Source organism: Nocardiopsis codii, from assembly GCF_036327455.1.
Lineage (GTDB): Bacteria > Actinomycetota > Actinomycetes > Streptosporangiales > Streptosporangiaceae > Nocardiopsis > Nocardiopsis codii.
On sequence record NZ_JAUZMY010000043.1, the window covers coordinates 1 to 45,602 of the forward strand.

At 73.1% G+C, this 45,602-nt stretch carries 38 protein-coding genes; 19 read left to right on the forward strand and 19 right to left on the reverse strand.

Going from position 1 to position 45,602, the window contains the following annotated elements; genetic code table 11:
• Positions 1–1,229 precede the first annotated feature (1,229 nt).
• Positions 1,230–1,652 (reverse strand): hypothetical protein, encoded by a 423-nt coding sequence (locus Q8791_RS28500; protein WP_330094929.1) that lies wholly within the window; start codon positions 1,650–1,652, stop codon positions 1,230–1,232.
• A 97-nt stretch (positions 1,653–1,749) separates the two neighbouring features.
• Here Q8791_RS28500 and Q8791_RS28505 point away from each other — a divergent pair, with 97 nt between their 5' ends.
• Both Q8791_RS28505 and Q8791_RS28510 read left to right on the forward strand, forming a co-directional pair.
• Positions 1,750–1,974, forward strand: coding sequence for a DUF397 domain-containing protein (locus tag Q8791_RS28505; protein ID WP_330094930.1), 225 nt, complete (start codon positions 1,750–1,752; stop codon positions 1,972–1,974).
• A gap of 166 nt (positions 1,975–2,140) precedes the next feature.
• On the forward strand, positions 2,141–2,353 hold the full coding sequence (locus Q8791_RS28510) for a hypothetical protein (RefSeq protein WP_330094931.1): 213 nt from the start codon (positions 2,141–2,143) through the stop codon (positions 2,351–2,353).
• 317 nt (positions 2,354–2,670) lie between these two features.
• Here Q8791_RS28510 and Q8791_RS28515 read toward each other — a convergent pair whose 3' ends face one another.
• Entirely contained in the window at positions 2,671–3,120 is a 450-nt protein-coding gene (locus Q8791_RS28515) for a GNAT family N-acetyltransferase (protein ID WP_330094932.1), read from the reverse strand.
• Between the two features lie 427 nt (positions 3,121–3,547).
• Here Q8791_RS28515 and Q8791_RS28520 point away from each other — a divergent pair, with 427 nt between their 5' ends.
• Positions 3,548–4,264: a FadR/GntR family transcriptional regulator gene (locus Q8791_RS28520; RefSeq protein ID WP_407942069.1), complete on the forward strand. Its 717-nt coding sequence runs from the start codon at positions 3,548–3,550 to the stop codon at positions 4,262–4,264.
• Positions 4,265–4,330: 66 nt separating this feature from the next.
• Here the strand turns inward: Q8791_RS28520 and Q8791_RS28525 are convergent, their stop codons facing one another.
• Positions 4,331–4,666: a hypothetical protein gene (locus tag Q8791_RS28525; protein WP_407942067.1), complete on the reverse strand. Its 336-nt coding sequence runs from the start codon at positions 4,664–4,666 to the stop codon at positions 4,331–4,333.
• A gap of 186 nt (positions 4,667–4,852) precedes the next feature.
• On the opposite strand from Q8791_RS28525, the gene Q8791_RS28530 reads away from it, so the two are divergent.
• The 4 genes from Q8791_RS28530 to Q8791_RS28545 all read left to right on the forward strand — a co-directional run bounded on the left by Q8791_RS28530 (position 4,853) and on the right by Q8791_RS28545 (position 10,046).
• Complete coding sequence (locus tag Q8791_RS28530) at positions 4,853–5,692, forward strand: ion transporter (protein ID WP_330094934.1); 840 nt, start codon at positions 4,853–4,855, stop codon at positions 5,690–5,692.
• A gap of 225 nt (positions 5,693–5,917) precedes the next feature.
• The gene (gene pgi, locus Q8791_RS28535; protein ID WP_330094935.1) at positions 5,918–7,618 is read left to right on the forward strand and encodes a glucose-6-phosphate isomerase; all 1,701 of its coding nucleotides are present in this window, start codon (positions 5,918–5,920) and stop codon (positions 7,616–7,618) included.
• 472 nt (positions 7,619–8,090) lie between these two features.
• Entirely contained in the window at positions 8,091–9,716 is a 1,626-nt protein-coding gene (locus Q8791_RS28540) for an ABC-F family ATP-binding cassette domain-containing protein (protein ID WP_330094965.1), read from the forward strand.
• Positions 9,717–9,908: 192 nt separating this feature from the next.
• Positions 9,909–10,046 (forward strand): CorA family divalent cation transporter, encoded by a 138-nt coding sequence (locus tag Q8791_RS28545; RefSeq protein WP_330094936.1) that lies wholly within the window; start codon positions 9,909–9,911, stop codon positions 10,044–10,046.
• Positions 10,047–10,278: 232 nt separating this feature from the next.
• On the opposite strand, the gene Q8791_RS28550 is transcribed toward Q8791_RS28545, so the two are convergent.
• A complete protein-coding gene (locus Q8791_RS28550; RefSeq protein ID WP_330094937.1) occupies positions 10,279–10,995 on the reverse strand; it encodes a nucleotidyltransferase domain-containing protein in 717 nt (238 codons plus the stop codon).
• 263 nt (positions 10,996–11,258) lie between these two features.
• Between Q8791_RS28550 and Q8791_RS28555 the strand changes: the two genes are divergently transcribed.
• Positions 11,259–12,284, forward strand: a complete 1,026-nt coding sequence (locus Q8791_RS28555) for an ABC transporter permease (protein ID WP_330094938.1) — start codon at positions 11,259–11,261, stop codon at positions 12,282–12,284.
• A gap of 79 nt (positions 12,285–12,363) precedes the next feature.
• Entirely contained in the window at positions 12,364–14,175 is a 1,812-nt protein-coding gene (locus Q8791_RS28560; RefSeq protein ID WP_330094939.1) for an ABC transporter substrate-binding protein, read from the forward strand.
• A gap of 153 nt (positions 14,176–14,328) precedes the next feature.
• On the opposite strand, the gene Q8791_RS28565 is transcribed toward Q8791_RS28560, so the two are convergent.
• The 3 genes from Q8791_RS28565 to Q8791_RS28575 form a co-directional block, all read right to left on the reverse strand.
• Positions 14,329–14,679: a hypothetical protein gene (locus tag Q8791_RS28565; RefSeq protein ID WP_330094940.1), complete on the reverse strand. Its 351-nt coding sequence runs from the start codon at positions 14,677–14,679 to the stop codon at positions 14,329–14,331.
• A gap of 310 nt (positions 14,680–14,989) precedes the next feature.
• On the reverse strand, positions 14,990–15,772 hold the full coding sequence (locus Q8791_RS28570) for a DUF899 family protein (protein WP_330094941.1): 783 nt from the start codon (positions 15,770–15,772) through the stop codon (positions 14,990–14,992).
• 151 nt (positions 15,773–15,923) lie between these two features.
• A complete protein-coding gene (locus tag Q8791_RS28575; protein ID WP_330094942.1) occupies positions 15,924–16,268 on the reverse strand; it encodes a hypothetical protein in 345 nt (114 codons plus the stop codon).
• Between the two features lie 404 nt (positions 16,269–16,672).
• On the opposite strand from Q8791_RS28575, the gene Q8791_RS28580 reads away from it, so the two are divergent.
• Together Q8791_RS28580 and Q8791_RS28585 are read left to right on the forward strand one after the other, a co-directional pair.
• Complete coding sequence (locus tag Q8791_RS28580) at positions 16,673–17,686, forward strand: ABC transporter permease (protein ID WP_330094943.1); 1,014 nt, start codon at positions 16,673–16,675, stop codon at positions 17,684–17,686.
• A gap of 280 nt (positions 17,687–17,966) precedes the next feature.
• The gene (locus Q8791_RS28585) at positions 17,967–19,778 is read left to right on the forward strand and encodes an ABC transporter ATP-binding protein (protein ID WP_330094944.1); all 1,812 of its coding nucleotides are present in this window, start codon (positions 17,967–17,969) and stop codon (positions 19,776–19,778) included.
• A 72-nt stretch (positions 19,779–19,850) separates the two neighbouring features.
• On the opposite strand, the gene Q8791_RS28590 is transcribed toward Q8791_RS28585, so the two are convergent.
• On the reverse strand, positions 19,851–20,636 hold the full coding sequence (locus tag Q8791_RS28590) for a sporulation protein (protein WP_330094945.1): 786 nt from the start codon (positions 20,634–20,636) through the stop codon (positions 19,851–19,853).
• A 136-nt stretch (positions 20,637–20,772) separates the two neighbouring features.
• The gene (locus tag Q8791_RS28595) at positions 20,773–21,396 is read right to left on the reverse strand and encodes a TetR/AcrR family transcriptional regulator (RefSeq protein WP_330094946.1); all 624 of its coding nucleotides are present in this window, start codon (positions 21,394–21,396) and stop codon (positions 20,773–20,775) included.
• A gap of 144 nt (positions 21,397–21,540) precedes the next feature.
• On the opposite strand from Q8791_RS28595, the gene Q8791_RS28600 reads away from it, so the two are divergent.
• Positions 21,541–21,927 (forward strand): hypothetical protein, encoded by a 387-nt coding sequence (locus tag Q8791_RS28600; RefSeq protein ID WP_330094947.1) that lies wholly within the window; start codon positions 21,541–21,543, stop codon positions 21,925–21,927.
• A 111-nt stretch (positions 21,928–22,038) separates the two neighbouring features.
• Positions 22,039–22,401 carry a GntR family transcriptional regulator gene (locus Q8791_RS28605; RefSeq protein WP_330094948.1) on the forward strand — a complete coding sequence of 121 codons (363 nt, stop codon included), beginning with the start codon at positions 22,039–22,041 and terminating at the stop codon, positions 22,399–22,401.
• Positions 22,402–22,480: 79 nt separating this feature from the next.
• Here the strand turns inward: Q8791_RS28605 and Q8791_RS28610 are convergent, their stop codons facing one another.
• From Q8791_RS28610 to Q8791_RS28620, 3 genes are all read right to left on the reverse strand, one after another.
• Complete coding sequence (locus Q8791_RS28610; protein WP_330094949.1) at positions 22,481–22,840, reverse strand: hypothetical protein; 360 nt, start codon at positions 22,838–22,840, stop codon at positions 22,481–22,483.
• 137 nt (positions 22,841–22,977) lie between these two features.
• Positions 22,978–24,387 (reverse strand): sigma-70 family RNA polymerase sigma factor, encoded by a 1,410-nt coding sequence (locus Q8791_RS28615; protein ID WP_330094950.1) that lies wholly within the window; start codon positions 24,385–24,387, stop codon positions 22,978–22,980.
• A gap of 640 nt (positions 24,388–25,027) precedes the next feature.
• Positions 25,028–26,284, reverse strand: a complete 1,257-nt coding sequence (locus Q8791_RS28620) for an AMP-binding protein (protein ID WP_407942068.1) — start codon at positions 26,282–26,284, stop codon at positions 25,028–25,030.
• Between the two features lie 239 nt (positions 26,285–26,523).
• Here Q8791_RS28620 and menB point away from each other — a divergent pair, with 239 nt between their 5' ends.
• The 6 genes from menB (at position 26,524) to Q8791_RS28650 (ending at position 34,163) form a co-directional block, all read left to right on the forward strand.
• Entirely contained in the window at positions 26,524–27,363 is an 840-nt protein-coding gene (menB, locus tag Q8791_RS28625) for a 1,4-dihydroxy-2-naphthoyl-CoA synthase (protein ID WP_330094951.1), read from the forward strand.
• On the forward strand, positions 27,360–28,346 hold the full coding sequence (locus Q8791_RS28630) for an o-succinylbenzoate synthase (RefSeq protein WP_330094952.1): 987 nt from the start codon (positions 27,360–27,362) through the stop codon (positions 28,344–28,346). Before menB ends, Q8791_RS28630 begins: the two co-directional genes overlap by 4 nt.
• Before the next feature lie 182 nt (positions 28,347–28,528).
• On the forward strand, positions 28,529–30,229 hold the full coding sequence (gene menD, locus Q8791_RS28635; protein ID WP_330094953.1) for a 2-succinyl-5-enolpyruvyl-6-hydroxy-3-cyclohexene-1-carboxylic-acid synthase: 1,701 nt from the start codon (positions 28,529–28,531) through the stop codon (positions 30,227–30,229).
• Positions 30,230–30,423: 194 nt separating this feature from the next.
• Complete coding sequence (locus Q8791_RS28640; RefSeq protein WP_330094954.1) at positions 30,424–31,527, forward strand: CdaR family transcriptional regulator; 1,104 nt, start codon at positions 30,424–30,426, stop codon at positions 31,525–31,527.
• A gap of 64 nt (positions 31,528–31,591) precedes the next feature.
• Positions 31,592–32,776, forward strand: coding sequence for a glycerate kinase (locus Q8791_RS28645; protein ID WP_330094955.1), 1,185 nt, complete (start codon positions 31,592–31,594; stop codon positions 32,774–32,776).
• A 25-nt stretch (positions 32,777–32,801) separates the two neighbouring features.
• On the forward strand, positions 32,802–34,163 hold the full coding sequence (locus tag Q8791_RS28650) for a GntP family permease (RefSeq protein ID WP_330094956.1): 1,362 nt from the start codon (positions 32,802–32,804) through the stop codon (positions 34,161–34,163).
• A 94-nt stretch (positions 34,164–34,257) separates the two neighbouring features.
• On the opposite strand, the gene Q8791_RS28655 is transcribed toward Q8791_RS28650, so the two are convergent.
• The 7 genes from Q8791_RS28655 to Q8791_RS28685 all read right to left on the reverse strand — a co-directional run bounded on the left by Q8791_RS28655 (position 34,258) and on the right by Q8791_RS28685 (position 45,405).
• Positions 34,258–35,685: a glutamine synthetase family protein gene (locus Q8791_RS28655; protein WP_330094957.1), complete on the reverse strand. Its 1,428-nt coding sequence runs from the start codon at positions 35,683–35,685 to the stop codon at positions 34,258–34,260.
• Positions 35,682–37,682, reverse strand: coding sequence for an IucA/IucC family protein (locus Q8791_RS28660; protein WP_330094958.1), 2,001 nt, complete (start codon positions 37,680–37,682; stop codon positions 35,682–35,684). Before Q8791_RS28660 ends, Q8791_RS28655 begins: the two co-directional genes overlap by 4 nt.
• A complete protein-coding gene (locus tag Q8791_RS28665; RefSeq protein WP_330094959.1) occupies positions 37,679–39,496 on the reverse strand; it encodes an IucA/IucC family protein in 1,818 nt (605 codons plus the stop codon). Before Q8791_RS28665 ends, Q8791_RS28660 begins: the two co-directional genes overlap by 4 nt.
• A 315-nt stretch (positions 39,497–39,811) precedes the next feature.
• A complete protein-coding gene (locus Q8791_RS28670) occupies positions 39,812–41,146 on the reverse strand; it encodes a lysine N(6)-hydroxylase/L-ornithine N(5)-oxygenase family protein (RefSeq protein ID WP_330094960.1) in 1,335 nt (444 codons plus the stop codon).
• Positions 41,143–42,732 (reverse strand): pyridoxal phosphate-dependent decarboxylase family protein, encoded by a 1,590-nt coding sequence (locus Q8791_RS28675; protein ID WP_330094961.1) that lies wholly within the window; start codon positions 42,730–42,732, stop codon positions 41,143–41,145. The genes Q8791_RS28670 and Q8791_RS28675 overlap by 4 nt, the downstream gene beginning before the upstream one ends.
• A gap of 241 nt (positions 42,733–42,973) precedes the next feature.
• The gene (locus Q8791_RS28680; RefSeq protein WP_330094962.1) at positions 42,974–43,606 is read right to left on the reverse strand and encodes a GNAT family N-acetyltransferase; all 633 of its coding nucleotides are present in this window, start codon (positions 43,604–43,606) and stop codon (positions 42,974–42,976) included.
• 512 nt (positions 43,607–44,118) lie between these two features.
• Positions 44,119–45,405 carry a type III PLP-dependent enzyme domain-containing protein gene (locus Q8791_RS28685; protein WP_330094963.1) on the reverse strand — a complete coding sequence of 429 codons (1,287 nt, stop codon included), beginning with the start codon at positions 45,403–45,405 and terminating at the stop codon, positions 44,119–44,121.
• Positions 45,406–45,602 lie beyond the last annotated feature (197 nt).

Sequence of the window (45,602 nt, forward strand, 5' to 3'; positions counted from 1 at the left end):
CGTTGGTTCAGGGTGGCGTAGACCTCGGAGGCGCGGCCGAGGTTGGCGAGGCTGACATTGGGGACCTCGATGCCGGTGAGGACCTTGATCGCGTTGCGTGAGGAGTCGGACATGTTCGGGTCCAACGGCATACGCGACCCCTCCTTCCTCTGCCCCTGGCGCCGCCACGCGGCCATGGAATCAGTGGAACGAGACGTTAACGGCGGTAGAAGACGGACCTGTTAACAGATGAATGCACTGATGTGAGGTCTCGTTCGCTTTTGCCTCGTTTCAGTCCCTCGGTGTGAACACGCCGTGGCGCGCGGGGCGCGGGCGCGTCCCGCGCCCTCACCCCGCGGGGGACGGCTGTGGGTGGCGTCAGGTGAGCACAGCTTCGACGACGCTCATCCCGCTGCCGGGCACAACACGGTTCAACCGGAGCCAGAGACCTCGAACAGTTCGGCCGACCGGGTCGGGGTCCGCCGGGACGAACTGCTTTCCAACGCCCATGACCTGGCCTTCGTCGACATCCAGGGGGAGACGATCCGGACGTGCGAGAGGAGACGCCACCCCCGCCTGGTCGACCCACCGCTTCGACCCGCGAGGTGACCCGGGTCGTGTGAGGTGTCCCGGGTGGCCTCGGCCGGGCGTGAGGCGCAGCGCCTGGACTTCATCGACTGCGGGTCGGGCTCATACGGAACAGGCTTCCCTGGCGGAGGGCACCGTCCGTGCCGATCCCGAAGGATGGCGGGCTTTCCGCTGTTCGGCTGGTCATGCGGGTGAGGGCAGGGAGGCGTGGAGCCGGAACCGGTGCCCGGTCAGGCCCCTCGCGGTCCTCGGGAAGGCAGTCGGCGGGGACGGCGCGTTCCGTGGCGTGCCGGTCGATCTCGCGGAGAACGACGATCGGCCTCGTCCCCGGTCAATGAGTGGTGAGCCCCCCACACGCGGGGGCGGAAGGGCAAGTCCTCACGGGTCGTGCGCGCTGTCGCCGTCCCGCGGTTCCTGACCGGGTTCGGCAGGACTAGGCCGCGTTCGGCGGATCATTCCGGGCTCGCGTCCCCCAGGCTGCCTCTCGCCGCGCCGATTGCGCTTGGACAGCCAAACCCGGGCTGACCTGCGCTACCCGTCTTGTGAGAGATGGCCTGGAAGCCGCTCGCGTCGATCGGCGCAAGCGCCGAGTCAACCGAAAGCATCCACGGAACACGCCCTAGCCGGCGCCCTGAACCCGCTTCCCCCGTCGCGGGTCCCCGTCAGTCCCCTCCGCCGTCCCCACCGTCTCCGTCGCCGTCCCCCCAGCCGCTGCCGGAGGACCGGCCGTCGTACCCGGCACCTCCCCCGCCGCCCCCGCGCGGGGGCGAGTGGTCGTCCAACTCGATGAGGTGGTTGAGGCCGAAGCAGGCGAAGTAGGCGACACCGCAGAGGAGCAGGAGTCCCCCCAGGTCACCCCTCTCGTCGTCGTCGAGCTCGCCGATGACGGAGCCGAGAACAAGGAGGGCCATCAGCGCCAGGCAGACGAGGGCCAGGAGTCCCGCCAGGTTGATCAGCCACCTGGGATCCTCCAGCATCTCGAGGATGCCATCGAAGTTGTAAACCAGGTAGCCGCCGCCGATGATCACCAGAAGTACTGCCAGGCCGTCCACGAGACCACCTTCCAGGGTGCGTGGTGCGCTCATCCTTACACGCCGGCGGTGGGTTCTCGGGGTCGACGGGTGGCTGAATCAGGCCGCTTCCGGACAGCCGTCCCACCCCCACAGCGGGTACACCACAGGAATGAGCGAGCTCGTGTTCTCCAGGTCCGGTCACAGCGGCGTCCGAGGCAACCGTGTGGAGGTGGCGTTCCGCAAGAGCAGCTACAGCGCCGCCTCCCACGACTGCGTCGAGGTCGCCGACCTCCCCACAGGAACCGCCATCCGCGATTCCCGGAACCCGCACGCCGGTCACATCGACATCCCGCGGCGGGAGTGGGCAGTGTTCCTCGACGTGGCGCGGGGGTAGCAGGAAGGCCCCTCCGAAGAGGGGCCTCCACCGCTTGTCGTTGCAAGTCGGCACCCTCGATCGCGCGGGTGCTCACAGAGTTGCCCTGCGGGAGCGGTTCGCCGGTGAAAGCGTGATCCCCACGCGTGTGGGACGGACCCGGGCCACCCCGGCCCTGAGGAGCGACGTGGACGACGAGCAGACCGCGAGGACCCGCGCCGGCGCCATCTCCGGATGGGCGATCGTCACCTCTCTGATGACCGCCGTCGCCCTGATCGTGTACACCCTGACCGCCGAGGGTTCCTGGATCACGTGGACCCTGTGGGTGACGTGGGCGATCCTCGCCGCAGGCACGGTGTGGGCGGCGTCGGTCGTCCGACGTGCCGACCGCGCGGAGTGACGCTGACGCGAACATACCCAGGGGCATCCGACCCCACGGTGGTGCGGATGACGGACGGTGCGCGGAGTGCGGGGATCAGTGTCCCTGTCTGTACGTGCTGTCCTGATCGGCCTCGCACAGTCGCCTCAGCATCATCACGACCACGGCGCGCCACTCGGGCGCCAGGCTTGCGAGCCAGGCCTCGTCATCGGTCGGGGAGTCAGAGATTTCATCGTCCACGCAGGTCATGTACCCGCCCGGTCGGCTTCGTCCACCTCGTCCACACCCCCGGGACACTCGCTGCGAGCCCCACGCGCGTGGGAGTGGGACCGGGCCCGTCAGGTCCACCGGCCCATGGCGGGCCACGTCTTGCCGGGGTGGTCCACGGGGGTGAACCCGGCCGCGTCGAAGAACGCCACGCGTCCCTCCACGTACTCGCCCTCCTCCGGCAGCAGGAAGACCCACCGCGAACCCGCGTCGCGCGCCATGGCCACGAACTCCTCGAGCAGCGCCGTGCCGATCCCCCGCCGCCGCCACGCCGCATCCACGATCAGCGCCAGAACATACCCGTGCGGGGGAGGCGTGGGCGTTCCGGGACCCATGTAGGCGCCGTCCATGACCCCCTCGATCCAGCCCACCACGACATCCTCGTCGACGGCGACCAGGACCACGATGCCGTCGGGCCAGTAGCCGTCCGGGTAGCCCTTCACCTCGAAGTGCGGGGCCGCGGCCACGATCAGGGAAGCGATCGCCGGGCCGTCACCCGGCAGAGCAGGACGGATCAGCATTCCAGCACGGTAGTCCTCCGGTCGATCCGGTCACCGCCACCACGCCGCCGACGGGCACACCGCGAGCACGGGCGAACCCGAGTACCGCCCTCCTGGGGAACAGCACGGAACGGCTGCGTCGAGGTCCCTCCCCTCGGAACCGCTCTCCGCAGTCCCGGAATCCCCGGTGCGGCTGGTTGCCCTCTGCGCCTAATGGTCGGACCAGTTTGGTCGGAAGGGAAAGGCCGGCGTGAGGATAATCCGAAGGTAGGGAGATTTTCGGGCGAAGGAAGCCTGAATTGGTATGATGACACCTCTGTGCGACGTGCATGGCGCTGCGGCTTCCCGCTGCACCGCCGGCCCCGATGACTTGGAGAGATCCGTGCCCAGCGATTCCGGCGGCGAGCGCACGCCCGTCACCCAGAGGGCCGTCGAGCGGATCAAGGCGATGATCTCGGGGGGCGAGGTCGGACCCGGCGAGCGCCTGCCCACCGAACGCGACCTGTCCGCCCAGCTCGGGGTGTCCCGCAGCTCCATGCGCGAGGCCATCCGCGCGCTCACCACGCTCGGTGTCCTGGAGTCCCGCCACGGAGCGGGCGTCTACGTCACCGCGTTGCGTCCCGCGGACCTGCTGGAGACCTTCTCCGTCCTCGCCGAGGTGTCCCAGGGCCACACCCTCCTGGAGGTCCTCCAGGTGCGCCGGATGCTCGAGCCCGCCGCGACGGCCCTGGCCGCGGCGCGGGCCGACGCACGGGACCTGGAGCGCATCGGTGCGCTCCTGGAGCACATGGACGGCACCGCTGCGATGGACTGCGGCGGACTCCGCGCCGGCGCGCGCCTGGTAGGGGAGGGCAGTGACGGGGGAGTGCTCGACACCGCCGGTGCGGACCTCGGCTTCCACCAGGCCATCGTGGCCAGCACGGGCAACGCCACCCTCGCGGCGATCAACGACGGGCTGTCCTCGCGCACCTTCAACGCGCGCGTGTGGGCCGGTCACCGGGAGGCCGGTCTGACCGCGGAACTCCACGAGGACCATGAGCGCATCCACGAGGCCCTCGTGGCGCGCGACCCCGACGCGGCCAGGGCCGCCGCGACCGTGCACGTCCTGCGGGTGGAACGCTGGCTCCGAACCGATCTGGCGCGGAGCGGCGGGTCCGGGGACTGATCCCGGGCACGGAGCGGACGCACCGGGCCGGGACCGGTCTGCGGCTGCCACGCGGCGCCGACGGCCTCAGCCGTCACCGTCGCGGATGCCGTCCGCGACCTCCTCCGCGCCGAGCATCCGCGTCATGTCCTCGCGGTCCGGCGCCGGGGAGTGCTCCTCCTCGGACTCCGGTGCCCGCTCGGGAACCTCCCGGTCCAGCTCCGCACCGATGCCGAGGGCGTCGTGGTCCTCGATCTCCTCGATCCGGTGGCCGTACGGGTAGTCCTCCAGGAACTCGGCCACGGCGGTGTCCTGGTCCGCGGCACCCGCGTCCATGACCGCGTCCACGTCGTCGATGTCGCCCTCGTGCCCGAGTGCGGGCTCGGAGGGTCCCGCGTCGAATTCGTCGGGTCGTCCTGTCACCGGCCTCCCCCTCCCTCTCGGGTCCCTACTCCTGATCATGCCTGGTCGGGGCAGGGGATGCCAGTGGGGCGGGTGAGGACAGTCCGCGAAGCAGACGTAGTGGGCGAAAAGTGCGAAACGTCGCGTGGTCACGGACGGTAGGCTTTGGCGCTGTTGTCCGAGATTACGAACGGAGTCCCCTCTCCCGTGACCGTGCGCGACCGGGTCCGAACGATCGTCGAGGCCCCCTGGTTCCAGGCCGCCGTCGTCGCCCTCATCCTGATCAACGCCCTCATCCTCGGCATCGAGACCTCTCCCCGGGTGATGGCGGTCCACGGCGACCTCCTCCACGGCATCGACATGGTGATCCTCGCCCTGTTCGTCCTCGAACTGGGGTTGAGGGTGTTCGCCCACCGTGCGGACTTCTTCCGCGACCCCTGGAGCTGGTTCGACATGGTGATCATCGGGATCGCCCTGCTGCCGACCTCCGGGCCGTTCTCCGTGCTGCGCGTGCTGCGCGTCCTCAGGGTGCTGCGGCTGCTGTCGGTGATACCGACCCTGCGGCACGTCGTGTCCGGACTGTTTCGGGCGCTGCCCGGCATGATGTCCATCCTGTTCCTGGTGATGCTGCTCCTCTACGTGTCCGCGGTCATGGCCACCCGGCTCTTCGCGGAGGTGTCCCCGGAGTACTTCAACGACCTCCCCACCTCGCTCTTCACCCTCTTCCAGATCGCCACCGCCGACGGTTGGGGCACCATCGCCAAGGACGTGATGGAGCACAAGCCCATGGCCTGGGTGTTCTTCGTCGTCTTCGTGCTCGTGTCCACGCTCGTGGCGCTCAACCTGTTCATCGCCGTCGCGGTGGAGGCCCTGGAGAAGGACGACAGCGAGCAGAGCGACGGCGGTCCGGGCGACGGGCCGGGCGGCCGGGTCGGTTCGGACCCGGACGACGGCGGTCCCGACCCGGGGCACGCGCTGATCCTGGCCGAACTCAGGTCGCTGCGCGCCGAGGTGTCCGAACTGCGACGCGAGCGCCAGGAGGCGTGAACGCCGGAGCGCACCCGCCCCCGGTGAGGGGAATCCCCCGGCCGTGGCTGTGGAAAGCCCCTGAAGCGGGGGTGTTCGTGGCAGGCTAGGGCTGTGCGCCGGACGTCCCCGGACGGCGCGGCGCACACGCCTTCGGGCACAGCCGCACGGTGGGAGCGTCCCGAGGACCGAGCACCCGTGCGCCACCGCCCGCACCAGACCCCACGGACGACGAGGAGCGACCGGATGTCTGCCAGTACACCCCTCCCTCGCACTGAGGACACCGGAGAAGGGGCCCCCGCGGCCCTTCCCCTGGACCACAGAGAGGAGTGGACCGCGCTGGGAGCACACCGTGCGCGCCTCGGCCCCGCCCACCTGCGCGAGCTGTTCGCCGACGACCCGTCCCGGGCGGCGAGGTACACGCTCGACGTCGGCGACCTGCACGTCGACTACTCCAAGAACCTCGTCACCGACGAGACCCTCGGCCTGCTCCGCGAGCTGGCCGCCGCCACCCGCGTCGCGGACCTGCGCGACGCCATGCTGCGCGGCGACCACATCAACGTCACCGAGGACCGAGCCGTCCTGCACACCGCCCTGCGCGCCCCCCGTGGTGCGGTCATCGAGAACGACGGCCGCGACGTGGTGCCGGACGTGCACCGGGTCCTGGAACGCATGGGCGACTTCGCCGACCGGGTCCGCTCGCGCGAGTGGCGAGGTCACACCGGCCTGCCGGTGCGCAGGATCGTCAACATCGGCATCGGCGGCTCCGACCTCGGTCCCGCCATGGCCTACGAGGCGCTGCGCCCCTACACCGACCGGGGCCTGGAGTTCCGGTTCGTGTCCAACGTGGACGGCACCGACCTCCACGAGGCGCTCATCGACGCGGACCCGGCCACCACGCTGTTCGTGGTCGCGTCCAAGACCTTCACCACCGTCGAGACCATCACCAACGCCACCGCCGCGCGCGGCTGGCTGCTGGACGGGCTGGGCGAGAAGCCCGGCGGCGACGCCATCGCCAAGCACTTCGTCGCGGTGTCCACCAACACCCCCGAGGTCGAGGCCTTCGGTATCGACACCCGCAACATGTTCGAGTTCTGGGACTGGGTGGGAGGCCGCTACTCCTACGACTCGGCCATCGGCCTGTCCCTGATGGTGGCGCTGGGCCGCGAGCAGTTCCTGGAGATGCTCGCCGGGTTCCACCTGATGGACACCCACTTCGCGACCGCCCCGGCCGAGCGCAACCTGCCGTTCCTGCTCGGCCTCCTGGGCGTCTGGTACGGCGGCTTCCTCGACGCCCACAGCCACGCGGTGCTGCCCTACAGCCACTACATGTCCAAGTTCACCGCCTATCTCCAACAGCTCGACATGGAGTCCAACGGCAAGTCCGTGCAGCGGGACGGGCGGCCCGTCGGCTGGCAGACCGGCCCGGTGGTGTGGGGCACCCCCGGCACCAACGGCCAGCACGCCTACTTCCAGCTCCTGCACCAGGGCACCCGGTTCGTTCCCGCGGACCTCCTCGGGTTCGCCAACCCCGCCCCCGACCTGCCCGTGTCCCTGGAGTCCCAGCACGACCTGCTCATGGCCAACCTGTTCGCGCAGGGGCAGGCGCTGGCCTTCGGCAAGACCGCCGAGGAGGTCGCCGACGAGGGTGTGCCCGCGGAACTGGTCCCGCACCGCACCTTCGCGGGCAACCACCCCACCACGACGATCCTGGCCGACCGGCTCAGCCCGTCCGTCCTGGGGCAGCTCGTCGCCCTCTACGAGCACAAGGTGTTCGTGCAGGGAGCGGTGTGGAACATCAACTCCTTCGACCAGTGGGGCGTCCAGCTCGGAAAGGTCCTGGCCAAACGAGTCGAACCCGCCCTCAGCGAGGGCGCCGACGTGCCCGGCCTCGACGCCTCCACCGCCTCCCTGGTGGAGCGCTACCGCTCCCTCCGCGGCCGGTAGGGGAAGGGAGTGCGGACCGGGGGCGGTCGCGAGCCGCTGCGCCCCTGGTCCCGCCGGTCGGAGGTCGCGCCGCGCCGCGAAAATCCTTTGCCCGCCCGGGGACCGTCCGGTTAGCCTGGGGCCGACATGCTGAACTGACATCGAGACCGATCCGCCGAGCGTGCGGGGCTCGCCCGTCCGGGGCTTGAGCCGGTACCCCGCTCCGCGTACCCGCGAACCCGCGGTGCGGTCTCGATGTCGGCGGCGGACCCTGCGTCCGCTGCCCTCCGGCAGGCCGCTTCGCGCTCCACGGATCCGCGCTCCACGCGCCCGGGAGGCGACGGGACCGGCCGGGCATCGGGACCCACCCCCAGACGAAGGGTGGTCCCACTCCGTGACCCACGAATCCACACCCGCACAGGGCGGCGCGCCCGCCACATCCGCGAAGTCGACGCGCCCTCCCACGGCGGCGCCCGGCGCGAGCGGTCCGCCGCTGCTGCGCGCCCGCGACCTGGCCCGCGTCTACGGCGACCACGTGGTGTTCGACGGGGTCGGCCTCGACGTGGCCCCGGGCCAACGCTTGGGGTTGGTCGGAGAGAACGGCGCGGGGAAGTCCACCCTGCTGCGCCTGCTGTCGGGGGAGGAGGAACCCGACGCGGGCCGGGTGGAACGGCCCGACGACACCGGCTTCCTCTGCCAGGAGCTGCCGCACCACCCGGAGACGACGCTGGCCCAGGTCATGGAGGAGGCGCTCGCGCCCGCCAGGGAGGTGGAGCGGAGGCTGACGCGGAGCGCGGCGGCGCTCGACGCCGCTCCCGGGGACGCCGGGGTACTGGCGGCGTACGCGCAGGCCCTGGCCGACGCCGAGCGGGGGGAGGTGTGGGACGCCGAGCGGCGCGCCGAGCTGGTGGTGGCGGGACTCGGGCTGGGCGGGGTCGAACCCCGACGGCGGGTGGGCCGGATGTCGGGCGGGCAGCGCGGCCGTCTCGGGCTGGCCGCGCTGCTGGTCCGCCGCCCGCGGGCCCTGCTGCTGGACGAGCCCACCAACCACCTGGACGACCAGGCGCTCGAGTTCCTGGAGGGGTTCCTGCGGGGCCTGCCGGGAGTGGTGGTGCTCGCCAGTCACGACCGGGTCTTCCTGGACGCGGTGTGCACCGGCCTGCTGGACCTGGACCCCGCGATCGAGGGCCCCACGTACTACGGAGGCGCGTACTCGTTCTACCTGGAGGAGAAGCGGTTGGAGCGGGAGCGCTGGGAGCAGCGCTACCAGAGGGAACAGAGCGACCTGAAGGGGTTGCGTGAGGCGGTGCGGACCACCTCGCGCCAGGTCTCCCACCACCGCGCACCGCGGGACAACGCCAAGATGGCGTACGACTTCTCGGGCGGGCGCGTGGAGAAGCAGGTGTCGCGCCGGGTCCGCAACGCACGGGCCCGGCTGGACGAGCTGGAACGCGACCAGGTGCGCAGGCCGCCGAGGCCCCTGGCGTTCAGCGCGCCGTTGACCCGCGCCCCGGGGGAGGCCGACGGCAACGCGATCACCCTGCGGGACGTGGTGGTGCCGGGCCGCCTGCGGCTGGAGCACCTGGACCTCCCACCGGACGGCCGCCTGCTGGTGACCGGCCCCAACGGGGCGGGCAAGTCCACCCTGCTCTACGCCCTGGGGCGCCGGCTGCGGCCGGAGACGGGGCAGGTGCTGTGGCGGAGGGGGGTGACGGTGGCGCTGCTGGAGCAGGACGCTGTGTTCTCCGCCCCGGAGAGGACCCCGCGCGGGCTCTACGACGGGTTGAACGCGTCGCTGCCGGACGCCCCGCGCCTGACCGACCTGGGCCTGGTGGCGCCGCGTGACCTGGACCGGCCGGTGGGGCTGCTGAGCGTGGGGCAGCGGCGCCGCCTGGCGCTCGCCATGCTGATCGGGCACTCCCCGGACGTGCTGCTGCTGGACGAACCGACCAACCACCTCTCCCTGGCACTGGCGGAGGAGCTGGAGGAGGCCCTGGGTACGGCGCCGGGAGCTGTCGTGGTGGCGTCGCACGACCGGTGGCTGCGCCGCAACTGGTCCTGGTCCGAGTTGCGGCTGGTCGACGGCGGTGCCGCGGGGGAGGCGGAGTCCGCTTCCTAGGGACCGGCCGTGCTCCTCGCGGGCTGCCTGGGCGGGTACCCACCGCACGCCTCGGCGGCCCCGGCCCCGATCTAGAAATCCACAACATAAAGGTGGAGTGTTCGGGAGTTCGTTCGAGGTCCTTCGGGGTGGGAGGCGCCAGATTCCGTGGCCATCCTCCTCGCCCCTGGCCCTCGCCGTGTTTTGACGCTCGTGGCCGGCGTGTACGGGATGAACTTCGACCAGATGCCGGAACTGCACTGGGCATGGGGGTATCCGTTCGCCGTGGCGCTCATGCTGGGCCTGGGCGTCGGGCTCTGGGGCGTGTTCAAGTGGCGCCACTGGCTCTGAGCCGCTCGCCGGTGCGGCGGCCGAGCCCGCCCCGGGCGTGCGCCCGACTCCGTGCAGAGCGCCGCGCCGGGGCCGGTCGAACAGCACGAGCCCGGCGGTGCCGACCAGGTGGTCGGCCCACCGGGACGGGCCGATTTCCCGGAGTGCGCCGGGCACGCCGAAGCCCGTGTCCCTGGGAGACGACCGGGGCGTGGACGGCGTCGACTCCTGTGGTCGTCCCGCGCACCCCGACTCACCGGCCCGGGTGCCGGGGTTCGATCACCGTGTGGCCCTCCCACAGCGGGCCGCCGACGCGGTCGAGCACCTCGCGCCCGACCGCGTACGCCCGCGCCGGATCGTCCAGGGCCGCCACGACCCGGTCGGCCAACCCGGCGTCCAGGTAACGGAGTTCGCGCAGCAGCCACTTGCCCGATCCCTGCCAGTGCCGCCCGGCGGCCAGCGCCAGCCGGGCGGCCTCGGTCAGTGCACGCCAGGCGACGAAGGCCCTCTCCCCGGGGTCGGCCGCCCCGGCGAGGTCGTCGAGCAGGTCGGTGAGGACGAACCGGCGCTCGTCGAGCTCCGCGCGGGTCAGGGGTGCGGGACCGGCCGCCAGCCGGTCCCGCATCTGCGCCTGGAACGCGGCGCCGAGACCGCCCGTGTCGGTCACCACCACCCCTTCCGCCAGGAGGCGGGGGATGCCCGGCCAGCGGTGTGCCAGGTTGTCCTCGCAGTAGGCGGCCAGGGTCTGCGGGTCGTGGACGAGGACTTCCACCGGCCAGCCCGCCCAGCGCAGGCAGTGCCGGTACGGGGCGGCCCGGGGCGGGGTCACCACGACCACGTCCAGGTCGGAGGTCGGGGTGAGGCGGCCCGCGGCGGAGCTGCCGCCGAGGACCACCGCCAGGGCCTCGGGGAACAGGCGGCGGGACAGGTCCAGGACCGTGGGGACGGGGGCTTCCCGCTCTCTCTTCATCTCGTGGTCCTACCGCCGCCGGGCCCGGTCCACGCGCGGGTTCCGTCGGAGGGAGGCGTGCGCCGCCCTCCACGGGCCGGGGGGAGGGCGGGGCCGCCGGCACACGTCGGACCCGTCTCCCGTATAGCCCCAGGTTGTCGCGGTTTGTCCCGCGTGGGACAGGGCGGTCGCAGCCCGGCGCGGACGCTGGAAACGCCCATGTCACTCGTGCAATCTTTGCGTAGTCGATCTACTACGTAAAGCGATAACGGGGGCAGTGCCACATGACCGCGCCGATGGACGCGCCCGAGTCGTCCCAGCACGCCGACCCCGAGGCGGTGGTCGCCGGAGCGGCGAACGCGGCGAACCGGTCCCTGCGCCAGATCGCCTGGCAGCGGTTCCGCCGGGACAAGGTCGGGATGGCGGGCGGGATCGTCGTCATCCTCCTCATCCTCGTGGCCCTGTGCGCGCCCCTGCTGACCGCCTGGTTCGGCCACCCTCCCAACCAGTTCAACCAGGACCTGGTCGACCCGCTCACCGGCGGTGTCCTGCGCGACCCCGACGACCCCGCCCAGGGGCTCGACCCGTGGGGCGGCGTCAGCACACAGCACCTGCTCGGCGTCGAACCCGTCAACGGCCGCGACCTGTTCAGCCGCATCGTCTACGGCGCCCGCACCTCGTTGCTGGTCGCCACCGTCGCCACCGTGGTGTGCGTCGTCATCGGCACCGTGCTCGGTATCGTCGCCGGGTACTTCGGCGGCTGGGTCGACACCGTCATCAGCCGGGCCATGGACATCTTCCTGGCCTTCCCGCTGCTGCTGTTCGCGATCGCCCTCGTCGGCGTCATCCCGGACGGCGCCTTCGGCCTCTCCGGCAACAACCTGCGCATCGGCGTGCTGGTGTTCATCATCGGGTTCTTCAACTGGCCGTACATCGGCCGCATCGTGCGCGGCCAGACCCTCACCCTCAAGGAACGCGAGTTCGTCGAGGCCTCGCGCAGCCTCGGCGCGGGCAGCGCGCACATCGTCTTCCGCGAGATCCTGCCCAACCTCGTCACGCCGATCCTCGTCTACTCCACCCTGCTCATCCCCACGAACATCCTCTTCGAGGCGGCCCTGAGCTTCCTCGGTGTCGGCATCAACCCGCCCACCGCCACCTGGGGCGGCATGCTGGAGGGCGCCCTGCGCTTCTACACGACCTCGCCGCACTTCGTGATCATCCCGGGTCTGGCCATCTTCATCACCGTCCTGGCGTTCAACCTCTTCGGCGACGGGCTGCGCGACGCGTTCGACCCCCGCTCCTCCGACTGATGCGCCCCGCCCGTCCCGGGCCCGTCCCGTTCTCCGGACCGTGCGCCGCACGGTCCCAGCAGCGAATTCAGGAGGCAAGGTGAGTACCCATCACTTCACACACGCGGGGCCGCCCGGGCGGCAGCGCGGACGCGGCCGGGCGGCCGTGCCCGCGGCCGCGGCGGCGGTGCTGGTACTGCTGCTGAGCGCCTGCGGCGATGGCGGTGGCGGACGCGGGGGAGAGGCGGTCGACGCGGAGTTCAACGAGGGCGAGACGCAGATCGTCAACCCCTCCGACCAGACCGGCGGCACCCTGCGGTACGCCATCTCCTCGGACTTCGACTCACCCGACCCCGGCAACACCTACTACGCGTTCAGCTGGAACTTCACCCGCTACTACGCGCGCACGCTGCTCACCTACACCCCGGAGCCGGGGGAGGCCGGTACCCAGCTCCAGCCCGACCTGGCGGAGGCGATGCCGGAGGCCAACGACGACTCCACCGAGTGGACCGTCAAGCTCAAACCCGGCCTCAAGTTCGAGGACGGGTCCGAGATCACCGCCCAGGACATCAAGTACGCCATCGCGCGCAGCAACTTCGGCGACCAGGCGCTGCCCAACGGGCCCAAGTACTTCCAGGAGCTGCTGGCCGACAGCGAGGACTACGAGGGGCCCTACGCCGACGAGGCCGATCCGCTGGCCGGGTTCGACGGCATCGAGACCCCGGACGACCACACCCTGGTCTTCCACCTCAACACGAGCTTCTCCGAGTTCCCCTACGTGCTGGTCCAGCCCCAGACCGCCCCGGTCCCGGCCGACGCCGACAGGGGCGAGCAGTACCAGGGCCACGTCATCTCGTCCGGTCCCTACAAGTTCGACGGCGACTACCGTCCCGGGGTGTCGCTCAACCTGGTGCGCAACGACCAGTGGGACCCCGCCACCGACCCGACCCGCAAGGCGCTGCCCGACCGGATCGAGGTGCAGCTGGGGGTCGACCAGAACGAGATCGACCAGCGCCTGGTCAACGGCGAGCTCGACGTCGACCTCGGCGGCACCGGAGTGGGTCCGGCGATGAAGGGCACGCTGATCACCAACGAGGACGAGAGGCACAGCGTCGACAACCCGCAGACCAACACGCTGCGCTACGTCAACGTCAACACCGTCATCGAGCCCCTGGACGACCCGGCCTGCCGCGAGGCGGTCATGTTCGCGGCCGACCACGACGCCCTCCAGCGGGCATGGGGCGGCGACACCGGCGGTGACATCGCGACGCAGATCATGCCGGCCGCGCTGCCGGGCTCCGATCCCGGCATGAACCTGTACCCCTCCGAGGAGAACAAGGGGGACCTGGACAAGGCGCGCGAGAAGCTGGAGGAGTGCGGTGAGCCCGACGGCTTCTCCACCGCGATCGGCGCCCGAGCGGACCGCCCCGCCGACGTGAGCACCGCCGAAGCCCTCCAGCAGGCCCTGGCCCGGGTGGGCATCGAGGTGGAGATCAAGCAGTACCCGTCGGACAGCTACACCAACACCCAGGCCGGGTCCCCGGACTTCGTGCACGAGAACGACCTCGGCCTGACCGTGTACGGCTGGGCGCCGGACTGGCCCAGCGGCTACGGGTTCATGAGCAAGATCCTGGACGGCAACGCCATCCAGCAGGCGGGCAACAGCAACATCTCCGAGCTGGACGACGAACAGATCAACGACTGGTTCGACGAGGTCGTCACCATCGACGACGAGGAGGAGCGCGCGTCGATCTACACGCAGATCGACGAGCGGGCCATGCAGCAGGCCGTGATCGTCCCGGCTGTGTTCGAGCGGACCGTCCTGTACCGGCCGCCGAACCTGACCAACGTCTACTACCACGTGGGCTACTCGATGTACGACTACATGACCCTGGGCACCACCAGGGAGTAGTCGGCAGCGGGCCGGGCCCGTGATGGCGCGGGCCGGTGGGTGCGTTCCGACCCCGGAAGGGGAAACGCACCCACCGGTCCGGTGGTTGGTAGCGGGAGGCCGACTCAGGATCTCGGGGCTGTCGGTCGGTGCGACGCGGTGGCCCTCACAGGATCAACAGCCTGGAAGAGAGCTGCCGTTGTGCCAGACGTAGTCGGCGAGTACGTAGCCGGTGACCCCGGTCGCGTTGTTCGTCAGGTAGATCATCGAGCTGAAGTGCGGTCGCGGCACGATGCAGCGCACGTTCGCCGATTGCGACGTGTAACCGAGCCCGAGGATGCTGCTGGTGGTGTCGGGGCTCTGGCGGATGCGTGCTCCATCGACTCGGAACCCTCCCGCGACGGCGGTGGTCACCTCTTGGCTCACCGCGGCTGATGCCGGCGGTGCGACGACCAGGGTCGAGAGTGCGACGGCGAGGGCGGCCACCAGCGCGGCAGTCTTGTTGCGGGCACGGTTCACGATCACGGTTGCTCCCATCACTGTGTGTTGACCGCACCGATTCTCGCTACTCCGGGTAGCCGCCCGCTACCGGCCTCCAGGGGGCAGGGCGGTGCCCCCCGGGATACACCCCCCTCACCAGGCCAACCCACCTCGAACCCACCGATCCCGGGCTCTCCACCCGCACCGGCCGTACCTGAGGGATTGTCCACTGACGGAAGAACCCACCGGCGACACCCGGGGGCGCGGAGGACCCGGGTGGGAGCATCGCGACCGCGCGCCAGTGGGGGCGCGGTCGCTGGGCGGCGACGGATGGAACGGTGTTGGCGAGAGACCGTCAGTGGTGGTGGCCGTGCCGGCCGAGGGTCTCCACGGGCGTCGCGCCGGGGCGGGTCCACTGCGGAACGGGGCGGCTGGTCGGGCCCCAGGTGGCGTTGCCGTCCGCGTCCGTGCGCCAGGACCAGCACGGATCACGCCCCTCGGGCCAGCCCTCGGGGTCGTCCTCCCACGCCTCGCCGCGGCCGTAGGGGGTCAGGTCGAGCAGGCCCAGCGAACCGTTGACCCGCTCGTTGCCGCGCCCCGTCGTGGAGTAGGTGAGGAACGCGCGGTCGCCGTCGCGCAGGAAGCAGGTCAGGAAGCCCATGCTGCCGCCGACCGGCTCGTCCACGCCGCGCACCGAGTACCAGGGCTGGGTGTATCCCATGAACTCGACGTAGGAGGCCACCTCGTCCCAGCGGCCCGTGGTCAGGACGGCGAACGAGACCCCGCGGGCGTTGAGGTAGACCGCGTCCTTCAGGTGCCAGGCCGTGGTGGTGCAGCCCTCGCACTGCCCCTGGTGCGGCGCGCCGTCGTACCACATGTGCTTGTAGACCACGAGCTCGTCGCTGCCCTGGAACAGGTCCAGGAACGGGACCGTGCCTTCGGTTCCGACGACCTCGACCGTCCCGTCGAACTCCACCATCGGCAGTCGGCGGCGGGCCGCGGCGAGGGCGTCGCCCTCGTGGGTGTAGGCCTTCTCGCGGACCAGGAGTTCGTCACGGGCGGCCTGCCAGGTGGCCTGGTCGACGACGGGCGGGCGGCCGGGCGGCGCGGCGGCCGGGTCGTCCGGTGTGTTCGTCATGGTCGTCCTCCACGGTGTCTCGTGCCGGGCGGCGCCGTACGGCGTCCGACGGCGTTCACCGGTCCGGACCCGCGACCCGGCCGGAACCCCTGGCGGCAGGAGGACCGGCCCGCGCGGCCCGAGGCGGCCCGGCACGTTCACCGGCGTGCGCTCAGGCCTCGCCGTAGAACTCCTCCAGTTCCCGGTCCAGTCGCGCCAGGTCAGGGTGCTCGCAGAACACCGCCCCGGCCCACCGCGACCGGGCGACGTCCAGGGGCACGACCACCGCGGCCGTCACACGCTCGTCCACGCGGTTCTGCGCCTGGCGGATCCGCTCCATCGCGGGCCCCAGCTGGGCCCACAGGAACGGCGCCACGCGCTGGTCCTGCTCGGAATCGCCCTGCCCGGACAGTGCTTCCCGCACCATGCGTGCCGCCTCCGGCTCGTCCACGCCGTAGGCGTCCGCCACACTGCGGGCCACTCTGGCCCGGTCCGACGAGCTGAACAGGTCCGGCATGATCGTCCTCCTCGAAACGCTTCTGCCGCGCGAACCGCGGTCCCGGGTCGTGCACACCACACTCCCCGGGCGCGACGACGGCGGGCCCGCGAGCCAGGCCGCGGCACACCCTCATCACAGAATTAGCACGCCACCGGGCTGTCAGTGGTCAAGTCCGGGTGATTGCCGTTCCTGTTCCTGCTCCCGGTCGCCGGTCGCCGGAGGGGCCGGGGAGATCCCGTCAGGGGTGCGGAGCGGGAGGTGCGCCCCGATGTCGGATACACACCGACATGAATGCGTGGTCGTGTGAACACGCTCAGCTATCGTGGCTGGTGTGGGCGTGTCCTGGTGTGGGCGGTCACCGTGACCCCGGCGGCCCCGCCGCGACCGGCCCCGTCCGATCCCCTGAACGGAGAGCGCGCGCGTTGCTGACCTATATCCTGCGTCGCCTGGGCGCCGGCCTCCTGCTGCTGGCCGTGGTCACCCTGGTCACCTTCGTCATCTTCTACGTGGTGCCGCGGTGGGCGGGGCGGACCATCGAGCAGCTGGCGACCATGTACGTGGGCCGCGCACCGACGCCCGAGGCGATCCAGGGCACCATCGAACGGCTGGGCCTGGACAAGCCCGTCATCGTGCAGTTCGGGGAGTTCGTCCGGGGCATCTTCTTCGGAGCCCAGTACCAGTTCGGCCGGGACACCGTCGAGTGCTCCGCGCCGTGCTTCGGCTACTCCTTCCAGAGCTACCAGGAGGTGTTCCCCGAGATCCTGGCCCGGCTGCCGGTGACGGCCTCCCTGGCGCTGGGCGCGGGCGTCATCTGGCTGGTCGGCGGCATCCTGGTCGGGGTGGTGTCGGCGGTGTGGAAGGGCAGCCTGTTCGACCGCCTGGCGATGGCCGTCGCCCTGGCGGGCGTGTCGCTGCCCATCTTCTTCACCGGCCTGCTGGCCCTGGCGTTCCTGGTGCACGCCTGGGGCCTGTTCGCGACGCCCGCTTACGTCCCCTTCACCGAGGACCCGCTGGGATGGGCGGAGGGGCTGTTCCTGCCGTGGCTGACACTGGCGTTCCTGCACGCCGCCATGTACGCGCGGCAGACCCGCGCGGGCATGCTGGAGACCCTCGAGGAGGACTACATCCGCACCGCCCGCGCCAAGGGGTTGAGTGAGAGGAGGGTGGTGCTCAAGCACGCGCTGCGCCCCACGCTCACCCCCATCGTGACGATCTTCGGACTGGACCTGGGCCTGGTGCTGGGCGGTGCGGTCCTGACCGAGCAGGTGTTCTCGCTGAACGGGATCGGCCGGTACGCGGTGAACGCGATCACCCAGAGCGACCTCCCGGTGATCCTCGGGGTGACCCTGTTCGGGGCGTTCTTCATCGTCGTCTGCAACCTGATCGTCGACCTGGTCTACCCGCTGATCGACCCGCGCGTGCGCATCCGCGGTTAGGGGGTGTTCTTTGAACTTTCGGGTCGGCGGGCGGCCGTCCGGGCGGTCTCTGGCAGGACGAGGTGCGGGGTCCGGCCCGGTCGTGCTTCACGGGCGCGGCGGGAGCGAGCCCGGTGGACGCGAGCCCGCGAGGATGCGGAGAACACGGCCCGGGGCCGGTCGTGGCCGTGCCGGCCGCCGCCTCCGCCGGAGGCCCCCCGGCCGGGGGCGTCCCCCTGCACCGCCCCAGTGACGAAGCAGTTCCCAGACCCGTCGGACCGAGAGAGCAGAGGCGTCCCCTATGAGTGAGTCCGCACCGTCCTCCGCGGAGGCCGTCGTCCGGGTGGACGACCTGAGGGTGGTGTTCCCGACCATGGACGGCGAGGTCCGGGCGGTGGACGGGTTGTCGTTCGAGGTGCCCGCGGGCGGCGCCCTCGGCATCGTGGGCGAGTCCGGCTCGGGCAAGAGCGTGACCTCGCTGGCGCTGATGGGCCTGCACCGGGGCAGCCGGGCGCGCATCAGCGGTGCGATCGAGGTCGTGGGCCAGGACGTGGTGTCGGCGTCGGACAAGCAGCTGCGGCGGATGCGCGGCAACGACATCGCCATGGTGTTCCAGGACCCGATGCAGTCGCTGCACCCGCAGTTCACGATCGGCAACCAGCTGGTGGAGGCGCTGCGTGTGCACCGCCCGCAGGTGTCGCGTGCGGCGGCGCGCGAGCGCGCGGTGGAGTCGCTGGAGCGGGTCGGTATTCCGCAGGCGCGGAAGCGGATCAACTCCTACCCGCACGAGTTCTCCGGCGGCATGCGCCAGCGCGTGCTGATCGCGATGGGGCTCATGTGCGACCCCAAGGTGCTGCTCGCGGACGAGCCGACCACGGCGCTGGACGTGACGGTGCAGGCGCAGATCCTCGACCTGCTGGACGAGCTGCGCCGCGACCTGGACATGGGCCTGATACTGGTCTCCCACGACCTGGCCGTGGTCGCGGGCTCGGTGGACGAGGTGGTGGTCATGCGCCGCGGCGTGGCGGTGGAGCGCGGTGACGTCCGCCGGGTCCTGTCCGAACCCGAGCACCCCTACACGCAGGAACTGCTGGCGGCGGTGCCGCGTGTGGAGGTCTCCCGCGCCCGGCGGCGGGCGCGCGACCGCTCCGACCGGGCCGCGAAGGCGCGTGCGGAGCAGCGCCGGCGTCCTTCGGGGGCGACCGCGCCGGGGGAGGGCGGTCAGCAGGAGGCCTTCGACGCGTTCACCCCGTCCCGCGAGCCGGAGAGGGGCGAGGTCCTGCTGCGGGTCGAGGAGGTGGCGCAGAGCTTCAGGGTACGGGGAGGGCTGTGGGGTCGCTCCACGGACTTCTGGGCGGTCAAGGGTGTGTCCTTCGATCTGCACCAGGGGGAGACGCTGGGCATCGTGGGTGAGTCCGGTTCGGGCAAGAGCACGTTGTCGCGGATGGTGATGCGTCTGTTGGAGCCCACCCGGGGCCGGGTGGAGTTCGAGGGGCGCGACATCACGCACATGTCCGAGCGTGCGCTGCGTCCTTTGCGCCGTGATGTGCAGATGGTGTTCCAGAACCCCTACTCGTCGTTGAATCCGCGTCTGACGGTGGGTGACGCGATCGGGACGGCGTTGCGGGTGCAGGGTGAGAGGGACGGTAGGAAGGTGCGCCGTCAGGTGCAGGAGCTGTTGGAGCGGGTGGGGTTGGAGCCCAACCACTACAACCGGTTCCCGCACGCGTTCTCGGGTGGTCAGCGTCAGCGGATCGCGATCGCGCGGGCGCTGATCCTGAAGCCGAAGCTGATCATCTGCGACGAGCCGGTGTCGGCGTTGGACGTGTCGACGCAGGACCAGGTGTTGCGGTTGCTGTCGGAGTTGCAGGACGACTTCGGTCTGACCTACATCTTCGTGGCGCACGATCTGGCGGTGGTGCGCCAGGTCAGCGACCGCGTCGCCGTCATGAGCAAGGGGGAGATCGTGGAGCTGGGAAGCAGCGACGGCATCTACGAGGATCCGCAGAGCGACTACACGCGTCAGCTGCTCACGGCCGCCCCCGTCCTGGACCCGGACGAGGCCAGGCACCTGCGCGCCGAACGCGTCCGGCAGCGCGCGGCGGGGGCCTGAGGCCCCGCGAGGGGCCCCAGGCCGTTGGCCTGGACGGGGCCCGCGCCCCCGCGGGGGCGCGGGCCCCGCGCCTCAGAGCAGGCTGCGCCGCCCGGCCAGGGAGTCGATCCACCGGTGCAGGTGGTCCGACCAGTCGCGCCCCGCGCCGTCGCGGTGGTCGACGCTGAAGTGGTGGAAGCTGTCGCGGCCCTCGGAGAAGAGCAGGCCGGGCTTCTTGTCCAGTTCCAGCACCGCGTCGAACCCGCGCTCGTCGGTGACCAGGGACAGCTCCAACTCGTTCAGCCCCCGGTAACGGCTCGGGGCGCGGAACTCGATCTCCTGGTAGAAGGGGAGCCGCTGGCGGGTGCGGGGGATGCGGCCCCGTTCGAGGTCGGCCTGCTTGAAGGTGAACCCGAGGGCCACCAGCGAGTCGAGGACCGCCGCCTGGGAGGGCAGCGGCACGACCGCCACGGGGTCGAGGTCGCCGGGGTCGACGGCGCCCGCCACGTGCAGGCGGGTGTTCACCCCGACGTGCATCCGGTGCAGGTGGCGGCCCCGGTGGACGGTGACGGGGGTCTCCCAGGGGACGGGGAGCTCGAAGGGGACCTGGAAGCGCTGGCCGGGGGCCAGGACGGTCCCCTCTCCCAGGGTGATCCGGTGGAACTCCATGTCGTTCTTGACCTCGTGGTCGCCGACCTCGGTCTCGACCTGTGCCTGGAGGCCGACGGTGAGCCGTTCGACCCGCTGCTCGACGTCTCCCGCCTCGACGTGGACGGTGCCCCGCAGGGCGCCGCCCGGACGGGTATCGGTGGAGTCCAGGACCGTTTCGACGGAGGCTCCGCCGAATCCGATACCGGCGAGCAGGCGTTTGAGGACCATGGTGGATTCTCCGTACCGCGCCGGTGGTGCCGTGGCCGGGCGGTGGGCAGAAGGGGAAGAAGGGGGATCGGCACCCGAGGAGGAGACGCGGGGGAGGCGTCCGTGGTTCCCGGTCGGCGCACGCCGCCGGTCCGGATCAGGTGAGCCCCCGCAGGAGGGCGCGCAGCCCGAAGCGGAAGCGGGCCTCGGCCTCGGCCGCGTCGGGGGCCTCCTCGTCGTCCGCGTGGCGGACCTGGTGGACGACCGCGCCGACGCAGTAGGAGTGGAGGGCGTCGGCGGCGCGGTCCACGTCGTCGCCGGTCAGCCCGGCGTCGGTGAAGGCGCGGTGCATGAGGGCGCGGGTGGCGTCGCTGTCGGGGGTGCGCGGCGCGCGGTGCACCAGCAGGGAGAGCGCTCCGGAGTACGCGAGCATGCGCGCGCGGTGGGTCTCGGCCCAGTCGGTCAGGCGGACGTCCCACGGGCGGGTGTCGACGGGCTCCTCCTCCGGGCCGCCCTGCCCGTCCTCGGCGGCGTCGGTGTCCGCCGGCTCCTCGTCGGCGGGGGCGGGTCCGTGGGGGGAGGGGGAGGCGACGTAGGCGGCGATGGCGTTGAAGAGCTGTTCCTTGCCCAGGGGGAAGTGGTGGTAGATGGCCATGGCCTCCACCTCTAGGGCGTCGCCCAGCCGTCGCATGGACAGGCCGCCCAACCCGCGCCCGGAGATGATGTGGAGCGCCTCGACGATGATGCGCTCGCGGCTGAGTCCGGCGTAGTTCCTGCTCATGGTGTTCCTTTCGGGGGTGTGCGACGTCAAGGTGGCAGATCGCGCGGACGGGGGCCACTACCGACGCGCGGCCCGGGTCGCCGGATGATCTTCGTCACCTCTAGAGTGGCCTCGACCGACGGTACGCGGGTACGGAGTGCACACATGGGACTGGCCGAGAAGAGCACGACAGAGGCGCGCGAGAGCCTGGAGGCCGACCGGGAGCGGGCCGCGCAGCTGCCCGAGCTCCTGCGGGGGGTGGCCGAGGCGCAGGAGGCCCTGGACGCGGTGAGGGGGACGGACGCGCCCGTGAACGAGGTCCACCTGCGGGGCGTCGCACTGGACGAGGCGCTCACCGAGGCGATGCGGGCCGCCTACGCCAAGGAGCGGACACTGGTGGGGCTCAAGGGGTACCAGGACCGGATCCACCGCCGTAAGCGGCTGGCCCGGCCGCAGGTGCGCGAGGCCACGGAGGTGGCGGAGACGCTGCTCACCGCACGTGAGGCCCACCGGCTGCACGGGATCCAGCGGGTACCGCGCCTGGTGGGATGACGCCGGTTTCCCACGGTCGCCGTATGGAGCCGTTGCACGCACGGTAGTTTGGTGTTCGGTCCCATCGGGGCCGGACACCGCAGTAGGCCACCGTGGGGAGCGCAGCAGGAGATGGCGGATTTCATCCGCATCGACCCGATGTCGAAGGTACCGCCCTACGAGCAGATCAGGTCGATCGTGGCGATCGCGGCCGCCAACGGCGAGCTCCCGGTCGGCTACCGGCTGCCGACGGTGCGCGCCCTGGCGGGGCAGCTCTCGGTGGCGGTCAACACGGTCGCGCGCGCGTACCGGGAGCTCGAACAGGCGGGGGTGGTCGAGACCCGCGGGCGTTCGGGCACCTTCGTCGCCGCGGGCGGCGACGACCAGCGCGCGGAGGCACTCGCTGCCGCACGCGACTACGCCGAGGTGATCTCCCGGGTGGGCCTGGACCACGACGAGGCGGTGGAGATCCTGCGGGCGGCGCTGAGGCGCTGACCCCCGGGCGCGGTCGATTGGGTACGGGCCCCGCCCTCCCCGCCGCCCAGGTCCTGCGGGGCGCGGTCCTTACGTGCCCTCAGCGGCGCAGCCCGATCACGGACACGACGTAGAAGCCGATCAGCCCCAACCACACGAACGGCAGGGTCCCGGCCGGGCCCAGGGCGGCGGCGATGCCGGTGATGGGGATGCTGACGCCCAGGCACACCAGTGAGAGCACGAAGCGCACGGTGTTGGAGGGCACCCCGGTTCTGGCGGGGGCGGTGGGGGTCTGCCGCGCGACGTGGTGACGGACCCTCTCCTCGATGGTGTCGTCGATGCGTTCGACCAGGGACGCGGCCAGGGCCTCGTCGTACTCGGGGCCGAGCTCCCGACCGGCCTTCAGGGCCGCGGCGACCTCGTCCCGGCGGTGGGAGGGGTTGTTCGTCATGAACGCCATGCTCCCACCGTGCCGCGGGCGTCTCCGGGGCCGCGGGCGGATACCAGGGGCAAATCGGGGAGATCCCTGAGACGGGACACGGCTCGGGGCCGCCTCCCGTGCGGGAGACGGCCCCGGTGGGCGTCGCGTGCCTGTGCCTAGCTCGCGAAGTCCAGCAGCTGCTGGGCGCGGCTGGGGTGGCGCAGCTTGGACAGCGACTGCTTCTCCAGCTGGCGGATGCGCTCCCTGGTCAGCCCGAGGTGCTTGCCGATCTCGTCGAGGGTGCGCGGACGGCCGTCCATCAGCCCGAACCGCAGGGACATGATCGTCGCCTCGCGCGGCTCCAGGTCGGAGAGCGCGTTGCGGAGCTGGTCGGCCATGAGCTGGCGGTCGACCACCTCGGAGGCCTCCGAGGCGTCGATGTCCTCGATGAGGTCGCCGATGCGGGTCTCGCCGTCCTCACCGATGGTCGAGTCGAGGCTGATCGGCTGGCGGGTGACGCGCAGCAGCTCCTCGATCTGGGCCGGGGTCTTGTCCAGCTCCAGCGCCAGTTCCTCGGGGGTGGGCTCGCGCCCCAGCGCCTGGTGCATGTCGCGCTCCAGCCGGCTCACCTTGCTGAGGAGCTCCAGGACGTGCACGGGGAGGCGGATGGTGCGGGCCGAGTCGGCGAAGCCGCGCTGGATGGCCTGGCGGATCCACCACATGGCGTAGGTGGAGAACTTGAAGCCCTTGCTGTAGTCGAACTTCTCCACGGCGCGGATCAGTCCGAGGTTGCCCTCCTGGACCACGTCCAGCAGGGACATGCCCCGGTCGCTGTACTTCTTGGCCACCGACACGACCAGGCGCAGGTTGGCCTCCAGCATGTGGGACTTGGCCTTGCGGCCGTCCTCGGCGACCCACTCCAGCTCGTCGGCCTCGGCCTCGGCCATCGGGGTGGAACCGTCGACGTCGCCGTGGAGGCCGAGCCGGTACTCGGCGTAGAGTCCGGCCTCGACGCGCTTGGCCAGGTCGACCTCCTGCTCCGCGGTGAGGAGCTGGCGTCGGCCGATGGCCTTGAGGTAGGTGTGGACCGAGTCGCCCATGGCGGGTGACTGGTCGTCGAGGTCGGCCTCACCGGTCTCCGGATCGGTGGTGGCCTGGGTGGTCTCGGTCTTCTTGGTGCGCCGCGTGGTGCGGGCCTTCCTCCGGGTGGAGGGGCCCTTGCGCGCCGCGACCTTGCCGGATGCGGCCTTGGGTGCCTCGTCGGTGTCGGGCACCGTGGCGATGAGAGTGTTTTCCAGCACGTCGTCCTCGGCGTCAGGATCGGACACCAGCGCGGAGTCGTCGCCCCCGTTGGCGAGCCGGACCCCGTTCTCGGTGAGTTCACGCAGGATGGATCGGCCGTCCCCAGAGGAGACTCCGGCCGCGGTGAAAGCGGTACGCAGTTCGGAGAGGGACAGGTGTCCCTGGGCGCGTCCGCGGGTGATCAGGTCGGTCAGGGCCGCGTCGGCGGCCGCGTCCTCGTTCTGAGCGGGGCCGTCGGGGGCCTCGGCGGCTTGCGCCGAAGCGGCTAGGGCAGTGCTCGTCATCTGGGCACCTCCCTCCCTTCCAAGACGTATGGCACGTGGCGGAGGGTTCCCGCCGACTGGACGCGCCAATATGTCCAACGTGTCGGGGAGTCAAATGTTCCCTGTCTCGATTGGATATCGTTGGGAGTGGCGTAGATCACTGGGTGGGAAGTGGCGAAGCGTGCGCTGCAGCGGGTAAAGGAACGCGCTCGGAAGCGGCTGCGCCGCGGGCCGGGTTCCCGGCCGGGCCACGAGGAGGGTGCAGGGGCACGAACGAGTGGACCGATGGCTGTCGCCAACTGCGGACCTCCTTGGGAGAGGGGCCGAAGGGACCGGATACTCAGGTAGACGCGGGGGACCTTTCGGAAGTTCCCCGCCTTCCGGACACGACCGTCGTCGCACGTGCCGTCACCGGGGGGAGTCAGGGCGCGGACACCCCCCAGGTCACACCCGTTTCCACGAGTTCACGAGGAGCGGAGCGAGGCACCCGACGGGCCCAGGGTCCCATGCGCGCGGAGTGCGCCGGTAACGGTGCGGCGCGCGGACGGACCGCCGGAGGCCGGTCGGAACCCGCGGACGCGGTGTCCGGACACGGTCCGACGCGTCCGGCGGACGGTCCCGGCGCCGCCACCGCGCGGGCGTCCGGGAGACGGCCGCGACCTCAGGACGCGGGACCGCGCAGCGCCACCAGGTCGGGCTTGCCCGAGGCCAGCATCGGCAGGGATCGCCGCAGGTCCAGCTCGCGCGGCGCCGCGTAGGAGGGCAGGCGCTCGCGCACCCACGAGCGCAGCTGCTCCAGGGTCGGCGGCGCGTCCGGGTCGGCGGGCACCACGACCGCGCTCACCCGCTCGCCCCACTCCGGGTCCGGGCGGCCCACGACCACCGACTCGGCCACCGCCGGGTGTTCCATCAGCAGGGCGTTGACCTGACCGGGGACCACCTTGTGGCCACCGGTGTTGACCACCTCGTCCATACGGCCGAGCACGCTCAGGCGCCCGTCCGCGTCCAGGCGGCCCAGGTCGTTGGTGCGCAGCCACGACCGCCCGTCGGCGTCGCGGGTCAGCGCGTCCGGGTCGCCGGCGGCGCCGGGGGCGAGCCGGTAGCCGCTCAGCAGCATCGGACCCGACAGCAGGATCCGTCCGGGCTCCCCGGGGGCGCCGGAGTCGACCCGCACCCGGACGCCGTCCAGGGGGACGCCGTCGTAGACGCATCCGCCGCAGGTCTCGCTCATGCCGTAGGTGGTCAGCACCCGCGCGCCGGCCGCGCGCGCGGCCTCCACCAGGGCGGGCTCGGCGGCGGCCCCGCCGAGCAGGACCGTCCCGAACAGGGACGGGTCGGCTCCGGCGGCCAGGAGCCGCCGCAGCTGGGTGGGCACCAGCGACACGTGCGGTCGCAGTCTCGCGGCCAGCTCCCGCACGGTGTCCGTGTCGAAGGGGGCGTGCACCGCCTCGGCGCCCGTCGCCAGGGCGCGCGTCATCACCTGGATGCCGGAGATGTGCCCCGCGGGCAGGACGCACAGCCACGCGTCCCCCGGGCCGGCGCCGATCCTGGCCACCGAGGCGCGGGCGGAGGCGCGCAGCGCGTGCGCGGACAACTCCACCCCCTTGGGGGCGCCCGTGGATCCGGACGTGGTGACGACCAGTGCGGTGTCGGCCCCCGCCGGGGCTGAACCGTCGAGCGCGGTCACCCCGTCCGGGCCGCGCAGGGTCTCCGGGCGCATCGCGGCGAGCAGGTCGCGCACCCGGGCGTCGGGGGTTCCCGCGGGGATCGGCAGCAGCGCCGGGCCCTCGCCGTCCAGGGCGCCGGCCAGCAGGTCGCCGAAACGTTCCGGTGCCAGCCCGAGGACCGCCTGGAGGGGGCGGCCCTCCTCGGACGGGGGGACCTTGACCTGGGTGTCGACCTGATTCTCGCGTGCCACGCCCGCCAGGGTACGCCCGACCGCCGCCCCCGTGCCCACGGGCTCCGCCGAGTCCGGGCGGAGGTCCCCGCGGCCGGGGCGGAGCCCCGGCGGTCCCGCCGCCCCGGGGGCAGGGCGGCCGGGTGCGTGCCTGTTCGTCCCGGCTCGCCTGGCAGAATGCGTAGGGTTGACGCTTGGATGTGGCCGTCGCGGGCACGTCCGCGTCGTCCCCAGTGTCCCCGTGAGGAGAAGTAGCAGCCGTGAGCAGCGTGATCGACTGGCAGCGGTCGGGCGAGTATTCCGACATCATCTACGAGACCGCGGAGGGCATCGCCAAGATCACGATCAACCGCCCGGAGCGGCACAACGCCTTCCGGCCCCAGACCCTGTTCGAGCTCCAGCAGGCGTTCAACATCGCCCGCGACGACTCCGAGGTCGGCGTGATCATCTTCACCGGCGCCGGTGACCAGGCGTTCTGCTCCGGCGGTGACCAGAAGATCCGCGGCGACGACGGGTACATCGGCGACGACGCCGTGGCCCGCCAGGGCATCGGCCGGCTCAACGTCCTCGACCTGCAGGTGCAGATCCGCCGCCTGCCCAAGCCGGTCATCTGCATGGTCGCCGGCTGGTCCATCGGCGGCGGCAACGTGCTCCAGGTCTGCTGCGACCTGACCATCGCCGCCGACAACGCCAAGTTCGGCCAGACCGGCCCCAAGGTCGGCTCGTTCGACGGCGGCTACGGATCGTGGCTGCTCGCCGAGACCGTAGGCCTGAAGAAGGCCCGCGAGATCTGGTACCTGTGCCGCCAGTACAGCGCGCAGGAGGCGCTGGACATGGGCATGGTCAACACCGTGGTCCCGCTGGAGGACCTGGAGAAGGAGACCGTCGCCTGGTCCCGCGAACTCCTGGAGAAGTCCCCTCTGGCGCTGCGCATGCTCAAGGGCGCCATCAACGCCGTCAGCGACGGCGCCGCCGGGATGCAGCAGTTCGCCGGTGACGCCACCATGCTCTACTACATGAGCGAGGAGGCCCAGGAGGGCCGGGACGCGTTCAAGGAGAAGCGGCGTCCGGAGTTCGACAAGTTCCCGCGCCGGCCGTGACGTCGTCCGTCGAGTCCGACCCGGAGGGCGCGTCCGCCGAGGGGCGTGCCTTCGCCGTGGGCCTGCGCGACCGCTTCCGCGGCATCACCGTCCGCGAGGGCATGCTCGTGCGCGGGCCCGCCGGGTGGGGCGAGTTCTCGCCCTTCGCCGAGTACGGTCCGCGCGAGTCCTCCCGCTGGTGGGCGGCCTGTCACGAGGCCGCCCACCTCGGCTGGCCGGACCCGGTCCGCGACCGGGTGCCGGTCAACGTGACCGTGCCCGCGCTGGGACCGGAGCGGGCCCACGCGATCGTCACGGCGGGAGGCTGCGCCACCGCCAAGGTGAAGGTCGCGGAGAAGGGGCAGGACCCTGCACAGGACCTGGCCAGGGTCGAGGCCGTCCGCGACGCCCTCGGCCCGGCCGGGAAGGTGCGTGTGGACGCCAACGGCGCCTGGGACGTGGACACGGCGGTGCGCATGGTCCGGGCCCTGGACCGGTTCGGGCTGGAGTACGTCGAACAGCCGTGCGCGACCCTGGAGGAGTTGGCCGAGGTGCGCCGCCGGGTCGACGTCCCGGTGGCCGCCGACGAGTCGATCCGCCGCGCCGACGACCCGCTGAAGGTCAGGGCCGCCGGTGCGGCCGACATCGTGGTGCTCAAGGTCCAGCCCCTGGGCGGGGTACGGGCCGCGCTGCGGGTGGCCGAGGCGTGCGGTCTGCCCGTGGTGGTCTCCAGCGCCGTGGAGACCTCGGTCGGACTCGCGGCCGGTGTGGCCCTGGCCGCGGCGCTGCCGGAGCTGCCCCACGCGTGCGGGCTCGCCACCAGGCAGATGCTCACCGCCGACGTCACCGCCCGCCCGCTGCTGCCCGAGGGCGGGTTCCTGCCGGTCCGCCCGGTCGTGGTGGACGAGGAGAGCCTGCGCGCGGTGGAGGTGGACCCCGCCGGGTGGCGTGCCAGGGCCGAGGCGGCCCGCGCCGCGGCGGACGAGGTCTCCGGCACCGGCTAGCCCCGGCCCCGGAACATCCTCGCCGGGGCCGGCCCCCGACACGTCGGGTACCGGCGCGTCCGGCGCGGATGTGCCGGGAACAACAGCGGATTCGTTCGCCCTCCGGCCTTGGTGGGGGTTGACTGGAGGGGACGAGTCCACGCGGCGATACTTGGTACACCTTGAGACGATCGAGAGAGTTGATGAATCCGTCTACCGCCCTGGCGCGGGTCCTCGTCGACGAGCTGGCCCGAGGCGGCCTGGTCGAGGCCGTCGTCGCGCCGGGGTCGCGCTCGACACCGCTCGCGCTCGCCCTGGTCGCCCACCCCGGAATCCGCGTGCACGTGCGCGTCGACGAGCGCTCCGCCTCGTTCCTCGCACTCGGCCTCGCCCGTGCGTCCCGGCGCCCGGTGGCGGTGGTGTGCACCTCCGGTACGGCGGCCGCCAACCTCCACCCGGCCGTGATGGAGGCCGACGAGAGCGCCGTCCCCCTGCTGGTGCTGACCGCCGACCGCCCGCCGGAGCTGCGGGGCACCGGCGCCAACCAGACCGTGGACCAGATCGGCCTGTACGGCGGTGCCGTGCGCATGTTCGCCGAGGTCGGCACCCCCGACCCGGTGCCCGGGATGGTCGCCTACTGGCGTTCCCTGGCCTGCCGCGCCTGGGGGGCCGCGGTGGGGGGCAGACCCGGGCCGGTCCACCTCAACGTGGCCTTCCGCGATCCCCTGACCCCCGACGACACCGCCGCCGGGTGGCCCGAGCCCCTGGAGGGGCGTCCGGGACACCGGCCGTGGATCAACCGGCCGGGGCCGCCCGCCGACCCCGCGCCGTTCGTCCTCCCCTCCGCCGAGCGCGGCGTCATCGTGTGCGGTGACGGCGACTACGACCCGGTGCCGTACCTGGCTCTGGCCGAGCTGACCGGGTGGCCCCTTCTCGCCGAGCCCACCTCCAACGCGCGGCGGGCGGGAGCGGTGTCCACCTACCGCCAGCTCCTCGCCTCGCCCCGCTTCGTCTCCGAACACGCCCCCGAACTGGTGGTGAGCGTGGGGCGCCCCAACCTGTCCCGCCAGATCCTGGCCTTCCTGCGCCGGGCCGAACGGCACGTGGTCGTGACGTCCGGGGTCGTGGGCGACCCCGCCGGGAGCCTGGCCGACGGGTTCTCCGACCCGGCCCGCACCGCCACCGACGTGGTCGCGGCGGTCGCGCCCCCGGCCGGCCTGGGCTCCGGCGCCCCGCAGGGCACGGACTGGTCCGAGGGGTGGCTGAGAGCCGAGGCCGCCGCGCGCGGTGCCCTGGACGCGGTGCTGGACGGGGACGAGGTGCTCAGCGAGCCCAGGCTCGCCCGCGACCTCGTCTCGCACCTGTCGGCGGGTTCGCTGCTGTTCGCCGGGTCGAGCATGCCCATCCGCGACCTGGACGCCACCATGCGGGCGCGCTGCGGCGTGCGGCTGGTCGGCAACCGGGGCGTGAGCGGGATCGACGGAACCGTCTCCACCGCCGTCGGCGCCGCGCTGGCCCACCAGAGCGAGGGCGGAGGCCACGCCTACGCGCTGCTGGGCGACCTGGCGCTGCTGCACGACCAGAACGGGCTGATCATCGGCCCGGGCGAGCCGCGCCCGGACCTGGCCGTCGTGGTGGTCAACAACGACGGCGGCGGGATCTTCTCCGGACTGGAGCAGGCGGGGCACCCCGACTTCGAGAGGGTGTTCGGCACACCGCACGGGGTGTCGATGGAGCGGGTGGCGGCCGTCGCCGACCTGCCGTACACGCGTCTGGAGTGGGCCACCGACCTGCCCAAGGCCCTGTTGGGGGAGGGCCTGCGGGTCATCGAGGTGTGCACGAAGCGGCCGGACAGCGCCGCGCTGCGCCGCAGGATGCAGGCGGCGGTCGACGCGGTCCTGTGACCGCGGTACCGGAGCCGCCCGTCCCGCCCGGCGGCCTCTCCCGCACCGACCCGTGACACGGGCCGCGGGGTTGCGCTCCGCGGCCCCGCCGGGGGAGTGACGGGCGCGGCCACGCCGGTGTGCTCCCGGGCGGCCGGGAAGCGGTGCATACCCGACATGTCCGCCACCCCCCACCTGCGCCTATCCTGTGGCGCATGGCCGAACAAGCGCGTCGGCCACCGTTGAGCGGCGACCTCGCCCAGCGCGTGGTCGACCTGATCGCACCGACGATCAGCCACAACATCAACGTCATGGACGAGCACGGCACCATCATCGCCTGCCTCGACCCCGAACGGCGCGGCACGCTACACCGCGGCGCGCAGAGGGTCATCGCGCAGGGGCGGGGCGTGCTCGTGACGGCCACCGAGCCGGGGACCTCCGACCGGCCCGGCGCCAACGAACCCCTCATGGTCGACGGCGAGCTGTGCGGCGTGGTCGGGGTGACGGGAGATCCGCACGAGGTCGCCCCGCTGGCCAGGGTCGTCGCGCTCACCGTCCAGCTCCTCATCGCCCAGGAGCACGAACAGGACGCGGTCACGCGGCGCCACACCGAGGCCCGCGACCTGATCGCCGCCCTCAGCTCGGGTACCGCGCGACCCGGCGCCGCCCGTGCCCGGCTGTCCGCCGCCGGGCTGGCCCCGCCCTGGTCGCTGGCGCTGTGGGCCGCGCCCTCCCCGCGTCCGGACGGCTCCGCCGCGCCCCCCGGCCTCGCGGAGACGGCCGTGGTCCGGATCAACGCCGACGCCGGGCACCGGGCCGCCGTCCTGCACGGCGCACTCTGGCTGGTCGGCTCCGGCGCCGCCCCCGCCCCGCGCGCCCTGGGGCTGCCGGGGGAGAGCCGCCACACCGCCACCGCGCCGACCGACGACGTCGCCGTCCTGCTCGCCCACGCGGAGGAGGCGCGGGCACTGTGCCGGTACGCCGGTCTGATCCCCAGCATGGCGGGCGGCGCCCCGTGGTCGCGGACGATCGCCGTCGCCGTCGCCCACCTGCCCGTGCGCACCCTCGACCACCTGGCCGGGCTGGTCCTCGAACTCAGCGGCGCACAGCGGCGCACGGTCGCCGCGGTGGCCTCGACGACCTCGATGCAGGCCGCGGCGGACTCCGTGTACGTCCACCGCAACACCCTGCTCCAGCGTGTGGAGCGCATCCGGTCCGTGACGGGTCTCGACATCCGCCGGGCCGACCACCTGACCACGCTCCAGATGGCCCTGTACGCGTGTGACGCTGTGGGCGGTTCGCACACAGGCCTCACATGAAGTCCCAGGAAGACTGGGCGGATCACCGTCGAATCGCACCAATGATGTGCTTAGGCTCTCAAGCATGTCCAAAGCGTTTCGCACACATGACGAGGCAACCCCCCTCCGCGTCGCCGTCGTCCCGGACTCCTTCAAGGGGAGCGCCGGCGCGGTGGACGTGGCGGCCGCGATGGCCCGGGGCGTCCAGGACGCCTTCGACGACCACGGCACACGCGTGACGATCGAGACCCTGCCCTTCGCCGACGGCGGCGAGGGAACCCTCGACGCCCTGCTCGGCGCCTGGGGCACGACCGCGCTCGCCGTGGACACCACCGACGCCCTCGGCAGGCCGGTCCGGGCCAGGTACGGGCTCTCCCCCGACCACGTGACCGGCGTCGTCGAGGCCGCCGAGGCCAACGGCCTGCCCGCGGTCTCCGACGTCCCCCTCCGGCCGCTGACCGCGAGCACCCGCGGCGTCGGCCCCCTGGTGGCGTCGCTGCTGGACGCGGGGGCGGAGGAGATCCTCCTGTGCATCGGCGGCTCCGCCACCACCGACGGGGGGACCGGCCTCCTCTCCGCACTGGGCGCGCGGTTCCTCGCCGCGGACGGCTCCGAACTCCCCGACGGGGGAGGGAGCCTCGCCGACCTCGACCGCGTGGACCTCGACGGCCTCGACCCCCGTGCCCGCCGGGTGCGCTGGCGGATCGCCTGCGACGTCAACAACCCCCTGACCGGCGACCAGGGCGCGGCAGCCGTCTTCGGACCGCAGAAGGGCGCCACCCCCGACGACGTGCGCGTCCTCGACGCGGGGCTGCGCCGCCTGGCCGACGTGCTCGCCGCGGCCTCCGGAACCGACGTCCGCGCACTCCCGGGCATGGGGGCCGCCGGCGGACTGCCCGCCGGTCTGACCGCGCTCCTGGGCGCCGAGGTCCTCCCCGGCTCCCGGATGGTCGCCGAGGTCCTGGGCGCCGAGGAGATCCTCTCCCGCGCCGATCTCGTCCTCACCGGGGAGGGGTCGTTCGACAGCCAGTCCCTGTCCGGGAAGGTCGTCGACGCGGTACGCCGCCTCACCCCCGCCCACAGCCCCGTCGTGGTGATCGCCGGCAGGGTCTCGGTCTCCCCCGAGGACCTGCGCCGCTCGGGGATCACCGCGGCCTTCTCCATCGCGCGGGGCCCCGGCTCCCTGGAGCAGATGCAGGACGAGGTCGTCCCCGGCATCACCTGGGCGGCGTACAACTGCTGCCGGCTCCTCGCGCACCGCTTCGCCTAACCGCACGTCCTAAGGAACTCCGCCCGTGACCGCGCTCCTCATCCTCATCGTCCTCGTGGCGGGCATCGTGCTCGCCACAGCGCGCTGGAAGGTCAGCCCCTTCCTCGCGCTCATGGGCGCCGCCATCCTCGGCGCCTTCGCCTTCCGGATCCCTCTCGCCGACATCGTCACCACCGTGACGACGGCGTTCGGAAGCACCCTGGGCAACATCGGCCTGGTCATCCTCTTCGGCACCATGATCGGTGTGCTCCTGGAGCGCTCCGGCGCCGCCATCTCCATGGCCGAGGCGCTGATCCGGCTGATCGGCACCCGGTTCCCGAACCTGACGATGACGCTGATCGGCTACATCGTGTCGATCCCCGTGTTCTGCGACTCCGCGTACGTGGTCCTCAACTCGCTGCGCAAGGCGGTCACCCTGCGCACCGGCGTCTCCTCGCTGGCCACCGCGATCGCGCTGATGACCGGCCTGTACTCGACGCACACGCTGGTGCCCCCGACCCCGGGGCCGCTCGCCGCCGCCGAGAACATCGGCATCTCCGACAACCTGGGCATGCTCATCGCCCTCGGCCTGCCGGTCGCCGCCGTGGCGGCGCTGGCGGGCCTCGGCTACGCGACGCTGTTCTCGCGCCGGGACTTCACGCCGCTGCCCGCCGAGAGCGACGACGACATCACCACGCAGACCTACGAGGAGCTGCGTGCGAGCTACGGCCGCCTGCCCAACGCCTTCGCGGCGTTCCTGCCGATCCTGCTGCCGCTGGTGCTCATCTGCGTCTCCTCGATCGTCAACATCCCCAGCCACCCGATCGGCGAGGGGACGGCCCTGGAGATCGTCTCGTTCCTGGGTACCCCGGTCATCGCGCTCATCATCGGCCTGATGGCCGCGGCGACGCTGCTGCGCGGCGAGGGCAAGCTGGCCCGGTTCAACGAGCAGATGCACGAGTCGGTGCGCGTCGCCGCCCCGATCCTGCTCATCACCGGTGCGGGCGCCGCCTTCGGCGCCGTGCTGGCGGCCTCCCCGCTGACCGGCTTCCTGTCCGAGAACCTGGCCGGGCTCGGCATCGGCCTGGCCGTGCCGTTCCTGATCGCCGCCGCGCTCAAGACCGCCCAGGGCTCGTCCACCGTGTCGATCGTGAGCACCTCCGCGCTGATCGCGCCGATGCTCGCCTCGCTCGGCCTCGCCACCCCGGAGGGCATGGTCCTGACCGTGCTCGCCGTCGGTGCGGGCGCGATGGTGGTCTCGCACGCCAACGACTCCTACTTCTGGGTCGTCTCCCAGCTCAGCCGTATCCCGGTGGCGACGGCCTACCGCACCCTCACCGTGGCGACGGCCGTCGAGGGCGTCGCCGCCTTCGCCGCGATCCAGGTGCTCGCGCTCTTCCTGCTGTGACCCGGCGCGGCGCGCACGGCCCCGCGGCCGGGACGCGCCGGACCGGGTGGGAGGGGAGCACCGCCCCCGCCGGGGTCCCCGGCGGGGGCGCTCCTCATCCCCGCTCGAAGTGGCGGCGGCGCTCGAAGTCGGTGACCGACGCCGAGAACGCCGCCAGCTCCGAGCGTCCCGCCGCCGCGAGGTGGCGGACCACGTCCGGGCCGAAGCAGGACCGGGCGATGTCGCTCGACTCCCACGCCAGCACCGCCTCCTCCAGCGAGGCGGGCAGGCGGGGCAGGTCCGCGGCGGAGGCGTCGCCCGCCGTCGGCTCGGGCAGCGGCAGCGCCCGGTCGATCCCGTACAGGCCCGCCGCGACGATCCCCGCCACCGCCAGGTAGGGGTTGGCGTCGCCCCCCGGCACCCGGAACTCGATCCGCGCCGACCCGCCCGAGCCCACCACCCGCACCGGGCAGGTGCGGTTGTCCAGCCCCCACGAGACCGTGTTGGGCGCGAACGCCTGCGGCGACAGCCGTTTGAACGAGTTCACGTTGGGCGCGGACAGCAGGGCGAAGTCCCGCATGCACGCCAGCTGCCCCGCCACGAAGTGCTCCATGGTCTCGGACATGCCGTACCGGCCCGAGCCGTCGTCGGCGAACACCGGCGCCCCGGTCCCGTCGCGCAGCGACAGGTGCACGTGGCAGGAGTTTCCCTCGCCGCCGTCGTACTTGGCCATGAACGTCAGCGCCACCCCCGCCTGCGCGGCGAGGGCCCGGGCGCCGGCCTTGTACACCACGTGGTTGTCGCAGGCGCGCAGGGCGTCGCCGTAGCGGAACACGATCTCGTACTGTCCGGGGTGGCACTCCCCGCGCGCGGACTCCACCGTCATGCCGGTGCGCTCCATCGCCGTGCGGATGCGGCGCATCAGCGGGTCGATCTCGGCCAGCTCCGGCACCGCGTAGTCGGAGTTGAACCGGGTCGCGGTGGTCAGCCGCCGGTAGTCGGCCTCGAACGCCTCCTGGTAGGAGTCCCGGAAGACGAGGAACTCCAGTTCCGTCCCGGCGAGGGCGTGCCATCCGCGCTCGGCCAGCCGGTCCAGCTGGGCCCGCAGCACCTGCCGGGGGGCGACCGGCACCGGCCGCCCCCCGGAGTCGCGCGCGTCGCCGAGGACCAGGGCGGTGCCGGGATCCCAGGGCAGGTAGCGCAGGGTGGCGGGGTCGGGGACGATCGAGAAGTCGCCCAGGCCGCCTCCCCAGGGGTCGGTGGCGTAGCCGGGCCGGGACTCCATCTCCACGTCGGTGGCGAGCAGGTACAGGCAGGCGTCGAAGCCGTCCTCCAGCACGCGCTCCGCGAAGTCGCGCGGGTTGACGCGGCTGCCCTGGACCCGCCCCTGGAGGTCGGGCAGGGCGACGATGACGTCGGTGATCGCGCCGGAGGCCGCGTCGGCGCGCAGGCGCTCCGCCGGGACGGGGAAGGGCGGCGGGGGCGGGGACGGCGGCAGCGTCTCGGTCAGGGGCGGCAGGCCGTCGCCGAACAGCGGGCTCACACGGCCTCCCCGTCGCCGGCGGGGCGGTCGTCCGGGGCGCGGTGCAGCGGGTTGGGGACGGGCGGGGCGTCCAGGTGGAACTCGGCGTCGCGCTCGGCGCGGTCGTGGTAGCCGCCGCCGAGCAGCCGCTCCCTGTTCAGACACACGCGCTCGAACCCCGGGGCGAGCAGGTCGAACAGCGCGAACCTCGCGGCCAGCTCCGGGAACTCGCCGTGGTAGCGCAGGACCTCCTCGCGCACCAGGGCCCAGAACCGCTCCTCGCCGACGCCGACCTGCTCCTGGACCAGCGGCGCCAGGTAGCGGAAGTGGCCGACGAAGAGGGACTTGGCGATCGACGAGGTGAGTTCGCCCGCGTCGAAGCGCATGAGCACGCCCAGCGCCTCCCCGGGCAGGTCGGCGTACTCGGGCAGGTCGGTGTCGAGTAGCTTCATGTCGTCCACGAAGTCCTTCACCGCCAACCGGACGGGGCGGTCGTGCGCGTCGTAGACGACGACCGCGTTCTCCCCGTGCGGGTTGAACGCCAGCCCGTACCGGTAGAGCAGGTGCAGGATCGGCGGCAGGACCGCGCCGAAGAGGGCGCGCAGCCACTCCTCCGCGGGCAGTCCGGACCGCTCCACCAGCTCGGCCGTGAACGCGCGCCCCTCGCCGTCCACGTGCAGCAGGGCGGCCAGGGTGCGGGCGCGTTCGCCCGGGTCCAGCTGCTCGGTGACCGGTTCGCGCCACAGCGCGCCGAGGAGCTGCTTGTGGCGGTACGGGGCGTCGGGGATGTCCTCCAGGACCGGGTGGCGCACGGCGACCGCCGCGACCTCTCCCGGCAGCACCACGCGGCAGCGCTCGGACAGGAACGCGTCCCCGTCCCGCAGGGCGTGCACCCACCGCGTGCTCGCCGGGGCGGCCCGGCACAGCTCGGTGGGGATGCCGCGGTAGACCATCGTGTTGAGGATGGCCAGGGAGAGCTTGACGTTGAGGCGGTCGGGGCGTGTGAGGTTGGTGAACGTGCGGATGGACTGCTGGGGGAGGTAGTCGTCGGGGGCCTCGCCCAGGGGCACGACCAGCCCGTGGGCGAGTTCGGCGGCGAACAGGGGCACGACCACCTCGTCCCACTGCCAGGGGTGGACGGGCAGCCACACGAAGTCCGCGGCCCGCGTCCCGCTGCGCCGGGCGGAGTCCGCCAGGCGGGACGCGAACCCGGCGCACACCCGCGAGCCCAGCTCGCGCTCGCGCAGGGCGTCCTGGTCGAGTCCGGGAACCCCGTGGTGCTCGGCCAGCGTGCGGTGCACGGCGATCCACGGCATGCGGGCGCGCCGGCGCGACTCTGGGGTGAACCGTGCCCGGTCCCGGGCGGAGAAGCCCACCCGGCCCTTGTTCGCGAAGATCCAGGGATGTCCGCCCTGGTGGCCCTCCAGGTCGGCGTGGGAGAGATCGGCCAGGTCGGCGCTGGTGGTGCGGGACCCGGCGAGGAGGGAGTCGCCGCTCAGCGTCGCGTTGAGCTCCCCGACCGTGAACGCCTCGACCGCGGGGTCCACGATCCCGGCCGCGCCGAGGTCCCGCAGCAGGACGAAGGGGGACGCGGGCGCGGTGGAGCCGTCGGCGCCCTCGCGCACGGCCGTGCCGGGGCGGACCCGCCAGCCGTCCATGGTGGTGCGCCTGCCCTCGAAGACGTAGGCGGCGCCGGGGGAGACGCGGGCCCGCCACCGGCGGGTCCCGTCGTGCCCCGGAGCGCCGGGCGCGGCACCGCCGGTCCCCGCCGCGCCTGCGGCGGTGGACGCGGCTCCGGCGGGGTCCGGTACGGCCGGCTCCGGCCGCAGGGCGTACTCGAAACACAGCTCGGCGAGCATCTTCGCGGTCAGCTCGCGGCAGGCGCGGTCCCAGTTCTCGGGGGTGAGCTCGGCGGGGACCGGGAGCGGGGCGGCCGGCGCCCCGCCGGTCGCGGGCACTGCGGACGGGGCCGCGGTCGGGGTGTCCATGGTCGGGTTCTCCGGGGTGGTGGCGGTCACGGCTGTGCCAGCGGGTTGTCGACCAGGCCGTGCATGACGTCGAACTCGGCGTCGCGCTCGGCACGCTCGTGGAAACCGCCGCCCATGAGCTGCTCGCGGTTGAGGGCGACCCGGCCCACCTCGGGCGCCAGCAGGTCGAACCAGGCGAAGCGCTCCTCCAACTCGGGGAAGCGCGCCTGGTAGTCCAGCACCTGCTCGCGGGCCAGCTGCCACAGGCGCTCGCCCGGCACGCCCAGCTGCCGTTCGACGATGTCGGCCAGGAAGCGCAGGTGCCCGGCGCAGATGGCGGAGAGCACCGAGTGCGCCAGCTCCTCGGGCTTCCACCGGTGCAGCACGTCGCGCACGTGGTCGGGGAGCTCGGCGTACTCGGGCAGGTCGAAGGGCAGGAGTTCCACGTCGGAGCCGAAGTCCTTCAGGGCGATGCGCACGGGCGCCTCGGCGGAGTCGCTGACGACGACCACGTTCTCCCCGTGCGGGGTGAAAGAGGCGCCGTAGCGGTACAGGTAGTGCAGGACGGGCGGGAACAGCGCTCCCAGGAAGCGGCGCAGCCACTCCTGGGCGTCCAGGCCCGACCGCTCCACCAGCTCGGTGACCAGGGCCCGGCCGTCGGCGCCCTCCAGCAGCAGGCACGCCATGGTGCGCGCCCGCTCGCCCGGCGCCAGGTGGTTGTGCACCGGCTCGCGCCAGATCGCGCCGAGGAGTTCGTGGAACCGGTAGGGGGCCTGCGGCAGCTGGTCGAACACCGGGTGGGGGACGGTTGCCGAGGCGCGCTCCGCCAGCATCACCACGCCCGTTCCGGTCAGGAACGGGTCCCGGTCGGCGAGCGCGCGCAGCCACGCGCTGGTGTGCGGCGCGCACCCGGTCTGGGTCCCCGACAGGCCCCGCCACACCAGGGTGTTGCGGATCATCAGCGGCACCTTCACGTTGAGCCGGTCCGGCCGGTCCAGGTTCATCAGGGTGCGGATGGACTGGAAGGGCCGGTAGCGGTCGCGGCTCTCACCCAGGCGCACCACCTGCCCCAGGGCGATCTCGGAGGCGAAGAGCGGGGCGACGACCTCGTCCCACTGGAAGGGGTGCACGGGCAGCCACAGGTAGGCGTCGGGGTCGCCGCCGCGCTCGCGGACCGCGTCGGCGAACACGGCCCTCTGGTCGGCGTCCAGCTCCTCCGCCAGCAGGTGCGGACGGTCGGTCCCGGCCATGGACTGGAAGCGGCCCAGGTCGGGGTGGACGGCGATCCACACCAGGCGGAAGGCGCCGCGCGCCTCGGGGGTGTAGCGGGCCGCGTCGGCCGCCGAGAACCCCAGACGCCCCTTGTTGACGAAGATGCACGGGTGCCCGGTCTGGTACCCCTCGAGGTCCTCGTAGGCCAGGTCGGCCAGGTCGGCCGCGTCCAGGGACGCGGTGAGCAGGCGGGCGTCGGCGGCGTGCGTGGCCATCAGGTCGCGGACCACCTCGGCCAGCGAGTCGCCGGGCAGGCCCACGGTCCCCTGGGCGTCGGTGACGAACAGGGTGGGGTCCCAGGCGGGCTCCTCGCCGTCGCCGGTGACGCGGACGAAGGAGTCGGGGTCCACGTGCCAGGAGCCGAAGCCGCCCCGGCGCGCGGTGAACCCGTAGGCGACGCCGCCGTCCACGGCCAGGGTCCAGGAGGGCGAGCCCGTCCCGTCCCGGTCCGGGGCCGGCTCGGGGACGACCATCTCCTCGTAGGCCATCTCACCGACCATGTGGGCGAGCAGGCGCCGCCCGGCCCGGCGCCAGGTGTCGGCGTCGGTGGTGACGGTCGGGACGTCGTGGGCGGTGTGTGCGGTCTCAGGCATCGCGGGTGTCTTCCGTCCGGTACGCGCTCGGTGCTGTGGTCGGTGGGATCGTCGGACCGGTCGTGGCGTGGGCGGCGGTCCCGGCGGCGGGCACGGTCCGGCACACCGCCGCCGCGCCCCCGTGGGCGCGCATCCAGGACCAGCCCCCGGTCCGCCGTGCTGTCACCGGGCGTCCGGGGTCGGCCGTCCGCGCGGCGTCCGCACCGCGGTGGACGGGGCCCCGGGAGGGAGGCCGGCGCCGGGGAGCGCGCGCACGCCGCGGTGGGGGCGCCGCGGTTCCCTGTCGGGGAGCGGCCGGGGGCGTGACGGCGCGGCTCATCGCCCTCCTCCCGCCGGGGCGCCGAACGACGTGAAGGCCGTGCGCGCGGGCAGCCGGTGGACGGTGCGCCCGGTGACGCTGTTCAGGATGGTCGCCGCACGCCAGGCGCCCAGGCCCAGGTCGGGGGCTCCGACGCCGTGCGTGTGCAGTTCGGCGTTCTGGACGTGGATGGGCGCGGTCAGTTCGGGGTCGGCGGCCAGGCGCATGTCCTCGCCGATCACCGGGCGTCCCCGGGCGTCGGTCTCCAGGAGTTTGGCGATCGGCGCCAGGAAGTCCGGGCTGCGCTGCGCGTAGCCGGAGGCGGCGACGACCGCGTCGGTGCGGGTGGTGAACTCCCGGTCCTGCTCGCGGTGGCGGAACACCAGCTCGAAGCCGTCCCCGTCGGCGCGGGCGTCCAGCAGTTCGCACTGGGCCCGCAGGCTGGCGCCCACCGGCGCCCCGGCGACGCCGCGCTCGTACAGGACGTCGTGGATCTCCGCGATCGTGTCGGCGCTGATGCCCTTGTAGAGCTGCCACTGCTCGGGCACGACACGGTCCTTGACGTGCTGGGGCAGCCCGTGGAAGTAGCTCGTGTAGTCCGGGGTGAAGTGCTCCAGGCCCAGCTTGGAGTACTCCATCGGCGCGAACGCGGGGGAGCGGGTCAGCCAGTGCACGGCGGTGTCGCCGTGCTCCGGGGAGCGCAGCAGGTCCAGGAAGACCTCGGCGCCGGACTGCCCCGACCCGAGCACCGTGACGTCCCCGAGCCCCGACAGGCCGGGGGCCCGGTCGAGGTAGTCGGCGGCGTGGAACACGCGGTCCCCGGCCAGCCCCTCCAGCGGGGCGGGCAGCACGGGCTCGGTCCCGATGCCCAGGACCAGGGCGCGTCCGCGCGTGGTGGAGCGTGTCCCGTCGGCGCCGGTGTGCTCCACCGTGAACACGCCGCAGTCGTGGCCCACGGCGGTCGCCCGGGCGTCGAACCGGCAGGAGTCCAGCCGGTGCGCGACCCAGCGGCAGTAGTGGTCGTACTCGCGGCGCGGCACGTGGAAGTGCTCGGAGAAGTAGAACGGGAACAGCCGGTCGTGCTCGCGCAGGTAGGACAGGAACGACCAGCGGCTGGTCGGGTCGACCAGGCTGACGAGGTCGGCGAGGAAGGGGACCTGGAGGCGCGCGCCCTCCAGCAGCAGGCCGGGGTGCCAGGAGAAGGACGGCCGCGACTCCAGGAAGCGGGCGCTGAACCCGGGGACGCCGTCGGCCAGCGCGGCGAGCGCGAGGTTGAACGGGCCCAGGCCGACCCCCACCAGGTCGTGGACGCGGTCGCCGTCCGGGTCGGGGGGCGCGGTGGCGGATGTCAACGGGACTCCTTCGGGGCGGAGGCCTCGGCGTCGCCCGCGGCGACGACCATGGCGAGCAGGGCCTCGGTGTCGGCGAGGGTGGTGTCGGGGTTGAGCAGGGTGAGCTTGAGCCACACGTGCCCGTCGACGCGGGTGCGCCCGACGACGGCGCGCCCCTCCTCCAGCAGGCGTCGCCGCAACCGGGCGTTGACGGTGTCGCTGCGCTCGCCGGCGTCGTAGCGGAACACGACGGTGGTGAGGGAGGGCGAGGCGGCCAGCACCAGCCTGGGCGAGGCCGTGACGCGGGAGGCGGTGCGCAGGGCCAGGTCGCGGCAGGCCTCGACCAGCCGGCCCAGGCCGTCCACGCCCAGGGCGCGCAGGGTGACGGCGATCTTGAAGACGTCGGCCCGGCGGGTGGTGCGCAGGGAGTAGCCGAGCAGGCTCGGGTACCCGGCCTCCTCGTCGTCGGCCGGGTTGAGGTAGTCGACCGACCGGGAGAGGGGGGCGAACAGCTCGCGCTCCCGGGTGAGCAGGATGCCCGCAGCCACCGGCTGCCAGCCGAGTTTGTGCAGGTCCATGCTGACCGAGTCGGCGCGTTCCAGCCCGGCGAGCAGTCCTCGCAGGCGCCGGGAGAAGAGCAGGCCCCCGCCGTAGGCGGCGTCCACGTGCAGCCACACACCGGCCTCGCGGGCGATGTGGGCGATGGCGCCGAGGGGGTCGATGCCGCCGAGGTCGGTCGTCCCGGCGGTCGCCACGACGGCGACCGGCACGTCCCCGTCGGCCCTGATCCGGTCGAGGGCCGCACGCAGGGCGGCCGGGCGCATCCGGTGCTGGGAGTCGACGTCCACGGTGACCACGGCGTCCTCGCCCAGGCCGAGGAGGGCGGCGGAGCGCTGGACGGAGAAGTGGGCGACCTTCCCGCACAGGACGCGGGGCCGTGCACCGCCCGCGGCGACGGCCACACCGTGGCGGCCCGCGTCACGGTCGGCGGAGGCGCTGAGGGCGTGGTCGCGCGCCAGGAGCAGCGCGGTGAGGTTGGACTCGGTCCCGCCGGAGGTGGCCACCCCGCCCGCCCGGTCGCCCCGGTAGCCGACGAGGTCGGCGAGTTCGGCGATCACCTGGGTCTCCATGGCGGTGGCGGCGGGCGCCTGGTCCCAGGAGTCCAGGGACTGGTTGAGGATCGATGCGACGGTGTCGGCGGCCACCGCCACGGCCAGCGGGGGGCAGTGCAGGTGGGCCGCGCAGTGGGGGTGGGCGGGGTCGGCCGCCCCGGCGGTGAGCGCGGTGGTCAGGCGGGCCAGGACGTCGGCGGCGACGTCGGTGCGGCCCGGGGCGGGGGTCGGGGCGCCGTCCGTGGGGGGTCCGAGCGCGTCGCGGACGGCGTCGGCCACCTGGCGCGGGGTGAGGGCGGGCAGGGGCCCGCCCCGCGCTGAGGAGGCTGCTGCGAGGGCCCGCGTGGCGGCCTCCACCAGGGCGGCGACCGTGGCGGGGCCGCCCGGCGCCCCCGCGAACCCGTCGGCGAGCAGGGTCGCGGCGTTGGTGGGGACGGGGTAGGCGAGCATGCTGGGGCCTTCGGTGCCTGGTGTGGCACTCGGTGTGAGGGGCATGGGCGTCGGGCTCCTGGTTTCCGGGGCGGAGATGCTGGGACGCGCGCGGCGGCGGGGCGGGAACGTCAGGCGGGCTGCGGGGCCGTGCCGGGCGGGGCCGCGGAAGGGGCGGGGCGACTCCTTCGTCGCTCCGTCGAGGAGTGGCGGTCCCGTGGGGGAGGGGACGCGCGTCGCGGACCGGCGGGCCGGCCGGCGCGGGGGTCGTGTGCGCCCGCGGGAAGGGGATCCCGGGTGGGCGCGGTCAGGGGTTCAGCGCCAGGACCAGGCTGTGGTGTGCGCGCCAGCCCGGGTGCGGGGCGACGTCGCCCACGTGCCGCCAGCCGTTGCGCAGGAAGATGCCCAGCGCGTGGGTGTTGGTCTCGGCCACCAGGCACGCGGCGCGCTCCTCCCCGCGGCCGCTCATGAGGATGGGCAGTGTGCGCCCGGCGACGCCGCGGCCCCGGTGGGGGGCGTGGACCAGGGCCTCGCACAGGGCGAAGGTCCGGCCGGGGTGCTCGCTCGCCACGTCCCCGGCGTCCACGCCGGGAAGGGGGGCGAACCCGTGCCACCAGCCGGTCTCCGGGGGCAGGGTGTAGCCGTAGGCGAAACCGGCCAGTTCCCCGTCGGAGTGGCAGGCGGTCAGGCGGAAGCCCGGGCGGGCCGCGCTGAACTCCAGGCGCGAGGCGAAGGGCGGGGAGTTGTGGTCGGGCAGGTGCCATGCGTCCGAGTAGACGGTCTCGTAGGCGCGGACCCAGGGGGCGGGGTCGGCCAGGACCTCGGCTCCGGTGAGGTTGTCGATCCGCCACACGGTGTCGTGGCCGCCGCAGGGGCGGTCGGCGGCCACGGGTGCGCCGGTGGTGGAGGAGCTCGCCGCGGGAGCGGGTGTCACGGGCATGGGAGGGCTCCTTGCTCGGATGTCGGGAGGGCGTGCGCGGAGGCGCACAACAGAGCCGTACTAAATTAGGGCAGGCTTACCTAATTGTGTCAAGGAGTGCAGGTGGGAAGGTGCTCCCCGGGCGTGTCCCGCCCCGGGAGCACCGGTACCGCGCACCAGTCCCGTGCGCCACGCGCGGGTGCGGGGCGCACGGCCGGGCCGCTCCCCGGAGGCCCCTCCGCACCCGCGCGTGAGGGCGCGGGGCCGACGGCGGGGCGGGGTCGTGGAGGCGGACCGGTGTGCGGGCGCCGGGGGGTACCACCCCCGCCGGGGCGGGGCCCGACGCGCGCTCCTCCTCGCCCCCTCCGAGGCTTCGGCGGCGCCCGCCCGCGCGGGGGCGCGCCAGGTGTTCCACGCCCCGCCGGCCCGGAACGCCGACCACGACCGTCGCGCGGGCGCGGCTCCCGGGCGTCCGACGTGCACCGGACGCCACCGGATGCCCCCGGACGCTGGGACGTGACCGGCGGCGTGCCTCAGGGCAGGCGCGAGTCCAGGGTCACGCGCGGCGCCGCCGGATGCGCCAGGAACGCGGGCATGGCGAACTCGTGCCCGTAGGCCCCCGCGTTGGGGAAGACCAGCACGTCACCGGCGCGCAGCGACTCCACGCGCACGTCCCTGGCCAGGACGTCCTCGGGGGTGCACAGTTCACCGCACACCGTCACGGACTCCCCCCTCACGGCGGGCCGGGGCATGCCTGCGGGCCACGGGTCACCGCCCTCCAGGACGGCGAAGGGATGGCGGATCTCCCAGGACGTGGGCAGCTGGAAGTGGTTGATCCCGCCCCGCACCACCGCGAAGCGGCCGCCGTAGGACGACTTCACGTCCGTCACCCGCGCCGCGTACCAGCCGGTGGGCGCCGCGATCCACCGCCCGGGCTCGAACACCACCTCCACCCCCGGGTCCGGCAGCTCCCCCAGGGCGGCGCCGAACCCCTCCAGGTCGAAGACGGGGTCGCCCTCCTCGAAGGGCACGCCGAGCCCGCCGCCGACGTCCACCACGCGCAGGTCCACGCCGAGCCCGTCGGCGGTGCGCCGCGCCCAGTCCAGGCACCAGCGCACGTAGTCGGCGTGTGCGGCGGCGTCGGTGTTGCCGCTCACCGCGTGCACGTGGAAGCCCGCCAGGTCCAGCCCGGGAAGGGTCAGAGCCGTCCGCACGGCGTCGGCGACCAGCGGTTCGGGGACGCCGAACGGACCGGGGGTGCCGCCCATCACCAGCGCGCCGCTCACCGGCACCCGCTCCGGGTTGACCCGCAGTGTCACCGGCAGCACAGTGCCCGCCGCCAGGGCGGCGGCCGACGCGCGGTGCAGCTCCAGCTCGCTCTCGGCGTTGACGACCACGTCCGCGCCGTTCTCGGCGCGCAGGCGGGCCAGCCCCGCCAGGAGCTCGGGGGTCTTGCCGGGCCCGCTCACCGCGATCCGGCCGCCGCCCGGGGAGCCGTACCCGGTTCCGGGACGGCGGGACCGCAGCGCGGCCAGACAGGAGCGCGCCTCCCGCAGGGAGGCCGCCTCGAAGCCGTCGACCGCCTCGGCCAGGTGGGCGAGGACCGGCTCGAAACCGTTGGACTTGGCGGCGAAGTAGACCCGGGCCCACCCTGGCAGCGACTTGCGCAGGGTGCGGGCGCGGTCAGCGGCCAGCGCCGGGTCGTAGAGGTACCCCGCGCCCGGGCCCGCCGCCAGGTCCAGGGCGGCCCCGCGCACGGGAGCGGGGATCCGGCCGGCGGGGAGGGCGGGGGCGTGGTCGAAGGAGCGGGGCGGTTCCATGGGGGTTCCTCCGGTACGCGTGGTGGGTCGTGCACGCCGTGTCTTCGGCACACGGCACGGAAGAGGGGCCCGATCGTGGTGGACGGGCCCCGTCCCGCCGGTTCCGCCGCGCCCCGGAGCGGGTACGCGGCGGATCCTGCGGGGGAGCGGCGGTGCGCCCCGCCCCGGGGGCCCCCCCCCCGGCGCCCCGCCCGGGG

Excerpts from the sequence above, each read along its gene's own strand:
- Q8791_RS28640 (WP_330094954.1), top strand. The coding sequence starts at position 30,424 with ATGGCCGAACAAGCGCGTCGGCCACCGTTGAGCGGCGACCTCGCCCAG.
- Q8791_RS28645 (WP_330094955.1), top strand. The coding sequence starts at position 31,592 with ATGTCCAAAGCGTTTCGCACACATGACGAGGCAACCCCCCTCCGCGTC.
- Q8791_RS28615 (WP_330094950.1), bottom strand. The coding sequence starts at position 24,387 with ATGACGAGCACTGCCCTAGCCGCTTCGGCGCAAGCCGCCGAGGCCCCC.
- Q8791_RS28570 (WP_330094941.1), bottom strand. The coding sequence starts at position 15,772 with ATGACGAACACACCGGACGACCCGGCCGCCGCGCCGCCCGGCCGCCCG.
- Q8791_RS28595 (WP_330094946.1), bottom strand. The coding sequence starts at position 21,396 with ATGAGCAGGAACTACGCCGGACTCAGCCGCGAGCGCATCATCGTCGAG.
- Q8791_RS28515 (WP_330094932.1), bottom strand. The coding sequence starts at position 3,120 with ATGCTGATCCGTCCTGCTCTGCCGGGTGACGGCCCGGCGATCGCTTCC.
- Q8791_RS28610 (WP_330094949.1), bottom strand. The coding sequence starts at position 22,840 with ATGGCGTTCATGACGAACAACCCCTCCCACCGCCGGGACGAGGTCGCC.
- menD (WP_330094953.1), top strand. The coding sequence starts at position 28,529 with ATGAATCCGTCTACCGCCCTGGCGCGGGTCCTCGTCGACGAGCTGGCC.
- Q8791_RS28505 (WP_330094930.1), top strand. The coding sequence starts at position 1,750 with ATGAGCGAGCTCGTGTTCTCCAGGTCCGGTCACAGCGGCGTCCGAGGC.
- Q8791_RS28665 (WP_330094959.1), bottom strand. The coding sequence starts at position 39,496 with ATGCCTGAGACCGCACACACCGCCCACGACGTCCCGACCGTCACCACC.
- Q8791_RS28520 (WP_407942069.1), top strand. The coding sequence starts at position 3,548 with ATGATCTCGGGGGGCGAGGTCGGACCCGGCGAGCGCCTGCCCACCGAA.
- Q8791_RS28590 (WP_330094945.1), bottom strand. The coding sequence starts at position 20,636 with ATGGTCCTCAAACGCCTGCTCGCCGGTATCGGATTCGGCGGAGCCTCC.
- Q8791_RS28500 (WP_330094929.1), bottom strand. The coding sequence starts at position 1,652 with ATGAGCGCACCACGCACCCTGGAAGGTGGTCTCGTGGACGGCCTGGCA.
- Q8791_RS28600 (WP_330094947.1), top strand. The coding sequence starts at position 21,541 with ATGGGACTGGCCGAGAAGAGCACGACAGAGGCGCGCGAGAGCCTGGAG.
- Q8791_RS28605 (WP_330094948.1), top strand. The coding sequence starts at position 22,039 with ATGGCGGATTTCATCCGCATCGACCCGATGTCGAAGGTACCGCCCTAC.
- Q8791_RS28555 (WP_330094938.1), top strand. The coding sequence starts at position 11,259 with ATGACCGCGCCGATGGACGCGCCCGAGTCGTCCCAGCACGCCGACCCC.
- pgi (WP_330094935.1), top strand. The coding sequence starts at position 5,918 with ATGTCTGCCAGTACACCCCTCCCTCGCACTGAGGACACCGGAGAAGGG.
- Q8791_RS28575 (WP_330094942.1), bottom strand. The coding sequence starts at position 16,268 with ATGCCGGACCTGTTCAGCTCGTCGGACCGGGCCAGAGTGGCCCGCAGT.
- Q8791_RS28550 (WP_330094937.1), bottom strand. The coding sequence starts at position 10,995 with ATGAAGAGAGAGCGGGAAGCCCCCGTCCCCACGGTCCTGGACCTGTCC.
- Q8791_RS28675 (WP_330094961.1), bottom strand. The coding sequence starts at position 42,732 with ATGCCCCTCACACCGAGTGCCACACCAGGCACCGAAGGCCCCAGCATG.
- Q8791_RS28685 (WP_330094963.1), bottom strand. The coding sequence starts at position 45,405 with ATGGAACCGCCCCGCTCCTTCGACCACGCCCCCGCCCTCCCCGCCGGC.
- Q8791_RS28585 (WP_330094944.1), top strand. The coding sequence starts at position 17,967 with ATGAGTGAGTCCGCACCGTCCTCCGCGGAGGCCGTCGTCCGGGTGGAC.
- Q8791_RS28680 (WP_330094962.1), bottom strand. The coding sequence starts at position 43,606 with ATGCCCGTGACACCCGCTCCCGCGGCGAGCTCCTCCACCACCGGCGCA.